58 protein-coding genes, 3 tRNA genes and 3 pseudogenes (1 of these 64 running past the window's edge) are annotated in these 54,012 nt (G+C 72.1%); 34 read left to right on the top strand and 30 right to left on the bottom strand.

Features of this window, described 5'->3' with window-relative positions; genetic code table 11:
* Positions 1-1,085, top strand: partial view of a serine hydrolase domain-containing protein gene (locus ACIBJE_RS10210; RefSeq protein ID WP_396745907.1) — the 3' portion only. 28 nt of this gene lie to the left of the window's left edge; 1,085 of the gene's 1,113 nt are visible here — the last part of the coding sequence; its start codon lies beyond the left edge, outside the window; its stop codon occupies positions 1,083-1,085.
* A 109-nt stretch (positions 1,086-1,194) separates the two neighbouring features.
* Here ACIBJE_RS10210 and ACIBJE_RS10205 read toward each other — a convergent pair whose 3' ends face one another.
* Positions 1,195-2,115, bottom strand: coding sequence for a phytoene/squalene synthase family protein (locus ACIBJE_RS10205; RefSeq protein ID WP_396745905.1), 921 nt, complete (start codon positions 2,113-2,115; stop codon positions 1,195-1,197).
* Positions 2,116-2,179: 64 nt separating this feature from the next.
* On the opposite strand from ACIBJE_RS10205, the gene ACIBJE_RS10200 reads away from it, so the two are divergent.
* The 11 genes from ACIBJE_RS10200 to ACIBJE_RS10150 all read left to right on the top strand — a co-directional run bounded on the left by ACIBJE_RS10200 (position 2,180) and on the right by ACIBJE_RS10150 (position 9,602).
* Positions 2,180-3,334, top strand: a complete 1,155-nt coding sequence (locus tag ACIBJE_RS10200; RefSeq protein ID WP_396745902.1) for a polyprenyl synthetase family protein — start codon at positions 2,180-2,182, stop codon at positions 3,332-3,334.
* Between the two features lie 33 nt (positions 3,335-3,367).
* Positions 3,368-4,852, top strand: coding sequence for a phytoene desaturase family protein (gene crtI / locus ACIBJE_RS10195; RefSeq protein WP_396745899.1), 1,485 nt, complete (start codon positions 3,368-3,370; stop codon positions 4,850-4,852).
* On the top strand, positions 4,849-5,460 hold the full coding sequence (gene idi / locus ACIBJE_RS10190; RefSeq protein ID WP_396745896.1) for an isopentenyl-diphosphate Delta-isomerase: 612 nt from the start codon (positions 4,849-4,851) through the stop codon (positions 5,458-5,460). The genes crtI and idi overlap by 4 nt, the downstream gene beginning before the upstream one ends.
* Positions 5,450-6,391, top strand: coding sequence for a MerR family transcriptional regulator (locus tag ACIBJE_RS10185; protein WP_396745893.1), 942 nt, complete (start codon positions 5,450-5,452; stop codon positions 6,389-6,391). Before idi ends, ACIBJE_RS10185 begins: the two co-directional genes overlap by 11 nt.
* A 78-nt stretch (positions 6,392-6,469) precedes the next feature.
* The gene (locus ACIBJE_RS10180) at positions 6,470-7,285 is read left to right on the top strand and encodes a polysaccharide deacetylase family protein (RefSeq protein ID WP_396745890.1); all 816 of its coding nucleotides are present in this window, start codon (positions 6,470-6,472) and stop codon (positions 7,283-7,285) included.
* 153 nt (positions 7,286-7,438) lie between these two features.
* Positions 7,439-7,511: transfer RNA gene (locus ACIBJE_RS10175), tRNA-Glu, on the top strand.
* Between the two features lie 32 nt (positions 7,512-7,543).
* A tRNA-Asp gene (locus ACIBJE_RS10170) sits at positions 7,544-7,620 on the top strand.
* 62 nt (positions 7,621-7,682) lie between these two features.
* Positions 7,683-7,756: transfer RNA gene (locus ACIBJE_RS10165), tRNA-Phe, on the top strand.
* 236 nt (positions 7,757-7,992) lie between these two features.
* Entirely contained in the window at positions 7,993-8,226 is a 234-nt protein-coding gene (locus ACIBJE_RS10160) for a hypothetical protein (protein WP_396745887.1), read from the top strand.
* 320 nt (positions 8,227-8,546) lie between these two features.
* The gene (locus ACIBJE_RS10155; protein WP_396745884.1) at positions 8,547-9,125 is read left to right on the top strand and encodes a DUF4303 domain-containing protein; all 579 of its coding nucleotides are present in this window, start codon (positions 8,547-8,549) and stop codon (positions 9,123-9,125) included.
* 141 nt (positions 9,126-9,266) lie between these two features.
* On the top strand, positions 9,267-9,602 hold the full coding sequence (locus ACIBJE_RS10150) for a YnfA family protein (RefSeq protein WP_396745881.1): 336 nt from the start codon (positions 9,267-9,269) through the stop codon (positions 9,600-9,602).
* Positions 9,603-9,694: 92 nt separating this feature from the next.
* On the opposite strand, the gene ACIBJE_RS10145 is transcribed toward ACIBJE_RS10150, so the two are convergent.
* Positions 9,695-10,153, bottom strand: coding sequence for an ArsI/CadI family heavy metal resistance metalloenzyme (locus ACIBJE_RS10145; protein ID WP_396745879.1), 459 nt, complete (start codon positions 10,151-10,153; stop codon positions 9,695-9,697).
* A gap of 175 nt (positions 10,154-10,328) precedes the next feature.
* On the opposite strand from ACIBJE_RS10145, the gene ACIBJE_RS10140 reads away from it, so the two are divergent.
* Together ACIBJE_RS10140 and ACIBJE_RS10135 are read left to right on the top strand one after the other, a co-directional pair.
* Positions 10,329-10,700: an ArsR/SmtB family transcription factor gene (locus tag ACIBJE_RS10140; protein WP_396745876.1), complete on the top strand. Its 372-nt coding sequence runs from the start codon at positions 10,329-10,331 to the stop codon at positions 10,698-10,700.
* A gap of 41 nt (positions 10,701-10,741) precedes the next feature.
* Positions 10,742-11,215, top strand: a complete 474-nt coding sequence (locus ACIBJE_RS10135; protein ID WP_396746669.1) for a GNAT family N-acetyltransferase — start codon at positions 10,742-10,744, stop codon at positions 11,213-11,215.
* Here the strand turns inward: ACIBJE_RS10135 and ACIBJE_RS10130 are convergent.
* Together ACIBJE_RS10130 and ACIBJE_RS10125 are read right to left on the bottom strand one after the other, a co-directional pair.
* Positions 11,208-11,783 (bottom strand): TetR/AcrR family transcriptional regulator, encoded by a 576-nt coding sequence (locus tag ACIBJE_RS10130; RefSeq protein WP_396746666.1) that lies wholly within the window; start codon positions 11,781-11,783, stop codon positions 11,208-11,210. The genes ACIBJE_RS10135 and ACIBJE_RS10130 overlap by 8 nt on opposite strands.
* Positions 11,780-12,130 carry a DMT family transporter gene (locus tag ACIBJE_RS10125; RefSeq protein WP_396745873.1) on the bottom strand — a complete coding sequence of 117 codons (351 nt, stop codon included), beginning with the start codon at positions 12,128-12,130 and terminating at the stop codon, positions 11,780-11,782. The genes ACIBJE_RS10130 and ACIBJE_RS10125 overlap by 4 nt, the downstream gene beginning before the upstream one ends.
* 275 nt (positions 12,131-12,405) lie before the next feature.
* Between ACIBJE_RS10125 and ACIBJE_RS10120 the strand changes: the two genes are divergently transcribed.
* Complete coding sequence (locus tag ACIBJE_RS10120; protein WP_396745870.1) at positions 12,406-12,924, top strand: SRPBCC family protein; 519 nt, start codon at positions 12,406-12,408, stop codon at positions 12,922-12,924.
* Between the two features lie 13 nt (positions 12,925-12,937).
* Here the strand turns inward: ACIBJE_RS10120 and ACIBJE_RS10115 are convergent, their stop codons facing one another.
* Positions 12,938-13,648: a DUF2786 domain-containing protein gene (locus tag ACIBJE_RS10115; RefSeq protein ID WP_396745867.1), complete on the bottom strand. Its 711-nt coding sequence runs from the start codon at positions 13,646-13,648 to the stop codon at positions 12,938-12,940.
* Positions 13,649-13,884: 236 nt separating this feature from the next.
* On the opposite strand from ACIBJE_RS10115, the gene ACIBJE_RS10110 reads away from it, so the two are divergent.
* A complete protein-coding gene (locus ACIBJE_RS10110; protein WP_396745864.1) occupies positions 13,885-14,316 on the top strand; it encodes a hypothetical protein in 432 nt (143 codons plus the stop codon).
* On the opposite strand, the gene ACIBJE_RS10105 is transcribed toward ACIBJE_RS10110, so the two are convergent.
* Entirely contained in the window at positions 14,310-14,714 is a 405-nt protein-coding gene (locus ACIBJE_RS10105) for a hypothetical protein (protein ID WP_396745860.1), read from the bottom strand. The genes ACIBJE_RS10110 and ACIBJE_RS10105 overlap by 7 nt on opposite strands.
* A 171-nt stretch (positions 14,715-14,885) precedes the next feature.
* On the opposite strand from ACIBJE_RS10105, the gene ACIBJE_RS10100 reads away from it, so the two are divergent.
* Complete coding sequence (locus ACIBJE_RS10100; RefSeq protein WP_396745857.1) at positions 14,886-16,223, top strand: ABC transporter substrate-binding protein; 1,338 nt, start codon at positions 14,886-14,888, stop codon at positions 16,221-16,223.
* A 34-nt stretch (positions 16,224-16,257) separates the two neighbouring features.
* Here ACIBJE_RS10100 and ACIBJE_RS10095 read toward each other — a convergent pair whose 3' ends face one another.
* Both ACIBJE_RS10095 and ACIBJE_RS10090 read right to left on the bottom strand, forming a co-directional pair.
* On the bottom strand, positions 16,258-16,998 hold the full coding sequence (locus tag ACIBJE_RS10095; protein ID WP_396745854.1) for an enoyl-CoA hydratase/isomerase family protein: 741 nt from the start codon (positions 16,996-16,998) through the stop codon (positions 16,258-16,260).
* On the bottom strand, positions 16,995-17,858 hold the full coding sequence (locus ACIBJE_RS10090) for a 3-hydroxyacyl-CoA dehydrogenase family protein (protein ID WP_396745851.1): 864 nt from the start codon (positions 17,856-17,858) through the stop codon (positions 16,995-16,997). The genes ACIBJE_RS10095 and ACIBJE_RS10090 overlap by 4 nt, the downstream gene beginning before the upstream one ends.
* A 91-nt stretch (positions 17,859-17,949) precedes the next feature.
* On the opposite strand from ACIBJE_RS10090, the gene ACIBJE_RS10085 reads away from it, so the two are divergent.
* Positions 17,950-18,231 carry a hypothetical protein gene (locus tag ACIBJE_RS10085; protein ID WP_396745848.1) on the top strand — a complete coding sequence of 94 codons (282 nt, stop codon included), beginning with the start codon at positions 17,950-17,952 and terminating at the stop codon, positions 18,229-18,231.
* 60 nt (positions 18,232-18,291) lie between these two features.
* On the opposite strand, the gene ACIBJE_RS10080 is transcribed toward ACIBJE_RS10085, so the two are convergent.
* A complete protein-coding gene (locus tag ACIBJE_RS10080; protein ID WP_396745846.1) occupies positions 18,292-19,071 on the bottom strand; it encodes a class I SAM-dependent methyltransferase in 780 nt (259 codons plus the stop codon).
* Between the two features lie 54 nt (positions 19,072-19,125).
* Between ACIBJE_RS10080 and ACIBJE_RS10075 the strand changes: the two genes are divergently transcribed.
* Positions 19,126-19,503 carry a PPOX class F420-dependent oxidoreductase gene (locus ACIBJE_RS10075; protein ID WP_396745844.1) on the top strand — a complete coding sequence of 126 codons (378 nt, stop codon included), beginning with the start codon at positions 19,126-19,128 and terminating at the stop codon, positions 19,501-19,503.
* 100 nt (positions 19,504-19,603) lie between these two features.
* Here the strand turns inward: ACIBJE_RS10075 and ACIBJE_RS10070 are convergent, their stop codons facing one another.
* On the bottom strand, positions 19,604-19,813 hold the full coding sequence (locus ACIBJE_RS10070; RefSeq protein WP_007073996.1) for a BldC family transcriptional regulator: 210 nt from the start codon (positions 19,811-19,813) through the stop codon (positions 19,604-19,606).
* Positions 19,814-20,064: 251 nt separating this feature from the next.
* Positions 20,065-20,904, bottom strand: a complete 840-nt coding sequence (locus ACIBJE_RS10065) for a hypothetical protein (protein ID WP_396745842.1) — start codon at positions 20,902-20,904, stop codon at positions 20,065-20,067.
* Positions 20,905-21,078: 174 nt separating this feature from the next.
* Here ACIBJE_RS10065 and ACIBJE_RS10060 point away from each other — a divergent pair, with 174 nt between their 5' ends.
* Positions 21,079-22,161: a Glu/Leu/Phe/Val dehydrogenase gene (locus ACIBJE_RS10060; RefSeq protein ID WP_396745839.1), complete on the top strand. Its 1,083-nt coding sequence runs from the start codon at positions 21,079-21,081 to the stop codon at positions 22,159-22,161.
* Positions 22,162-22,499: 338 nt separating this feature from the next.
* Complete coding sequence (locus tag ACIBJE_RS10055) at positions 22,500-22,715, top strand: DUF3073 domain-containing protein (protein ID WP_088981219.1); 216 nt, start codon at positions 22,500-22,502, stop codon at positions 22,713-22,715.
* Positions 22,716-22,859: 144 nt separating this feature from the next.
* On the opposite strand, the gene amcA is transcribed toward ACIBJE_RS10055, so the two are convergent.
* From amcA to ACIBJE_RS10030, 5 genes are all read right to left on the bottom strand, one after another.
* A complete protein-coding gene (gene amcA / locus ACIBJE_RS10050; RefSeq protein WP_396745836.1) occupies positions 22,860-23,096 on the bottom strand; it encodes a multiple cyclophane-containing RiPP AmcA in 237 nt (78 codons plus the stop codon).
* Positions 23,065-24,168 carry a cyclophane-forming radical SAM peptide maturase AmcB gene (amcB, locus tag ACIBJE_RS10045; protein WP_396746663.1) on the bottom strand — a complete coding sequence of 368 codons (1,104 nt, stop codon included), beginning with the start codon at positions 24,166-24,168 and terminating at the stop codon, positions 23,065-23,067. The genes amcA and amcB overlap by 32 nt, the downstream gene beginning before the upstream one ends.
* A 133-nt stretch (positions 24,169-24,301) precedes the next feature.
* Positions 24,302-25,459: a phosphoribosylformylglycinamidine cyclo-ligase gene (gene purM, locus ACIBJE_RS10040; RefSeq protein WP_396745833.1), complete on the bottom strand. Its 1,158-nt coding sequence runs from the start codon at positions 25,457-25,459 to the stop codon at positions 24,302-24,304.
* 93 nt (positions 25,460-25,552) lie between these two features.
* Positions 25,553-27,118 carry an amidophosphoribosyltransferase gene (gene purF / locus ACIBJE_RS10035; RefSeq protein ID WP_396745830.1) on the bottom strand — a complete coding sequence of 522 codons (1,566 nt, stop codon included), beginning with the start codon at positions 27,116-27,118 and terminating at the stop codon, positions 25,553-25,555.
* A gap of 153 nt (positions 27,119-27,271) precedes the next feature.
* Positions 27,272-27,589, bottom strand: a complete 318-nt coding sequence (locus ACIBJE_RS10030; protein ID WP_396746660.1) for a sterol carrier family protein — start codon at positions 27,587-27,589, stop codon at positions 27,272-27,274.
* Positions 27,590-27,737: 148 nt separating this feature from the next.
* Between ACIBJE_RS10030 and ACIBJE_RS10025 the strand changes: the two are divergent.
* Positions 27,738-29,740: pseudogene (locus ACIBJE_RS10025) on the top strand (carboxypeptidase-like regulatory domain-containing protein).
* A 119-nt stretch (positions 29,741-29,859) separates the two neighbouring features.
* On the opposite strand, the gene ACIBJE_RS10020 reads toward ACIBJE_RS10025, so the two are convergent.
* From ACIBJE_RS10020 to purS, 4 genes are all read right to left on the bottom strand, one after another.
* Positions 29,860-30,615 carry a 2-phosphosulfolactate phosphatase gene (locus tag ACIBJE_RS10020; RefSeq protein ID WP_396745827.1) on the bottom strand — a complete coding sequence of 252 codons (756 nt, stop codon included), beginning with the start codon at positions 30,613-30,615 and terminating at the stop codon, positions 29,860-29,862.
* A gap of 4 nt (positions 30,616-30,619) precedes the next feature.
* The gene (gene purL / locus ACIBJE_RS10015; RefSeq protein WP_396745824.1) at positions 30,620-33,448 is read right to left on the bottom strand and encodes a phosphoribosylformylglycinamidine synthase subunit PurL; all 2,829 of its coding nucleotides are present in this window, start codon (positions 33,446-33,448) and stop codon (positions 30,620-30,622) included.
* Positions 33,449-33,521: 73 nt separating this feature from the next.
* The gene (gene purQ / locus ACIBJE_RS10010) at positions 33,522-34,205 is read right to left on the bottom strand and encodes a phosphoribosylformylglycinamidine synthase subunit PurQ (protein ID WP_396745821.1); all 684 of its coding nucleotides are present in this window, start codon (positions 34,203-34,205) and stop codon (positions 33,522-33,524) included.
* Positions 34,202-34,465: a phosphoribosylformylglycinamidine synthase subunit PurS gene (purS, locus tag ACIBJE_RS10005; protein ID WP_396745818.1), complete on the bottom strand. Its 264-nt coding sequence runs from the start codon at positions 34,463-34,465 to the stop codon at positions 34,202-34,204. The genes purQ and purS overlap by 4 nt, the downstream gene beginning before the upstream one ends.
* 374 nt (positions 34,466-34,839) lie before the next feature.
* Here purS and ACIBJE_RS10000 point away from each other — a divergent pair, with 374 nt between their 5' ends.
* Positions 34,840-35,526 carry a S1 family peptidase gene (locus tag ACIBJE_RS10000; protein ID WP_396745815.1) on the top strand — a complete coding sequence of 229 codons (687 nt, stop codon included), beginning with the start codon at positions 34,840-34,842 and terminating at the stop codon, positions 35,524-35,526.
* An 81-nt stretch (positions 35,527-35,607) separates the two neighbouring features.
* Positions 35,608-36,163, top strand: a pseudogene (locus tag ACIBJE_RS09995) (YbjQ family protein).
* 101 nt (positions 36,164-36,264) lie between these two features.
* Here the strand turns inward: ACIBJE_RS09995 and purB are convergent.
* Positions 36,265-37,689: an adenylosuccinate lyase gene (gene purB / locus ACIBJE_RS09990; protein WP_396745812.1), complete on the bottom strand. Its 1,425-nt coding sequence runs from the start codon at positions 37,687-37,689 to the stop codon at positions 36,265-36,267.
* Between the two features lie 494 nt (positions 37,690-38,183).
* Here purB and ACIBJE_RS09985 point away from each other — a divergent pair, with 494 nt between their 5' ends.
* Genes ACIBJE_RS09985 through ACIBJE_RS09975 form a run of 3 tightly spaced genes read left to right on the top strand, consistent with a single transcriptional unit; the run spans position 38,184 to position 40,354 of the window.
* Entirely contained in the window at positions 38,184-38,648 is a 465-nt protein-coding gene (locus ACIBJE_RS09985; protein ID WP_396745809.1) for a helix-turn-helix domain-containing protein, read from the top strand.
* Complete coding sequence (locus ACIBJE_RS09980; protein ID WP_396745806.1) at positions 38,645-39,163, top strand: ImmA/IrrE family metallo-endopeptidase; 519 nt, start codon at positions 38,645-38,647, stop codon at positions 39,161-39,163. The genes ACIBJE_RS09985 and ACIBJE_RS09980 overlap by 4 nt, the downstream gene beginning before the upstream one ends.
* A gap of 3 nt (positions 39,164-39,166) precedes the next feature.
* Positions 39,167-40,354, top strand: coding sequence for an MAB_1171c family putative transporter (locus ACIBJE_RS09975; RefSeq protein WP_396745803.1), 1,188 nt, complete (start codon positions 39,167-39,169; stop codon positions 40,352-40,354).
* Between the two features lie 59 nt (positions 40,355-40,413).
* Here ACIBJE_RS09975 and ACIBJE_RS09970 read toward each other — a convergent pair whose 3' ends face one another.
* On the bottom strand, positions 40,414-40,890 hold the full coding sequence (locus ACIBJE_RS09970) for a GNAT family N-acetyltransferase (RefSeq protein WP_396745800.1): 477 nt from the start codon (positions 40,888-40,890) through the stop codon (positions 40,414-40,416).
* Positions 40,891-41,231: 341 nt separating this feature from the next.
* On the opposite strand from ACIBJE_RS09970, the gene ACIBJE_RS09965 reads away from it, so the two are divergent.
* Positions 41,232-42,101 (top strand): GyrI-like domain-containing protein, encoded by an 870-nt coding sequence (locus ACIBJE_RS09965; RefSeq protein WP_396745797.1) that lies wholly within the window; start codon positions 41,232-41,234, stop codon positions 42,099-42,101.
* On the opposite strand, the gene ACIBJE_RS09960 is transcribed toward ACIBJE_RS09965, so the two are convergent.
* The 6 genes from ACIBJE_RS09960 to ACIBJE_RS09935 form a co-directional block, all read right to left on the bottom strand.
* A complete protein-coding gene (locus ACIBJE_RS09960) occupies positions 42,055-42,399 on the bottom strand; it encodes a UTRA domain-containing protein (RefSeq protein ID WP_396746657.1) in 345 nt (114 codons plus the stop codon). The genes ACIBJE_RS09965 and ACIBJE_RS09960 overlap by 47 nt on opposite strands.
* A gap of 236 nt (positions 42,400-42,635) precedes the next feature.
* Positions 42,636-43,913, bottom strand: coding sequence for a hypothetical protein (locus ACIBJE_RS09955; protein ID WP_396745794.1), 1,278 nt, complete (start codon positions 43,911-43,913; stop codon positions 42,636-42,638).
* Entirely contained in the window at positions 43,910-44,428 is a 519-nt protein-coding gene (locus ACIBJE_RS09950; RefSeq protein WP_396745791.1) for a SigE family RNA polymerase sigma factor, read from the bottom strand. Before ACIBJE_RS09950 ends, ACIBJE_RS09955 begins: the two co-directional genes overlap by 4 nt.
* 129 nt (positions 44,429-44,557) lie before the next feature.
* Positions 44,558-44,809, bottom strand: coding sequence for a hypothetical protein (locus ACIBJE_RS09945; protein WP_396745788.1), 252 nt, complete (start codon positions 44,807-44,809; stop codon positions 44,558-44,560).
* Between the two features lie 34 nt (positions 44,810-44,843).
* Complete coding sequence (locus tag ACIBJE_RS09940) at positions 44,844-45,698, bottom strand: TNT domain-containing protein (RefSeq protein WP_396745784.1); 855 nt, start codon at positions 45,696-45,698, stop codon at positions 44,844-44,846.
* Positions 45,699-45,898: 200 nt separating this feature from the next.
* The gene (locus ACIBJE_RS09935) at positions 45,899-47,191 is read right to left on the bottom strand and encodes an acetyl-CoA C-acetyltransferase (RefSeq protein ID WP_396745783.1); all 1,293 of its coding nucleotides are present in this window, start codon (positions 47,189-47,191) and stop codon (positions 45,899-45,901) included.
* A 55-nt stretch (positions 47,192-47,246) separates the two neighbouring features.
* Here ACIBJE_RS09935 and ACIBJE_RS09930 point away from each other — a divergent pair, with 55 nt between their 5' ends.
* Complete coding sequence (locus ACIBJE_RS09930) at positions 47,247-48,626, top strand: 3-oxoacyl-ACP reductase (RefSeq protein WP_396745780.1); 1,380 nt, start codon at positions 47,247-47,249, stop codon at positions 48,624-48,626.
* Positions 48,626-49,477 (top strand): MaoC/PaaZ C-terminal domain-containing protein, encoded by an 852-nt coding sequence (locus ACIBJE_RS09925; RefSeq protein ID WP_396746654.1) that lies wholly within the window; start codon positions 48,626-48,628, stop codon positions 49,475-49,477. Before ACIBJE_RS09930 ends, ACIBJE_RS09925 begins: the two co-directional genes overlap by 1 nt.
* A 49-nt stretch (positions 49,478-49,526) precedes the next feature.
* Here the strand turns inward: ACIBJE_RS09925 and ACIBJE_RS09920 are convergent, their stop codons facing one another.
* Together ACIBJE_RS09920 and ACIBJE_RS09915 are read right to left on the bottom strand one after the other, a co-directional pair.
* Positions 49,527-49,913, bottom strand: a complete 387-nt coding sequence (locus ACIBJE_RS09920) for a hypothetical protein (RefSeq protein WP_396745778.1) — start codon at positions 49,911-49,913, stop codon at positions 49,527-49,529.
* On the bottom strand, positions 49,910-50,503 hold the full coding sequence (locus tag ACIBJE_RS09915) for an ImmA/IrrE family metallo-endopeptidase (protein ID WP_396745775.1): 594 nt from the start codon (positions 50,501-50,503) through the stop codon (positions 49,910-49,912). The genes ACIBJE_RS09920 and ACIBJE_RS09915 overlap by 4 nt, the downstream gene beginning before the upstream one ends.
* Before the next feature lie 238 nt (positions 50,504-50,741).
* On the opposite strand from ACIBJE_RS09915, the gene ACIBJE_RS09910 reads away from it, so the two are divergent.
* The 4 genes and pseudogenes from ACIBJE_RS09910 to ACIBJE_RS09895 form a co-directional block, all read left to right on the top strand.
* Complete coding sequence (locus ACIBJE_RS09910) at positions 50,742-51,494, top strand: NUDIX domain-containing protein (RefSeq protein ID WP_396745772.1); 753 nt, start codon at positions 50,742-50,744, stop codon at positions 51,492-51,494.
* Positions 51,491-52,474 carry a serine/threonine protein kinase gene (locus tag ACIBJE_RS09905; RefSeq protein ID WP_396745769.1) on the top strand — a complete coding sequence of 328 codons (984 nt, stop codon included), beginning with the start codon at positions 51,491-51,493 and terminating at the stop codon, positions 52,472-52,474. Before ACIBJE_RS09910 ends, ACIBJE_RS09905 begins: the two co-directional genes overlap by 4 nt.
* Before the next feature lie 10 nt (positions 52,475-52,484).
* Positions 52,485-53,492, top strand: a complete 1,008-nt coding sequence (locus tag ACIBJE_RS09900) for a hypothetical protein (RefSeq protein ID WP_396745766.1) — start codon at positions 52,485-52,487, stop codon at positions 53,490-53,492.
* A pseudogene (locus tag ACIBJE_RS09895) lies at positions 53,489-53,921 on the top strand (adenylosuccinate synthetase); the annotation flags it as partial. The gene ACIBJE_RS09900 and the pseudogene ACIBJE_RS09895, both read left to right, overlap by 4 nt.
* Positions 53,922-54,012 lie beyond the last annotated feature (91 nt).

Below are 54,012 nucleotides of genomic sequence, written 5' to 3'. Positions count from 1 at the left end.
ACTGCTTCCACGACCTGTTCGACTCGGGCCGGGAGACCGGCGCGGCACTGGCCGTCCGGTACGACGGCCAACCGGTGGTCGACCTGGCCGGTGGCTCGACCCGACCGGCCGGAGCCGGCAGCACGCCGCCCGCCGACGAGTTACTTCGGGCCGGCGGAGGCAGGTGGCGGCCGGACACCCTGGTCAACGTGTACTCCGTCGGCAAGCCGGTGGCCGCCCTCTGCCTGTTGCTGCTGGTCGACCGGGGTCGACTCGACCTGGACGATCCGGTCGCCCGGCACTGGCCGGGGTTCCGCACCCCGGCCACCGTCCGGCAGGTGCTCGCCCACACCGCCGGGCTGCCGGTCTTCCCGGTGCCCCGGCCGGCCGCCGCGCTGGGGGACTGGGCACTGCTCACCGGCGACCTCGCCGCCGCCGAGCCGGAGTGGGAGCCGGGCACCGTCGCGGGCGAGCACGCGCTGACGTACGGGCACCTCGTCGGCGAACTGGTCCGCCGGGTGGACGGCCGGCCGGTCGGCCGGTTCCTCGCCGAGGAGATCGCCGGGCCGTGGCGGCTGGACCTCGCCTTCGGGCTGGAGCCCGCCGACCAGCGACGCTGCGCCGACCTGTCGTACGGGACCCCGGACTGGCCGGTGACCACCCTGGGCGCATCCGGATCGCTGCGGGAACGGGCGCTCGCCAACCCCGCCGGTTGCCTCGACCTGGCGGTGCTGAACAGCCCGCTCTGGCGTGGCGCGGAGATCCCGGCGGTGAACCTGCACGCCACCGCGACCGGGCTGGCCCGGCTCTACGACGGGCTGCTGGCCGGCGGCACGCTCGACGGGGTACGCCTGTTCACCGCCGACCTGGTGACCGAGGCGACCCGGGTGCAGTACGACGGCCCGGACCTGCTGCTGGGGAGCCGCACCCGGTGGACGCTCGGCATGCAGTACGAGGAGGACGGAAGCTGGGGCATGGGCGGGATCGGCGGCAGTTGCGCCTGGGCCGACCCGGCCCGGGGCTACGCGCTGGCGTACACCACCTCGCGGCTGGCCGGGTTCGACCGGGTCGAGGCGCTCGTCGACGCCCTGCACTCCTGCCTCTGACGCACCACCTCCCGCTCGGCCGGAGTGGTTGCACGCTCGGCTCGGCTGGAGTGGTTGCAGGGGACCCCTGCTCATCAGAAAGCGGTAACAAGGGTCCCCTGCAACCACCTCAGCCCGCCGGCACGGTCCGGGGGCCGGGGACGGTGACCGGGGTACCGGCCGGGGTGAGCAGCGACCGCGTCGCCACCGCCAGCCGCTGCCGACGCGGTACGAGCGCCCGTCGGGTGAACACGTCGTAGTCCTGGCCGGCCACCTCGTCGAGGATCCCGCCGTAGAGGGCGTACGCGGTCCGCATGCACGCCTGCGAGCCGGGGTCGAGCAGGACGATCCCGGGTGCGGCGGCCTCGTAGTGGGCCTGGGCGCGGCTGACCTCGTACTCGACGAGGTCCCGGATCTTCGGTGTGCCCCGGCCCCGGGCCCGCGCCGCGAGCAGGTCCTCCCGGGTGACGTCGAACTTGGCGAGGTCCTCGTCGGGCAGGTAGGTGCGGCCCCGGTCGAGGTCCTCGGCGACGTCCCGGATGAAGTTGGTGAGCTGGAAGGCGAGGCCGAGTTGGCGGGCCGGTTCCCGGGCGGCGGACGGTTCGGTGCTGCCGAGGATCGGCAGCATCATCGTGCCGATGACGGCGGCCGAACCCTCCATGTAGCCGATCAGGTCGTCGTAGGTGCGGTACGAGGTGACCGTCAGGTCCATCGCCATGCTGCGCAGGAACGACGCGAAGTCGGCCCGGTCCAGGTCGAAGACGGCGATGGTGTGCAGGACGGCCGGCAGCAGCGGGTCGTCCACCGGGTCGCCGTGCAGGCCGGCGAGGAACCGTGCGGACCACTCGTCGAGCCGCGCGGCGCGTTCGGCCGGGGGCAGCGCCTCGGTGCGGTCGACGATCTCGTCGGCGTGCCGGGTGAAACCGTACAAAGCGTGCACATGGCGCCGTTTCCAAGCGGGGAGCAGGCGGGTGGCGAGATAGTAGGTGCGACCGTGGCGCCTGTGCAGCTCACGGCACCGGTCGTAGGCAGCGGTGAGATCCGTGTCCACCGGCCCTCCTCGAAATCGACGCACCAATCGACGCAACTCGTAACCCTAGGGTACGCTCGCCCACATGGCCAACGACGCAGTTGCCGGCAACTCGGCCCGCGCGACGACGATCCGGCCGGCGGAAGGCGACGATCCGGTCACCGCAGTGCTCGCCGCCTGCACGACGGACCTGGTCAGGGCCGTGGAGGAGACCCTCTCCGCCTTCCTGGCCGTCGAGATCGACGCACTTGCCCAAATCGACGCGGCGATGGGCGACTTCGCCACGACCGCCCGTGACCACGTGCTGGCCGGCGGCAAGCGGATCCGCCCGACGTTCGCCTACTGGGGCTGGCGCGGCGTGGCCGGCCCGGAGGCCGCCCTGCCGCCCGTGCTTCCCGCGCTCTCCGCGTTGGAACTGCTGCACACGTTCGCCCTGGTCCACGACGACGTGATGGACGCGTCGGCCACCCGCCGGGGCCTGCCGACCGCGCACCGCGCGCTGGCCGCCCGACACCGGGCGGCCGGGTACCGGGGCGACCCCGACCGGTTCGGCGAGGCGGTGGCCGTCCTGATCGGCGACCTCTGCCTGGTCTGGGCGGACCGCCTGCTCTCGCGCACCACGCTCCCGGCGGCCCGGCTGCTGGAGACCCGGCGCTGCTACGACCAGATGCGGGTGGAGACGGTCGCCGGGCAGTATCTCGACGTGCTCGGCGAGAACGACCCCGCGAACTGGTCGCTGGACCGCGCGCTGCGCGTCGCCCGCTACAAGACCGCCAGCTACACCGTGGCGCGCCCGCTGCTGTACGGGGCCGCCCTCGGCGGCCTCGGTGTGGACGCGCCGCTGGTCGCGGCGTACACCCGGTACGGGCTGGCGGTCGGCGAGGCGTTCCAGCTCCGCGACGACCTGCTCGGCGTCTACGGCGACCCCGACCTCACCGGCAAGCCGACCGGCGACGACCTGCGCAGCGGCAAGCCGACGGTGCTGCTCATGCTCGCCCGGCAGCTCGCCGACCCGGCGCAGCGCGCCCGGCTCGACCGGGTCGGCACCGACCTCGACGAGGACGACGTCGCCGAGTTGGCCGGGGTGGTCGCGGCGACCGGCGCGGTCGGACGGGTGGAACAGATGATCTCCGAGCGGGTGGCCGAGGCGCTGGCCGCGCTCGACGTCGCCGACCTCGACGGGACGGCGCGGTCCGCGCTCAGCGGACTCGCTGGCGCCAGCACCCGACGGTGGTCATGATGAGCAGTCTTTTTCCCGAGGGAGGGGGTCCGCGTGCGGACCGTTGACGGACGTACCGACCGGGTCGTGGTGGTCGGCGCGGGGCTGGGCGGGCTGGCCTGCGCGTTGCACCTGGCCGGCAGCGGCCGGCAGGTGACCGTGCTCGAACGCGAGCCGGTGCCCGGCGGCCGGGCCGGCCGGCTCAGCCTGGACGGGTACGAGTTCGACACCGGCCCGACCGTGCTCACCATGCCCGACCTGATCGCCGAGGCACTCGGCGCGGTCGGCGAGGACCTGACCGACTGGATGGAGCTGACTCCGCTCGACCCGGCGTACCGGGCGTACTATCCGGACGGCTCGACCCTCGACGTGATCACCGACACCACGCGGATGGCGGCCGAGATCTCGAAGGTCTGCGGCCCCCGGGAGGCCGACGGGTATCTCCGCTTCGTCGACTACGCCCGTGAGCTGTGGCGGCTGGAACGAGCCGACTTCATCGAGCGCAATCTCGACGCACCGACCGACCTGCTCACCGGCAACCTACTGAAACTGCTGGTCGGCGGGGCGTTCCGTCGTCTCCAGACCAAGATCAACCAATTTTTCCGGGACCCCCGTACCCAGCGGGTCTTCTCCTTCCAGGCGATGTACGCCGGCCTCGCCCCGCACGACGCGCTCGCCATCTACGCGGTCATCGCGTACCTCGACTCGGTGGCCGGGGTGTACTTCCCGCGTGGCGGCATCCACGCGGTCTCCCGGGGCCTGGCCGGAGCGGCCGAGAAACACGGCGTCCAGATCCGGTACGGCACCACGGTCGAGCGGGTGGAGACCGCCGGGGGCCGGGCCACCGGGGTGCTCACCACCGGCGGCGAACGGATCCCGGCTGACGTGGTGGTGCTCAACCCGGACCTCCCGGTGGCGTACCGCGACCTGCTCCCCGCAGCCCGGCAGCGCCGGTTGACCTACTCGCCGTCCTGCGTGGTGCTGCACGTCGGCTCGACGCAGGGGTATTCGAAGATCGCCCACCACAACATCCACTTCGGCCGGTCCTGGAAGGGCACGTTCGACGAGGTGATCCGGCGCGGCGAGCTGATGACCGACCCGTCCCTGCTGGTCACCAACCCGAGCCGCACCGACCCCTCGGTCGCCCCCGCCGGCCGGCACACCTACTACGTGCTCGCCCCAGTGCCGAACCTCGACCGGGCGCCCTTCGACTGGCGGGGCGGCCTCTCCCGTCGCTACGCCGACAAGCTGGTGGCGACCCTGGAGGAGCGGGGCTACGTCGGCTTCGCCGACGGCGTCGAGGTGTGCGACGTCGTCACCCCCGCCGAGTGGGCCGCGCAGGGCATGGCCGCCGGCACCCCGTTCGCCGCCGCGCACAGCCTCTTCCAGACCGGCCCGTTCCGCCCGTCGAACCTGCACCGCACGCTGCCCAACGTGGTTTTTGTAGGATCAGGCACCCAGCCGGGCGTCGGAGTGCCGATGGTGCTGATCTCCGGCAAGCTCGCCGCCAGGCGCATCACCGAAAGGTCCCTCCCGTGACCTCCCGTGAGGCCCACCTGGTCGAACTGGTCCACGACGACGGCACCACCGCCGGCCGGGCCACGGTGGCCGAGGCGCACGAGCCGCCGGGTCGGCTGCACCGGGCCTTCTCGGTGCTGCTGGTCGACCCGTCCGGCCGGGTGCTGCTGCAACGGCGGGCCGCCGCCAAGACCCGCTTCCCGCTGCGCTGGGCGAACTCCTGCTGCGGTCACCCCGCGCCGGGCGAGTCACTGACCGACGCCGCCAACAAGCGGCTGAGCGAGGAACTCGGCACCGGCCCGGTCGAGCTGACCGAGGTCGGCGTGTACGTCTACTACGCCGAGGACCCGGCCACCGGTCGGGTCGAGTTCGAGTACGACCACGTGCTGCGCGCCGAGGTGCCGGCCGACCTCGTGCTCCGACCGGACACCAGCGAGGTCGCCGAGCTGCGCTGGGTTGACCCGCTCGACCTGGAGCCGGAACTCGACGCCGACCCCCGTGCGTACGCGCCGTGGCTCGGCGGGGTGGTGCACCGGCTGCTACGCCCGGTCGGGGTCGGGCCCGACGGGGCCGGGCCTCCGGCCGGTTCCCCGGTGGACGACGCGTCGGAGCGGTCGGGTGGCCGATGAGGCGCTGAGCGCGGGAGCCGTGGCGCGGCGACTGGGGGTCGCGGTGACCACGCTGCGGACCTGGCACCAGCGCTACGGACTCGGCCCCAGTGAGCATGTCCCCGGTCACCACCGCCGCTACACCCCGGCCGACCTGGCCCGGCTGGAGATCATGCGCCGGCTCACCGCCGAGGGGGTCACCCCGGCCGAGGCCGCCCGCTGGGCCCGGCAGTCCCCGGTCGACACGCCACGACCCGCGCGCCGGAACGGTGCCACGGCGCGCGACGGCGGCGGGGCGACCATCCCGGTCGGTCGGGCCGGTCCGGCCGCCCGTGGGCTGGCCCGCGCCGCAATGCGGCTGGACTCGGTGACCGTCAGCCGGACGATCGACAAGTCGATCGCCGCCCAGGGTGTCGTCGCCACCTGGAACGGGCTGCTGCGCCCGGTGCTCGCCGGCATCGGCGAGCGGCACGCCGCGACCGCCGCCCTGGTCGAGGTCGAGCACCTCTTCTCCCGCTGCGTCATGGAGGCGTTGGCGGTGGCTGCCCGGGCCAACCGGAGGGCCGGCGACCCTCCCCGCGTCCTGCTCTCCTGCACCGACGACGAACAGCACACCCTGCCTCTGGAGGCGCTGGCCGCCGCGCTCGCCGAGGCCGGCGTCGGTTGCCGCATGCTCGGCGCGCGGGTGCCGGTGGCGGCGCTGGTGGCCACGGTCACCCGGACCGCCCCGGTCGCCGTGGTGCTCTGGTCGCATGTCCGCGCGACCGCCGACCCGGCCCAGCTCGCCGCAGTGCTCGCGGTCCCCCGCCGGCCCCTGCTGGTGCTCGCCGCCGGTCCTGGCTGGTGGGACGACACCCTCCCGGCCGGGGTGGTCCGGCCGGTGTCGCTGGCCGAGGCGCTCTCGCTGGCCCTCGCGGTAGGGGACTCGTCGGACCGGTCACCGCCCGACTGACCGGGGGTGTCACCGTCACCGGACGGGGCGTACCGTCGGGGCGCCCGTGACCCCGACCCCTCTCGGGAGCGACGAACGATGACGCCTCGCGTCCTGGCTACGGCCGGTGCCGCCCTGCTGCTGCTTCTCTCCGGTTGCGGCGAGGGGACAGCGGTCCGCTCCGTCGGTCCGACCGCCCCGGTCTTCTCCCGTCCCGCCGAGGCGACGCCGACCGCCGGGCCAACACTGTCCCCGGCGCCGTCCGGCGCGCCGAGCCCCTCGCCGTCCGTCTCCAAGGCCGGCCCGAAGCCGACCCGTACGGCGCTGCCGCCGGGGCTGCGCCGGACCACCGGCACCCGGGGGGTGGCGCTCACCTTCGACGACGGTCCGGACCCGGCGTGGACGCCGAAGGTGCTGGAAGAGTTGCGCCGGCACCGGGTCACCGCCACCTTCTGCGTGGTCGGTACCCGGGTCCGCAAGCATCCCGGCCTGGTGGCCCGGATCGTGCGCGAGGGCCACCAGCTCTGCAACCACAGTTGGCGGCACGACGTGGACCTGGGCGACCGGCCCCGGGCCGACATCCACGCCGACCTGGACCGCACCACCCGGGCGATCCGGGCGGCGGTGCCCGGCGCGAAGGTCCCCTTCTACCGGCAGCCGGGCGGCCGGTGGACCCCCGAGGTGGTGGCGGTGGCCCGGGAACTCGACATGGTCCCGCTGCACTGGAACGTCGACCCGAGGGACTGGGCGAAACCACCGGCCGCGACGATCGTGGCGCGGGTGCGGGACGGGCTCCGTCCCGGCTCGGTGGTGCTGCTGCACGACGGGGGCGGGAATCGGGCCGCCACGGTGGCCGCCTGCGCCGGGGTGATCGCCGAGAGCAAACGACGCTACGGCGTCACCAAGCTGCCCTGAACCCCGTTGACCTGCGGTTTTGGGCGGAACTCCGGTCAGGCGGATACCGATTTTGTTGCCCGGCGGCTCATCACGTATGCTTTGCAGGCCTCCGGCGGGGCCGGATGGGAGCAAGTCCGCTAGAAGTTGCGAGTGTGCAATGATGGCGGGGCCGCCCTCATCGTCTAGCGGCCCAGGACGCCGCCCTTTCAAGGCGGTAGCACGGGTTCGAATCCCGTTGGGGGCACGATCCGGCCCAGCCGGAGGCAGTACGAGCTAGGTCCTGTGGAGCAGTTGGAGTGCTCGCCGCCCTGTCAAGGCGGAGGTCGCGGGTTCAAGTCCCGTCAGGACCGCCAACGCTGACGCCGCGTCTCACCGCGCGGCGTTCTGCGTCCGGGGGGTAAACTCACCCGGGTACGGCCAGGTAGCTCAGTTGGTACGAGCGTCCGACTGAAAATCGGAAGGTCGGCGGTTCGACCCCGCCCCTGGCCACATAGCCTTTCGCCGGGCTACAGAGATCCCCACCAGCGGAAACGTCGGTGGGGATCTTCTTGTATGCCCTCCTGGCGCATCGATCGGCGCTGCCCCTTCTTGACCGTCGTTGACCCCTGATCGCCGCCTTTGTTTGCACGTTCGCTGCACGCGCCCCCGCTCCTGCCGCCATCCCGTACGCCGCTGCCGGCGTCGGGGACTCGGCCTCCTTGTCGATCAAACTTAGACTTGCAGGCATGAAGCGCAGGCTTCTTCGGATGACGCAGCTCGTGGGGTTCCTGCTCTGGCTTGCGTCGGGTGTCGGGTTGTTGCTGGGCTGGCCCGATACGGCCACGTCGCCCCTCCTTCTCGCCGGGCTGCTGGTGTTTCATTGCCCGACTGCCATTGCCGATCGGCGGCGGGAAAGGGAGTCCAAGCCGCCGAAGTCTGCGGAAGAGGTTCTGAGGTGGTACCCGAAGTGGTGGGCCTGACCACTCCTGGCCGCTGGGATCATCTACCTGGCTGCGGCTGCCGGTGGCTACATCACACTGCGGGTGCTCCCGGCGGTTCTGCTCGGGCTGGTGGTGTTGGTCCTCATGGCTCCCCTATTGGCCATGGACGTTGCCTTCAAGAGGCGACCGAAACCCGAGGAGCCCTCTCCCCTCCATGGCTGCGGCTCGCCGGTACCTCGACCTGCTGTGCCTGCCGGTGCCGGGTCAGCGCTCGCTGTGCGACGCCTGACCTGTAAAGATGTGTTCCTCGTTGGAAGGATGTCTGCCCAGGACGAGGATGAGCCCGGGGAGGAAGCGTAGTGCCCGCTATCGACATGCCTGCACTGCGCGAGCGGATCGTCGCGAACATCTGCGCGACAATCGGCCCGATGCTGGAGCGACGCGCATCGGAGGAACTGTACGCGGTGGCGCTCACCACGGACAGCGACGTCGTCACGGTGAGCCTGATGGCGCACACCGAAGAAGCCCTCAAGGTGCTTGTCGAGGCCGACGACGAGTACGCCGACGGCTACCGCTGGTGGCCCGACGAGTGGGTTGTTACGAATGACGGCGGGACGCCCGAGCATGGTGTCGAGTCGATGGTCCAGATCAGCCGGGACATGTTCGACACCCACCTCGCTCTCGGCGGCGATGACGGGGCTCACGGCGAATGGTGTGTCCGGGCCCGCGCGACGCTCGAAGACGCCCTGGGCGACCACCGGGTCCGGACGAGCATCGCCAATGTCAATTCCTCGTGGCACCCCGTTCTGTTCGTCACGGACACGGATGGCAACGCACACCTCACGGTACGCAGCATCGACCTTCTCAACGACGGCCACCCGAACCCCGACCTCGTGGCTTCCGCCCGCGACTTCTTCGACGAGACGAACGGCGGCTGACGGCAACGGATGACGACCGTCGACAGGTGGCGGCGCGGGGCGAGGCATCGAACGATGCCGACCGACAACGGCGCCAGCGCCGCCCGGCGGTGAACCGAGTGGCCAGCACGAGCGCGAGATGGTTTCGCTAGGGTCCGACGCATGACAGTTGCTCGGTCCATCCTGTTGTTCCTGCTCGCCGCTCTCGCCGAGATCGGCGGCGCCTGGCTGGTGTGGCAGGGGTGGCGGGAGAACCGAGGGCTGCTGTGGATCGCGGCGGGAGTCATCGCACTCGGGTTCTACGGCTTCGTCGCCACCTTCCAGCCCGACCCGAACTTCGGCCGCATCCTGGCCGCCTACGGCGGCATCTTCGTGGCCGGTTCCCTCGCCTGGGGCATGGTCGTCGACAAGTTCCGCCCCGACCGCTACGACCTGATCGGCGCGGCCATCTGCCTCGTCGGGGTCGCGGTCATCATGTACGCCCCGCGCAGCAGCTGACCACGCCGCCCAGCCACGTCACGAACAGGTAGGGGAACGCTCCCGGGTGCGCGCCCTCTCGGGATCGAAGGCGGGCGCGCACGTGACCACGGTCAGCAGCAGTTCGCCGCGGCACCGCTGGTGGCGGGCTCCGGCCCGGCGGACGGGGTGCAGCAGGCGCCGGGGATGGTCTTCTCCGGTTGGGGCGAGTCGGCCTTGACGGTGTAGACCTCCCAGGGCTCGTTGCCGGGCCCGCGCACCCAGACCTTGTCCTGGAGGGCGTAGCAGCACTCGGTGCTGTTCTCCTCCAGGGTGACGAGGCCGGCGTCGGTGAGGCGCCGGGTGGCGGCGTCGACCTCGTCGGTGCTGAACACCTCGACGCCCAGGTGGTCCATGACGGTCGGCTGGCCGGGTTCGCCTTCGAGCAGGACGAGCTTCAGTGGCGGGTTCTCGATGGCGAAGTTGGCGTAGCCGGGGCGGCGCTTGGCCGGTTCGGTGTCGAACAGCCTGGTGTAGAAGGCGATGGAGCCTTCGAGGTCGGACACGCGCAGGGCGAGCTGGACGCGGGACATTGTTCTCCTCCTGGTCGGTCGGCGGACGCGCCCCGGGGTCAGCGCGGGTGCGCGTCGGGCATCGCAACGGCGGCACGACGCGCGGAGCAGCCGTCAGCCGCCACACCGCTACCTAGATGCTTTTCGAAGCAGGCCCACTGTTGCACCCTGTTTCGAGATCTGTCAACCTAGGCGCATGTCGAAACAAGCGCTGCCGGTGGTGGATCCGCAAGCGGAGGCGTGCTGCTCGCCGATCGCCACCCGCCCGTTGGACGCCGACGAGGCGGAGGCCGTCGCGCCGATGTTCAAGGCCCTGGGCGACCCGGTCCGGTTGCGGCTGATGTCGATGATCGCCTCGGCGCCCGAGGTCTGCGTCTGCGACCTGACCCCCGCATTCGAGCTGTCCGGGCCGACCATCTCCCACCACCTGAGGGTGCTGCGGGAAGCTGGCCTGGTCGACGCCGAACGACGCGGCACCTGGGTCTGGTACCGGGTGAGGCCGGCGGCGTTCCGCCAACTCGGCGTGCTGCTGCACATCCCCGCCAGGTCCGACGAGACCGTCGCGTGAACTGCTCTCCCCCCACCGCCGAGGGCATCACCGTCACGGCGATGGGCGACCAGCACGGTCGGGCGGTCCTGGACATCTACCGCCTCGGCATCGCCACCGGAAACGCGACCTTCGAGACCGAGCCACCCACCTGGGAGAGCTTCACCGCCACCCGGATGCCGGGTCACCGGTGGGTCGCCGTCGACCGGGCCGGCGGGGTCCTGGGCTGGACCGCCTGCTCGGCGGTGTCCGACCGGTGCGTCTACGCCGGCGTGGTGGAGCACTCCGTCTACGTCCACCCCGACGCCCGTGGGCGGGGAGTCGGGCGCGCTCTGCTCCAGGCCCTGATCACCTCGACCGAGCGGGCCGGGATCTGGACCATCCAGTCCGGCGTGTTCCCGGAGAACACCGCCAGCCTCGCCATGCACGCCTCCTGCGGCTTCCGTACCGTCGGCACCCGCCAGCGCATCGGCCGCCACCACGGCGTCTGGCGTGACGTCACCCTCATCGAGCGCCGCAGTCCCGCCGTCACCTGACGGTGCCGGCCGAGACCAGCGCGGCGATCGCCGACTCGACGGCCATCGGGTCGACCGGCTCGCCGGTGGCGAGGCTCTGCACCGCGACGCCGTCGACGAAGGCGGCGACGGCCCCGGCGGCCCGGTCGCCGACCATCGGGGTGAGGAGCCGGCGGACCTGGTCCCGCCAGGAGCGGGCGAGGGGTCGCAGCTCCGGGCTCCGGGCGGCGGCGAGGTACAGCTCGAACTCGGTGAGCGCCCGGCCCGGGTCGGCGAGGTGGCCGCAGAGCAGGCGGGTGAGTCGGGCCGCCAGGTCGGTGCCGTCGCCCAGGTGGTCGGCCCAGCGGCACAGCTCGGCGTCGAGTTCCGCACCGGCCCGGGCCAGCCCGGCGGCGACCAGGTCGGCCAGGGTGGGGAAGTAGTAGGTGGTCGCGCCGAGGGGCACCCCGGCACGGGCGGCGACCGCCCGGTGGGTGGTGCGGCCGATCCCGACCTCCGCGATCACCTCGACGACCGCGGCGGTCAGCGCGCGGCGGCGGCCCTCCGGGTCCCGGGAACGGGCGGTCCGGCGGGGCTGGCCGGCGCTCAGTGCGCGCCGCCGAGGTTGAGGATGACCACACCGGCGACGACCAGACCCACGCCGAGGACCTTGACCAGGCTGAGCGGCTCACCGAGGAAGGCCGCGCCGATGGCGACGATCGCGGCGGTGCCGAGACCGGACCACATCGCGTAGGCGACGCCGACCGGGATGGTCTTCACCGCCTGGGCGAGGAGCAGGAACGCCGTGACGTAGGCCGTGACCAGCCCGAGGGTGGGCCACAGCCGGGTGAAGCCGTGCGTCGCCTTCAGCAGGCTCGTGCCGATCACCTCGGCCGAGATCGCGCCCAGGAGGAAGAGGTATGCCACCGGTGCCCCCTTACTGGTACTGACGTACATGTACAAACGTACTAGAAGGATGGCCCCCTGGCGACGAGCCGGCGCACGACCTTCGGACCCGGGAGACACCCATGGCGTTCCCGTCCCATCAGACGGGCGGTGGTCCCCCCGGACGGTGGTTTACGCACTTGTGATCGACGGTGGTGATCGCCTTCGGGACAGCGTGACGCGACGATTCTTAATGCTTTTTATCCGGATTTCGCAAGGTCGCTGCGCGCTGTCCCGCAGGCGAAGGTCGCTGCATGTCGCGGCGCCAGCCGGTAGGGTCCGGGCCTATGGGGCAGGAGATCGCTGAGCCGGACGCCGTCCATCAGGACGTCGACCGTTTCTCCCTTCGCAGCACTCTTCTCGTCCCCGCCTCCGCCGAGGAGGCGTTCGCGGCATTCGCGAACCTGACCAACTGGTGGGTCCCCGAGTTCACCTGGTCCGGCCCGGACTTCCTCGCCGAACTGGGATTCGAGCCCCGCCCCGGCGGCATGCTCTACGAGATCGGTCCGCACGGTTTCCGCTCGGACTGGGGGCGGGTCCTCACTTGGGAGCCACCGCACCGGCTGGTCTTCGTCTGGCAGATCGGTCCGGACCGCGTCCCGGTGCCCGACCCGTCCCGGGCCAGCGAGGTCGAGGTGCTCTTCGGGGCCGACGGGTCGGGACGAACCCGGGTCACCGTCGAGCACCGGAAGTTCGATCGGCACGGTGCCGCCGCGGAGGGCTACCGGCAGGCGATGACCGAAGGGTGGCAGGACATGCTCACCCGCTACCTCCACTCCGTCCGCCGCCGCCCGCACCAGGCCTGACCGACCGATCGGGTCAGCGGTCCCCGAGAGCGTGGCGGGGCGGCCCGCCGACCGTCCGTCCGCCCAGGTCGGCCCGGCGACCGGCGTCCGCCCCGACGGAGTAGCCGGTGCCGGCCAGGCGGCGGGGGGCGGCGGTACGCAGCCGGGGGTACACCTCGTCGAGCCGCCGTCGCACCCGGTCCGACCGGTCGACGAGCACCAGGGCCACCGAGGGGCCGTCCGCCTCCGCGACCTGCACCGCCGTCGCCTCGGCCGTCCGCAGCCGTTCCCCGACTACCTGCGCGAACCCGGCCAGCCAGGAACGACGGAAGGCGGCCGGGTGCGCGCCGGGCGGCACCACCGTGCCGGCCAGGCCGTGCGCGGCCTGCACCAGCAGGGAGGTGAAGAGCAGGTCGACCCGCTCCAGGTCGCTGGCGAACCCGAACAGGTGCATGGTGAACCCGCTGCCCTCGCGCCGCCGTACGCAGCGACAGCGCAGCGGGTCGGCCACCGCCGCGAGCAGACCGGCCTTGTCCCGGGCGTACGGGGCGACGACGTCCACCACCCGGTCGCCCACCGGGTCGGTGGCCGGGTCCCGGGCGGCGAGCAGCGCCCGGTCGACCCCGTAGCGGGCGATCAGCTCGGTCGCCTTGGCGGTCAGGGCGGCCGACTCGGCGGCGGTGCAGGCCGGGTCCTCCGCCTTGGCGAGCAGCTTGCGCACCTTGCTGAGCATGGCGTCGGACATGCCACCACAGCTACCACACCGCCCGGCGGCCGTCCCGGCCGCACACGACGGGGCCCCGGACCGGGCCGCTCACCCGACGACGGGGACAGTGGACCGGTTCGTCACCGGACGGCGGGGGCAGTGGGCCGGGCCCCCGCGTGGCCAGCGGGGACAGCGGACCAGGGCATTGATCAGTAGCATCGTCACGGTCCGCGAAGGATCGACCGCCAGCGGTCAGTCCACGGTTGGAGAAGCCCATGACACCCCCGGTCGCTCCCCTGTTGGCCACCGCGACGACAGTCGCGCTGCTGGCCGTCGCCGTCCCCGCCCAGGCCGTCGCCACCGGCCCGCACGATGCCTCCGCCACCAACTTCGGCAGCCAGGCGACCTGCTACGGCACCACGAGTCGGTCCTACTTCCAGACCGGCGGCTGGGGCGGGCAGGCCGGTCCGTACCGGACCAGCAGCCGGTGCGTCGACATCAACGTCCGTAACGCCAGCGCCTTCAGCACCCAGGCCTGCGTGATCTTCATCGACCAGACCAGCAACTGCAACTACTGGACGTACCTACCGGCCAACTCGAACTGGACGACGATCGCCACCAACGTCCGGGACGGGGTCAACTTCCGGGTCCGCTTCTCGAACAACTACTACCAGTACGAGCCGCTGGTGGCCTACCACGCCTACTGACCGGCAGGCGGGCGCTTCGGGCCGTAGAGGGTGGCCACCGCCGACCCGGCGAGGGTGAGCAGGCAGTCCGGGAGCAGCCCGTCGGCGATCGCGGCCCCGAAGAGCGCCTCGCCGGTCTCCGGGTCGCGGTTGGCGTACGCACTGAGAAAACGGGCCACCCAGCGGGTGTCGTAGTTGGCCTGGTCGATGCCGGGAAAGTCGAGGGCGGCCATACCGGCGGGCACATCGTCTCCGACCATCGTGGCGGCGAGACACCAGGCCACCCCGTACGCCCCGGCCACGCCGGACCGGTCGACCACGGCGTCGAAGGTTCCCACCACGGCGTCGCCGTCTCCGGCGAGAGCGGAGTGCAGGACGGCGGCCGCGTCGTCATGCGTCTGTTGGGACAAGTCGGTCACGCGGCGAACAGTACGGGACTGCGTCAAGTGATCACCACTCAGCGCCTACCGGATGACGACGTTGCGTAGTCACACCCGTCCACCTGTACATCGATCCGGCCTCACGGTCCCGCGGATCGGGAACGCACGCTAATGTGCGCAGCGAACCTTCGCCTGAGGGGAACGACGATCATGCGCGTATCACGCGGCTCGCGAGTCGCCATGCTGGCGGCCGGCGTGGCGCTCCTGCTCACCACCGGCGCGTGCGGGACGGAGCAGCCCGAGGCCGAGAACGAGAGCCAGCAGGTACGGCTCTACGGCAACGACGGCAACATGCTCAACACGTTCCCCCGGGAGCTGAAGGATCGTGCCCACCTCGTCGACGGGATGAAGGGCACCACCCCGATGACCCCGCTGCCCGAGGACTTCAAGACGCGGCTCCGCGCGGTCGACCCGGATCTGCGGGACTACCTCTACGCCGCCGAGGCGTACGACGCGGTGATGATCAGCGCGCTCGCCACCCAGCTCGCCGGCACCACCGACCCGGCCGCCATCGCCAAGCAGATCGTCGGCGTGACGAACGAGGGACAGCGCTGCGAGGACGCGGCCGGCTGCCTGAAGCTCGCCCGCGCCGGGCAGGACATCGAGTACCGCGGTGTGTCGCTGACCCGGGCCGGGTTCACCGAGGCCGGCGAGCCGGCCACCGCCAGCTACGCCACCCTGCATTTCGACGACCAGAAGCTCAACGACGCCAAGACCGAGTTCGTCGGCGCCGGTGACGACTCCCAGGCGAGCACCAAGGCCCCGCCGAAGGGACGCAAGCCGCGCGGCGACAGCGGCGCACCGCTGACCCTGGGTGGCCTGCTGCCGCGTACCGGGGCACTCTCGCTGGCCTACCCGCCGCAGGCCGCCGCGGCCGCCCTGGCGGTACGGGAGATCAACGCCGCCGGTGGCGTGCTCGACGAGCCGGTGGTCTGGATCGACGGCGACGACGGCACCAACCCTGCCGTCGCCAAGGCCACCCTGGCCTCCCACGTCGAGAAGAACGTGCAGGTCATCATCGGCGCAGGCGCCTCCGGTGTCTCCAAGGCGGTGCTGCCGGACGTGGTCGCCGCCGGGCTGGTGATGTTCTCTCCGGCGAACACCGACGCCAGCCTGACCACGATCGAGGACAAGGGCCTCTACTTCCGGACCGCCCCGCCGGACAGCCTCCAGGGCCGGGCGCTCGCCGACGTGATCCTGCGGGACGGACCGCGCAAGGTCGCCCTGGTCGCCCGGAAGGACTCCTACGGTGAGGGCCTCCAAGGCTACGTCCGCACCGAGCTGGAGCGGGCCGGTCTCGGCGGCGACAAGGTCAAGCTGCTCACCTACGAGCCCCCGGCGGACGCCGACGCCCCGCCGGTCGACTTCAGCGCGGGGGCCCGGGAGATCAAGGAGTTCGGCGCCGACGCCGTACTCCTCATCGGCTACGCCGAGTCGGCAGCGGTGATCCTCGCCCTCGACGAGGCGGGCGTCCAGATCCAGCAGTGACGGTGGGGGCGGACGTCCGCCCCCACCCCCATGACTACTGCGGTCGCCGCCGTTCCAGGAAGTCGGTCATCCGCCGGTACTTCTCGTCGTCCTCGAAGAGCACCGCCTGACTGACCAGGTCCAGGTGCGGGTGGGCCGCAGCCGGCGCGTCGACCGCCAACTTGGTCAGTCGCAGCGCCAGCGCCGAGCCCTTCGCCATCTCGTCGAGCAGCTCATGCGCGGCGGCCAGCAGCCCGTCCGGCTCCGGCACGACCCGGTTGACCAGCCCGATCCGCAGCGCCTCCTCGGCGTCCACCCGCCGACCGGTGAACAGCAGCTCCTTGGCGCGCGCCTCGCCGACCAGCGCCGGCAACCGGTGCGTCGCGCCCGCGCCGGCCAGGATCCCCAACCGCACCTCCGGCTGGCCGAACACCGCCCGCCCCGTACACACCCGCAGGTCACAGGCGTACGCCAACTCCGCGCCGCCGCCGAGCGCCGGCCCGTCCACGGCTGCCACGGTCGGCATCGGCAGGGCCCGGATCCGGGCGAAGGCCGCCGAGTTGATCGCGGCGAGCGCGTCCAGCCGTCCCCGCTCGCGGAGCTGGCCGATGTCCGCGCCGCCGGCGAAGATACCGTCGGTGCCGCCGGTGAGCAGCAGCAACCGGGGCCGGGCCTCCAGTTCGGCGCAGACCTCGTGCAGCTGGCCGATCAGGTCCGCGTCGATGGCGTTGCGCTTCTCCGGCCGGTCCAGCGTCACCACCAGCCGGTCCGGCCGCTCCTCGATCCGCAGGCTCATGACAGTGCCCGCTTCCCGTCCTGCCAGCGGTAGAAGCCCTGGCCGGACTTCTTGCCGAGCCGCCCCTGGGCGACCATCTCCACCAGCAGCGGTGGCGGCGCGAAGCGGTCGCCGTACGCGGCCTGGAGGGTGCGGGCGATGTCCAGGCGCACGTCGAGCCCGACGATGTCGGTCAGCTCCAGCGGCCCCACCGGGTGCCGGTAGCCGAGCACCATCGCCTTGTCGATGTCGGCGGGGCTGGCCACGCCGTCGGCGACCATCCGGATCGCCTCCAGCCCGGTGGCCACCCCGAGCCGGGAGGTGGCGAAGCCGGGCATGTCGCGTACCACGACGGGATCCTTGCCGAGCCGGCGGGCGAGCGCGACGGCCGCGTCGGTGGTCTCCGCCGAGGTGGCCGGGCCGACCACGACCTCCAGCAGCGCCATCGCCCAGACCGGGTTGAAGAAGTGCAACCCCACGAAGCGCTCCGGCTGCGCCAGGCCGGCGGCCAGCTCGCCGATGGAGATGCTGGAGGTGTTGCTGCCCAGCAGCGTCGGCTCCAGTGCTGCCGCCTCGGCGAGCACCGCCCGCTTCAGCTCCAGCCGCTCCGGTACGGCCTCCACGAGCACCTCGGGCCCGGCGGCCACCTCGGCGAGCGAGGTGCGCACCACCAGCCGTTCCCGGTTCGCCGCCGCCTCGTCCGCACCAAGTTTTCCGCGCTGGACCGCCCGCTCCCAGAGCGACGCCAGCCGCGCCGGGGCGTCGGCGGCCCGCCCCGGATCCACCTCCACCAGCTCGACGGCGTGCCCCGCCCCGGCCGCCACGTACGCGATGCCGAGCCCCATCGTGCCGGCTCCGACGACGACGAAACGATCGTTCATGTGGCGACCCTATGCAGTTGCGATCCGTACGGCATGCGTGGGGGCGGAGAAAATCGGGTACTGCCGCCGGCAACCAAGGGAAGGACGATCGATGAACGAGGCGACCGGACAACCGTCGGAGACCGTCGAGACCCGGGGTGACCAGCGGGTGGAACTGCTCCGCGCGGACACCAACAACGACGGCCACACCGACGTCTGGGTGGTCGACACCGACGGCGACGGCAGGGCCGACCTGTTCCAGTTCGACACCGACCACGACGGCAAGGTCGACATCACCATGGTCGACATCGACGAGGACGGCACCCCGGACGAGGTCGTCGACGGCGACGGCGGCCTGCCGCCCCGCCAGCTCCCCCCGACCGTCCAGGTCTGACATACATGCAGGGGTCCCCTGTTACTGCTTTTCGAGTAACAGGGGACCCCTGCTACCACCTCAGCCGGTGAGCTGGAGGAAAGCCAGGTAGTACGGGGCGTCGCGGTCGTCGACCTCGACCAGTCGCCAGGGCGTGCCGTCGACCAGGGCGGCCAGTTCCTCGACGGAGCAGACCAGGTAGTCGAACCAGTCGGTGCCGAGTTCCCGGTACCGCAGCCGCAGCCGCAACTGGCCGCCGAGCCGCCCCTGCCGCCGGTTCCGCTCGTGGTAGCCGGTGTGCACCGGATCCCGGGTGCCGTACGGGTCGGTGCCCTGCGCGATCACCTGGGCCCCCGGGCGGGCCATCGCCGCCAGCGCGGCCAGGAAGGCCCGGCCCCGTTCCACCCCCTCCAGCAGTCCGACGTTGTTGCCGAGCAGGAGGAACGTGTCGTACCGCCGCCCGTCGGCGACGTGCGCGTCCACCGTGCCGTGCACCAGGTCCCGGACGCCGCGTCGGCGGCACACCGCCAGTGCCCCGGCCGAGGTGTCCAGGCCGGTGACCGGGGTCCCCTGCTCCTGAAGGAGCAGCGCGATCCGGCCCGCGCCGATGCCGACGTCCAGCGTGGCGCCCCGGACCCGGGCCACCGCCCGGCGGTCGTACGGCTGCCAGTCCTGCGGGCCGGCGAAGTAGTGCGCGGACGGCGCGCCGTTGATCAGCCCGTCGTCCCGCTCGATGATCTCGATGACCGGGCGCGGCAGCCGTCCACCGGCCAACGGCCGGGTCCCGGTCCCCGTCTGCACCGCGTACGCGTCCGTGATCATCGCGCCGAAGACGTCACCGAGTCGTGGTCCGCCACTCATAGGCTGCACGCTATCCGCCGTACCGGCCGGGCCGGTCGGCCGTATCGTGGCGGCGTGACTGATCTCGACGACCTGGCTGCGGAGAAGTACGTCCTGCTCACCACGTTCCGGCGGGACGGTCGTGCGGTGCCCACCCCGGTCTGGGCGGTGCGCGACGGGGACGCCCTGGCACTCTGGACGGTCGCCGACTCCGGCAAGGTCAAACGGATCCGGCGGGACCCGACGGTGACCGTGGCGCCCTGCGACGTCCGGGGGCGTCCACACGGACCGGCGATCAAGGGCCATGCGACGCTCTGCGCCCCGACCGAGACCCGGCGGATCCGGAGCCTACTCAAGCAGAAGTACCGGCTGATGGGTCGGCTGACCCTGCTCGGCAGCCGGCTGCGCCGGGGCGAGCAGGGCACGGTGGGCGTACGGGTGACCCTGGGCTGAGCACGGGACGAGCGGCCGGCGCGAACGGGTGCGGACATGATCAGGGGCGGCGGACCCTCGTCCGCCGCCCCTGATCCGGAATGTCTCTGTGCCGCTCGGGTCAGTCCCCCTGGCGTTGCTGGGGAATCTGCCCCTGGAGCAGGGCGCGTACCTCTGACTCGCGGTAACGACGGTGCCCGCCCAAGGTGCGGATCGCACTGAGCTTGCCCGCCTTCGCCCACCGGGTCACGGTTTTCGGGTCGACACGGAACATCGACGCCACCTCGGCCGGTGTGAGCAGCGGCTCTGGTTCGTGCGTTCGCGATGCCATCGGTCACTCCTCCACATGAATAGACACCGGCCGGGGTCCCGCCGGCCGACGCGTCTCCCATGGTCCGGCTAGTCCCCGATGTCCGACATGGGCCGAACGGCCGAAGGTCCCTAGACGGACGGATGAACCATGCCCGATTTATACGACTTTTATGCCCCAGAAACTACCTTATTCGGACTCATGATCACGGTTCGTGATGCGCCAATTACGAAGTCACCTCTCGTCGATGGCATCCGTTGGGTGCTTTTGGGCTAGTTGCACCTTTCCAGGAGCTGCACCGCCCGCCACCGGGCGACCAGCTTGTCGTACGCCGCCGAAGCCTCCTCGGCCTCGCCCCGGGCCAGCCCGGCGAGCCCCGTCGCGACCAGGGCCGGCGAGTCGTCCGCCCGGAGCGTCTCCTCCGGAAGCAGGTCCACCAGACCCCCGTAGTCCAGTTCCACCACCGACCGGGGGTGGAACTCCTCCAACCAGCGGGCGGCTTCCTCGACGGCCTGGGTGATCGGGACCTCCCCCACCGACTTACGGAGCACCGACAGGGCCCGGGAGGACCGTCGGCGGGCCTTGGAGATCTCCGTCCGGTAGCGCAGCACCCGACGCCCCGGCTCGGCGTCCAGCTCCCGCTCCTCGGGATCGACGAGAACGAACCAGCGCAGCGGGACGCCCCAGGTGGAGATCTGCTCGTGCAGCCGGGGCACCCCGTGCTCCAGCACCCGGGCGCCGCTGCGCCAGTCCTCCACCACGGCCTTTGCCTGACCGGCCAGCACCGGCGGGACGAACGCGTCGGCGAGCACCGCCGGCACGCCCTCACGCGCGCTCAGCGCCGCCTCGGCCACCCGGACCCGCAGGTTCCACGGGCAGACCAGCATCGCCTCGCCGGTCTCCAGCACGTACGCCTCGTCCGGCAGGTCGGGCAGGCGGGTCCAGCCCGCGCCGAGCGCCTCGATCACGGCCGTCCGCTGCCGGACCGGTCCCTCCTGCGGGGCCACCGCCCGGCCCTCCTGCACGTACCGGCGCCAATACGCCTGGCGGTCCCGGTCGAAGGCGGTCAGCGGCTCGTACACACGCAGATATGAAGCGAAGAGCGACGGCACGGCGCGATCCTCCCACGAAAGCCCGGTCGGACCGCGCTGACGTCCCTGATCGCGACGACTGCGGGAGGCGCTACGGAGACGATCGAGTACTAGGCTCGGCAGCGCCGGCACCATCCCGCCGGGCACCGCCAGGTTCATGTCCCACAAGGACACACACCGAGACCAGGAGCAGTCATGGGCGTATTCGCGAGCAGCGACGACCCGGGGTCGTCCGGACACGAACAGGTCGTCTTCTGCCAGGACAAGCAGACCGGACTCAAGGCGATCATCGCGATCCACTCCACCGCGCTGGGCCCCGCACTCGGCGGAACCCGCTTCTACCCGTACGCCAGTGAGGCCGAGGCCCTCGCCGACGTGCTCGACCTGTCGCGTGGCATGGCCTACAAGAACGCCCTGGCCGGGCTCGACCTCGGCGGCGGCAAGGCGGTCATCTGGGGCGACCCGGACAAGCTCAAGAGCGAGGCGCTGCTGCGGGCCTACGGCCGCTTCGTGGAGTCGCTGCACGGCCGCTACTACACCGCCTGTGACGTGGGCACCTACGTCGCGGACATGGACGTGATCGCCCGGGAGACCCGCTTCGTCACCGGTCGCAGCGTGGAGCACGGCGGGGCGGGCGACTCGTCCGTCCTCACCGCCTGGGGCGTCTTCCAGGGCATGCGGGCCGCCGCCGAGCACGTCTGGGGCACCCCGACGCTCGCCGGGCGCACCGTCGGTGTGGCCGGGCTGGGCAAGGTCGGCCGGCACCTCACCGGGCACCTGATCGACGACGGCGCGCGGGTGGTCGCCACCGACGTCAGCCCCCGGGCGTGCGAGTGGGCCCGGCAGACCTACCCGCAGGTCGAGCTGGTCTCGGACGCCACCGCGCTGATCACGGCCGACATCGACGTGTACGCCCCGTGCGCCCTTGGCGGCGCCCTCAACGACGACACGGTGCCGGCGCTGCGCGCAAAGGTCGTCGCCGGGGCGGCCAACAACCAGCTCGCCCACCCGGGCGTCGAGAAGCTCCTCGCCGAGCGGGGCATCCTCTACGCCCCGGACTACGTGGTGAACGCCGGCGGCGTGATCCAGGTCGCCGACGAGATCGACGGCTTCAACTTCGAGCGGGCCAAGCTGCGGGCCACCCGGATCTACGACACCACCCGGGAGATCCTCAAACTCGCCGACGCCGACGGGGTCCCGCCGGCCGAGGCCGCCGACCGACTCGCCGAGCGCCGGATGGCGGACGTCGGCCGGCTCCGGACCATCCTGCTGCGCTGACCCGGCCGGGTTCCCGGGGCGGGCGGTAAGACCCGGTCCGCCCTCGGGAGCCCTTTTGTGCACGTATACACGCTCACGCTGCGTTTCTACCATCCGTCGGCCCCGGAATCCGAGCCGGCCGCGAACCACGTCGACGAGCGTCACGCCCACGTCCGAGGGCACTCCTTACCGGGTACACTTCGTAACGGCTGGTTGACTGCGACGCGCAGGGCCGGTCGACGGTAACCCGAGGTGCCGAACGTGGGCATACCCATGTACCGTAAGAGCCACGAGAGATGCCTGACGTCATCGGGGCCCGCCTTCGGGCTGCCCCGAATTCTGTGCGAGGGGGTCGAGCCATGGGGCGCGGCCGTGCTAAGGCCAAGCAGACAAAGGTGGCCCGGGAGTTGAAGTACCACTCCCCGAACACCGACCTCGCCGCCTTGCAGCGAGAACTCGGCGGCAGCCGTAAGTCGGACCACGACTTCGACGACGACTACAAAGAGTACGTCGACGACGATGACGAGGACCATCCGGACGACGACTCGGATCCCTGGGTCCGTCCTGCCCGCTGACCTACGGTCACATCTGAGCACGCGGTAAGGCCCGCGTGCTCACGCATGTGCCCAACGAGGTCCGGCGTACCAACTGGTGATCGAGTCCCTGCCGTGCCCGCTGTCCGGCGTGCCCGGCAGGTCCTCGATCTACCTTCCGTACCCTCACCTGGGCCGGTTGTTCCAGTTGTAGAACGTCGGGATGTTCTCGAAGTGGTTCCACGCGCAGACCGCGCTGGCTCCGTCGCCACCGGGGACCTCCGCCCGGAGCCGACGCGCTGCCTCGGCCTCGTGGAGCAGTGCGGTAAGGCCCGCCTCGGCTTCGCGTACCCGCTCCGCGACGAGGTCGCTCGGCTGTCCTCCGACCGGCTCAGGCGGCCGGTGACTGGTGACCTCGGGCATGTTCCAACACTCCCTCCAGTAGGCGGATCTTGCTGTTGCGGCAGTGCTCGGTCTCCGTACCGTCGAAGCGCCCCTGCTCGAAGTAGCGGTTGGCGGCGTGACCGCCGCCGCAGAAGCCGAAGTACGGGCACGAGGCGCGACACGCCTCGACACCGCTCAGGAACTCACCTACCCAGGACGTCCGCTCCGCGCCGGACAGGATCTCGGCCAACGGGGTGTCCAGCACGTTCCCGCTGCTGAAGTCCCCGTAGCGGGGGTCGGAGAAGCCGGCCAGCTCCGGGGAGAGCAACGTCACCGACCCGTCGTGCCCGACCGTGGGGATCGGATCCAGCCGCCGGGGCAGCACGTCGTCGGCCGTGCCGTCCAGGATCGCCGAGGCGTACCGCAGGGACCACTCCACCTCGCGGAGGTGGATCCGGGGATCGCGCCGCCAGGCGGCGACCAGTTCGGCCCAGAAGGCGGTCACCGTGGCGGCGTCGTGCGCGTTGCCCCGGAGGTTCACCCCCTCGGTCTCCTCGATGTTCACCCCGAGCACGTCGCATCCCAGGTCGAGGAAATAGTCGTACAGCTCGGTGGCGAGCCCGGGCTCCGGACGGCTGACCACCGCGAGCGCGGAGAAGGGCAACCCGTGCCGGCGCAGCGTGGTCACCCCGCGCACGATCCGGTCGTACGCCGGCCGACCGCCCCGGGTGACCCGTTCGGCGTTGCGCTCCCGCCCGCCGTCCACGCTGACGCTGACCCGCACCCGGTGCTCGGCGAAGAACGCGCACCAGTCGTCGTCGATCAACGTGGCGTTTGTCTGGACGTGATGCTCGACCTGCGGGCCGAAGGGCGCGATCAGCGCGGCGAGGTGTTCCCGGCCGGCCGCGAGAGGCTCCCCGCCGTGCCACACCACCGAGAACCGCCCCCGTTCGGCCCAGGGGTCGACCGCCGCCGCCACCGCCTCGGCGACCGCGATCGGCATCCGCCGGTCCACCGCCCGCAGCGGGAGGTAACAGTATCGGCAGTCCAGGTTGCAGAGCGTGGTGGGCTGCATGACGACGTACGTCGGGACGGCGGCGACACCGCGCATCCCGCTGAACGTCCGCTGCCGGGCAGGCATCGCCCTCCTTCGCCGTTCCCCTGAGGAACCTTCAGGCTAGGCGGCGATGGCTGTCCGGGTGAACCCCTCATCGGGTGTACGACTGATCATCACGTGGTGACCGTCACCCCCGGGTGTGCTGGCCCACCATCCGCACGTTGCCGGTGCCCTCGATGACCTCGCCGGCCTGCCAGGCGTCGACCCCCCGGCCGGCCAGGGTGGCCAGTGCCCGGTCGGCGTCCTCGGCGGAGACGATGGCGAACATGCCGACGCCCATGTTGAACGTGGCCTCCATCTCCGGGTCCTCGATCCGACCCTTGGCCTGGATCAGGTCGAAGATCGGCTGCGGCTTCCAGGTGGCCCGGTCGACCACCGCGTCGACGGTCTCCGGAAGGATCCGCACCAGGTTGCCGGGGATGCCACCGCCGGTGACATGGGCGATGGCCCGCACCTCGGCCTCGGCGATCAGCTTCAGGCAGTCCTGGGCGTAGATCTTGGTGGGGGTGAGCAGCTCCTCGCCGAGGGTGCGCTGCCGGCCGAAGTCCTCGATCACCACGTCGAGCCGCATCCGGCCCGCGCCGAGCAGCACGTGCCGGACCAGGGAGTAGCCGTTGGAGTGCAGGCCGGACGAGCGCATCGCGATCACCACGTCGCCCACCTCGACCCGGTCCGGGCCGAGGATCTCGCTCTCCTCGACCACGCCGACACCGGTGGCGGAGACGTCGTACTCGTCGGGACGGAGCACACCCGGGTGCTCGGCGGTCTCCCCGCCGAGCAGCGCGCAGCCGGCGTACCGGCAGCCGTCGGCGATGCCGGCGCCGATCTCGGCGACCCGGTCCGGCACGACCTCGCCGCAGGCGATGTAGTCGAGCAGGAACAGCGGCTCCGCCCCGCACGCCACCAGGTCGTCGACGACCATCGCGACCAGGTCGATGCCGATGGTGTCGTGGATGTCGAGCTGCTGGGCGATGACCAGCTTGGTGCCCACCCCGTCGGTCGACGAGGCGAGGATCGGGTTCGTGTACTTCTTCGTGTCCAGCCGGAACAGGCCGGCGAAGCCGCCCAGGTCGCCCAGCACCTCGGGCCGCCGGGTCTGCCGCACCTTGGACTTGAGCAGCTCCACCGCGCGGTCGCCCGCCTCGATCGAGACCCCCGCGTCCGCGTACGACGTCGGCCGCTTGCGGGCCGTACGACCCGTCCCGGCCGTCCAGGGCTGGCGCTCGCCACCGGTGCCGGACGGGCTGCTGCTTGCTGCGCCGTTGCGCTCGGACACGTGCGTCACGGTTCTCCCCTTTGTGGTCCTCGCGGTGCCGACACCGCGGCGGGTCCCGTCGACCCGTCGATCACTGCCGCCGGCGACCCGCGCCGGGTGGTGCTATGGGCGGTGTACGGTCGCGCCGCCCGGAGTGGCGGCGAGTGGTGGAGTGACGCCGTGCTCCGCACCCCGGGGCGCGGGACCGGCGGTCTCCGGCGCGGTGCCGGTGACCCGGCGGCCCACACCCTCGAGCACGTGCTTGCCGATCAGGTTGCCGGCCGGCAGTTCGATCGGGTATTCCCCGTCGAAGCACGCCCGGCAGAGTCGGGTCTTCGGCTGCTCGGTCGCGGCGATCAGTCCGGGCAGCGAGACGTATCCCAGGGTGTCGGCACCGATCGAACGGCGGATGCCCTCGTTGTCCAGCCCGTTGGCCAGCAGTTCGGCCCGGGTGGCGAAGTCGATGCCGTAGAAGCAGGGCCAGCTCACCGGCGGCGAGGAGATCCGGACGTGCACCTCCAGGGCACCCGCCTCGCGCAGCATCCGCACGATGGCCCGCTGGGTGTTGCCCCGCACGATCGAGTCGTCCACCACGACGATCCGCTTGCCGCGCACGTTCTCCCGCAGCGGGTTCAGCTTGAGTCGGATGCCGAGCTGGCGCAGGGTCTGCGAGGGCTGGATGAAGGTCCGCCCGACGTAGGGGTTCTTCATCAGCCCCGCGCCGTACGTGATGCCGGACTCCTCGGCGTACCCGATCGCGGCCGGGGTGCCGGACTCCGGCACCGGGATGACCAGGTCCGCCTCGACCGGGTGCTCCTTGGCCAGCTGCCGGCCGATCTGCACCCGGGTGGCGTGCACGTTGCGCCCGGCGAGGGTGGCGTCCGGGCGGGCGATGTAGACGTACTCGAAGAGGCAGCCCTTGGGCTCGGGAGCGGCGAACCGGGTGGAACGGAGCCCCTCGGCGTCGATCGCGATCAGCTCACCCGGCTCGACCTCGCGCACCACGCTCGCGCCGACGATGTCCAGGGCGGCGGTCTCGCTGGCGACCACCCAGCCCCGCTCCAACCGGCCGAGCACCAGGGGGCGGACGCCGTGCGGGTCCCGGGCGGCGTAGAGGGTGGTCTCGTCCATGAAGACGAAGCTGAACGCCCCGCGCAGCTTGGGCAGCACCTTCAACGCCGCCGCCTCGACGGACAGGTCGGGGTAGCTGGCCAGCAGCATCGTCACCAGAGAGGTGTCGTTGGTCGAGCCGTCCGACCCGAGCCCCTGCTCGGCGACCTCGCGCTGGAGGTCGGCGGTGTTCACCAGGTTGCCGTTGTGAGCCAGGGCGACCGTCGTGCCGGCGCTGGTGGAGCGGATCGTCGGCTGGGCGTTCTCCCAGGTGGAACCGCCGGTGGTCGAGTAGCGGGTGTGCCCGATCGCCAGGTGGCCGCGCAGGCTCGCCAGGGTCGGCTCGTCGAAGACCTGGGCCACCAGCCCGAGGTCCTTGTAGACCACGACGCTGGACCCGTCGCTCACCGCGATGCCGGCCGCCTCCTGGCCACGGTGCTGCAACGCGTACAACCCGAAGTAGGTGAGATTGGCGACCTCTTCCTCCGGCGCCCAGACCCCGAAGACGCCACAGGCGTCCTGGGGGCCGGGCCGCTGGGGGTCCAGGTCGTGGCTCAGCCGGCCGTCGCCTCGGGGCACCTGCCGCTCCCTCGTTGCTGTTCTGTCTGCTGGGGTGGTGTCGTGCACGCGGATCCGCGCGGGTCTGCCGGGACGTCGACTCACAGTGTACGCGAGCCCATAGTGATACCGACAGTCACGAACCCGCTCCTTTCGGTCATCGACGGATGGTGATCATCCCAGCTCCAGCGGGAGATGGGCGGAGAGATCCGCCCGGACTCCGCTCACCCGAACGCGACCCTCCGTGATCGCCACGGCCCACTCCAGCCGCCCCGAGGCGAGCTCCAGCCACACCGTCGGCGACATCTCCACCACGTTGGGTGGCGTACCGCGGGTGTGTCGCGGACCGGGAATGCACTGGACCGCGCCGTATGGTGGAACCCGCACCTCCACCGATCGGCCGGGGGCGCCCTCCGCGAGGACGGCCAGCAACGTCCGGACCGCCTCCCGGAGGACCGGCCGTTCGGGCGTACGCCCCTCGTCGAGCGCCATGAGTGCCGCCGTGACCGCGGCGGACTTTATGTGCGGAGAGGACACGACGGGACGATACGACCCGCCAGTAGGGTTACGGACGTTGGCCCTGGGTCGCGCTCGTCCGACCCGACAAGGCATAGTTGCCGACGGCGTTATTCAAACCGTGATGATCCCCGGGGCCCGGCCCCCACCGGGCCGGGGAAGTCAGACCGGAAGGCGGTGGACGTGTCAACACACCGACGAGCCTGGAAACAACGGGCCGGTGTGGTCGTAGCGCTGGTTACCGGCGCCGTGCTCGCCATCCCCGCCACACCCGCCCTGGCCGCCCCGGACGTCAACAACGTGTCGGCATCGCCGAGTTCGGTCGAGGCGGGCAAGACCACCAAGGTCAGGTTCTCGCTCGACTTCGGCGACGAACCTGTCCCGGCGAACATCCAGGTCTCCTCGAACAACGGGAAGTTGACCTGTGTCGACGGCTGTTCCTTCAGCCGGATCACCGACGGCGGCCGGCAGGAGGCCACGTTCCGGCTGGCCGACGACGCGAGCAACGGCACCGCCGTCATCACCGTCCGGGCGACCGATGCCGTCGGGCAGGGCGAGAGCAAGGAGGCCAGCACCAGCGTCACGCTGGTCGGTCGGGCCGCGCCCACCACGCCGGCGCAGGCGCAGACCGTGCGGCGGGTCTCCGGCAGGGTGACCAACGCCACCAACGGCGATCCGGTGCCCAACGCCACCGTGCTGCTGATGGACTCCCAGCGCCACCAGTACTCGACGACCACCGACGAGGACGGCGACTGGCGGTTCGACGGCTCCACCCAGAACCCGATCACCCCTGGGCCGATCGAACTCGGCGCGAGTTTCAACGACGTCCGCAAGACCATGTCGATCCGGGCCAGCGCCGGGCAGAGCGTGACCGGGCAGCGGATCTCGCTCGCCCTGCCGGTCGAGGCGACCGCCACCCCCACGCCCGGCACCACGGAGGACCCGGTACCGACCGAGGACCCCACCGAGGAGACCACCGAGGAGCCCGGCGCCACCCCCGGAGCCGCGACCAACGCCTCCGAGGAGGACTCCGGCGGATTCGGCTCCTGGCTGCTGATCATCCTCGGCGGCCTCTTCGTGGCCATCGGCGTCGGCACGATCGTGCTGCTCTGGATGAGGCGCCGGGAGAGCCCCGACGGCGAGGACCCCGAAGAGGACGCCGCCGGCGCGGCGGCGGGGGCGACCCCGGCCGCGCGTGGGGCGTACCGCGGCGGCGCGGACGACGCGACCCGCGTGGTGAACCGGGTCGGCCCCGACGCGACCATGGTCGGCGGCACCTCCCTCGCGGACGCGCCGACGATGATGCACAACCGGCCGCTCGTCGACGACGTTCCGCCGGACCCGTACGGCGCGCCGCCGCCCCAGCCGGGACAGGGCTACGGCTCGGCCGGCCAGGGCGGCTGGGCCGGGGGCGGCTACGGCGACTCGGCCTCACCCCAGGCCGGCGGCTACGGCACGGGCGGCTACGGCGGCAACGCGCCCTCCTCCGGCAGCCCCTACGGGAACGCCCCCTCGTCGGGGAGCCCGTACGGCACCGCGCCCGCCTCGGGTGGCGGCTACGGCACTGCCCCCTCCTCCGGCAGCCCGTACGGCACCGCGCCGTCCTCCGGCGGCGGCTACGGCGGCCAGCAGGACTACGGCAACCCGGGTGGCGGCTACACCCCGCCGGGCCAGGGCAGCGGATACGGCGACCAGTACAACGAGCCGACCGGCCGCTACTCCGAGGGCACCCAGGCTTACACCCCGCCTGCCGACCCGTACCCCACCTCGACCTACCAGCCCCCGGACGGGGGCTACGGCCAGGAGCCGGGCACGGGCTACGGCCGAGGTCAGGAGCAGGGCGGCGGCTACGGCGGCTACGGCCAGCAGGGCGGCGGATACGGGCAGGACGCCGCTCCCCAGGGTGGCTACGGCCAGGACCCGCAGCAGGGCGGCTACGGCTACGGCTCCGGTCGTGGCGGCTACGACCAGCAGGGCGGGTACGCCGGCCAGCAGGGTGGTTACGGCCAGGATCCGCAGCAGGGCGGCTACGGCGAGTACGACCAGCACCAGGGTGGCCGGGGCCGGGACGGCCAGCCTCCGCAGCAGGACCGGGGCAACCGCCGCCTGGACTGGCTGGACGACTGACCCCCCGGGGGCTCGTTCCCCGTTCGCGTGACTGACGTCGGCGGCGATGTGGATCTCTCACATCGCCGCCGAATCATGATCAGCCGTGCTCGGGACGGATGGTGAACGGTCGACGCGGCTCAGGTGGCGGAGAACACGCCATGTCGCAGCACCGGCACCACCGGGGAGACCCCGACCTCCACCGCGATGTCGACGTCACCGGCGAAGCCCTGCTCGACGAGTTCCCGCGCGGAGACGCAGCCCCGCACGGCGGCCGGCACGTCGGGAGTGCTCGCCAACGCGGCGAGCGCCATCGCCGCCTCCACCGAGAGCCCGCCCGGGACCCCGGAGAGCGCGTCGAGGACACACGCCGCGCCGAGCTGGTCCTCCACCGAGGGGCGCAGTGAGCCGTCCGGCCAGCGCTCGCCCGAGGCGACCACCCCGATCGGCGCGTCGACGTCGCCGTACCCCCGCTCGCGCAGCCAGCGCCCGACGGCGTCGGCGTTGCGCAGGCAGGCCGCCACCACCGGCAGGCCGGTCGCGCTGGCCGCCGCACAGATCGCCGAGCCGTTCGGCGACGGCAGCACCAGGTCGGGTACGACCGGCGCGGCCCGCAGCGCCGCCGGCGAGAGCGACCACGGGTGGTCCCGGGTCACCTGCCGCCGACCGACCGCTGCCACCGCACCCACCCGAAGGGCGTAGTCGGCGGCCTGCTCGCCCCAGGGGAACGGGTGGACCCGTACCCCACGGGCGACCGCGACCTCCACCGAGGTGGTGAAGGAGAGCACGTCCACCACCACCAGGACGGCGCAGACCCGGCCGAGTTCCGCCGCACCGGCGAGCCCCCAGTCGAACCGGGCGCCCGTGCCGGGTTGGGTGTGGACCGGCGCGGACACCGCCTCAGCGCCGGTCGGTGGCGGTGTTCTCCCCGGCTCCGTCGGCGTCGGCCGCAGAAGTGCCGTCGGCCTCGACCGCCGACGCGGCCGGGGCCTCGCCCGCAGCGGCGCTGTCGGCCGTCGGCGTGTCCTGGGCGTCGGCCGTCGGCGTGCCGGCGTCGGCCGTGACCGGCTGGTCGGCGGTCACCACCGGGTCGGTGTCGACCGGGTCGGCTCCGGTCGCGGCGCGCTCCGTGGCCGGCGTGGTCCCACCGGCCGACGCGGCCTCGACGGCCGTCGCGGAACCGGCGACCGCCTCCGGGCCGGACGTGTCAGTCGTACGGGAGCTGGGGGAGTCGCCCCCGACGGGTGTCACCCCGGCCACCGGCACCGCCTCGACGGCCCCGGCCACCCCGGTCGCCGGGGCGGGCACGTCGACCACGTCGGCACCGCCGAAGAGCCGAGGCAGGGTCGTGGTGTACGCGTCCCGCAGCTCGTCCAGGCTGATCTGGAACTGCCCGCGCACCTCCAGCACGCCGCCGGTCGGGTCGGTGACGCCGATCGCCTCCACCGGCACCCCACGCTCGGCGCAGAGGGCGGTGAACGCCTTCTCGTGGCCGCGCGGCACCGAGACCAGGACCCGCGTGGCGGACTCGCTGAAGAGGTAGACGAACGGCAGCGAGCCGGTGGCGAACCGGTCCGGCAGGGCGATCCGCGCGCCGACGCCCCGCCGCAGGCAGGACTCGACCAGGCTCTGCGCGAGGCCGCCGTCGGAGAGGTCGTGGGCCGAGCTGAGGTGCCCGACCCGGGCGGCCTCGGCCAGCAGGTCGCCCAGCAACTGCTCGCGGGCCAGGTCGACCCGGGGCGGCACGCCACCGAGGTGACCGTGGGTCACCCAGGCCCACTCCGAGCCGGACAGCTCGTTGCGGGTCTCGCCGAGCAGGAAGATCAGGTCGTGCTCGGCCGCCGGCCGGGACGCGAAGCCCATCGGCACCCGCGTGGAGACGTCGTCCAGGACGCCGAGCACACCGACCACCGGGGTCGGGTGGATGGCCGCCGCCCCGGTCTGGTTGTAGAAGCTGACGTTGCCGCCGGTGACCGGGATGCCCAGTTCCTGGCAGCCGTCCGCGAGGCCGCGCACCGCCTCGGCGAACTGCCACATCACGCCCGGGTCCTCGGGCGATCCGAAGTTCAGGCAGTTGGTCACCGCGATCGGCTTGGCACCGGTCACCGCCACGTTCCGGTACGCCTCGGCGAGCGCCAGCCGGGTGCCGTGGTACGGGTCGAGGCGGGCGTACCGGCCGTTGCCGTCCACCGAGAGGGCGACGCCCAGCCCGGTGCGCTCGTCGATCCGGATCACGCCGGAGTCCTCCGGCTGGGCGAGCACGGTGTTGCCCAGCACGTACCGGTCGTACTGCTCGGTGACCCAGGTGCGGTCGCAGAGGTTCGGCGACGCGATCATGCGGAGCAGGGTCTCCCGCAGCGCGTCCGGCGTGGCCGGCCGGGGCAGCGTCTCGGCCCGGTCGGCCTGGAGCAGGATCAGGTCGGCCGGCTCCCGCATCGGACGGGCGTAGACCGGTCCGTCGTCGACCAGCGAGCCGGGCGGGACGTCCACCACGAGCTGGTCGCGCCAGGTGACGTACAACCGGCCGGGCTGCCCGTCCGGCGACGGCGCGGTGACCTCGCCGATGGCGGTGGCGAGCACGCCCCACTTGTCGGCGACCTTGAGCACCGCCTCCAGCTTCTCCGGCTCGACCACCAGCAGCATCCGCTCCTGGGACTCGCTGGCGAGGATCTCGTGCGGCTCCATGGAGGGTTCGCGCAGCGGCACCCGCTCCAGCCAGACCCGCATGCCGGTGCCGGCCGCCGCGGCGGTCTCGGTCAGCGCACAGGTGAGCCCGGCGCCGCCCAGGTCCTGGATGCCGACGACCAGTTCGGCGTCGTACAGCTCCAGGCACGCCTCGATGAGCAGCTTCTCGATGAACGGGTCACCGACCTGCACCGACGGGCGGCGCTTCTCGCTGCCCTCGTCGAAGGTGGCGCTGGCCAGCACCGACACGCCGCCGATGCCGTCCCGGCCGGTCTTGGCGCCCATCAGCACCACGACGTTGCCGGGGCCGGCGGCCTCCTTCTTCTGGAGCCGGTCGACCGGCAGCACGCCGAGGCAGAGCGCGTTGACCAGGGGGTTGCCCTGGTAGCAGGGGTCGAAGACCACCTCGCCGCCGATGTTGGGCAGGCCGAGGCAGTTGCCGTAGCCGCCGACGCCGGCCACCACGCCGGGCAGCACCCGGGCGGTGTCGGGGTGGTCGGCCGCGCCGAAGCGCAGCGGGTCCATCACCGCGACCGGGCGGGCGCCCATGGCGAGGATGTCCCGGACGATGCCGCCGACGCCGGTCGCCGCGCCCTGGTACGGCTCGACGAAGCTCGGGTGGTTGTGCGACTCGACCTTGAAGGTCACCGCCAGCCGGTCGGAGACCTGGACCACGCCCGCGTTCTCGCCGATGCCGGCGAGCAGCCGGTCGCTCGGCGGGGCCTTCTCACCGAACTGGCGCAGGTGCACCTTGCTCGACTTGTAGGAGCAGTGCTCGCTCCACATGATCGAGTACATCGCCAGCTCGGACTGGGTGGGACGCCGGTCGAGAATCTGCCGGATCCGGTCGTACTCGTCGTCCCGGAGCCCCAGTTCCGCGTAGGGCTGCAACTCGCCCGGGGTGTCCGTGGCCCGGGGCACGGTGTCGGTACGGCCGAACGGGCCGGCGGGAGTGGCGGGGCTGGCCGGGGCGTCGGCCACCGGACGCGGCTCGGCCGGGGCGCCTGTGGTGGGGTGCGCCGCCGGGTCCGGGTGGGTGGTCATGACCTCTCCTCGTTGCGCTCGTGGCCACCGCGTCGGGGGTGGCTGAGCCGACCGATGATCCGGTGGGGCTGGCTCACGCCGGCGCTCCCACCAGGTGCTTGAGGACCGAGGTGAAGAAGCCGAGGCCGTCCAGGGACGGGCCGGTGAGCGCCTCCACCGCGTGCTCCGGGTGCGGCATGATGCCGACCACGTTGCCGGCGGAGTTGGTGATCGCGGCGATGTCCCGCTGCGACCCGTTCGGGTTGCCGCCGAGGTAGCGGGCGACAACCCGGCCCTCGCCCTCGAGCCGGTCCAGGGTCGCGGTGTCGGCGACGTAACAGCCCTCGCCGTTCTTGACCGGGATGAGGATCTCCTGGCCGGCCTGGTACGTGTTCGTCCAGGCGGTGCCGGTCGCCTCGATGCGCAGGACCTGGTCCCGGTTACGGAAGTGCAGGTGCTGGTTGCGGGTGAGCGCGCCCGGGAGCAGGTGCGCCTCGCAGAGGATCTGGAAGCCGTTGCAGATGCCGAGCACGGGCAGCCCGCCCCGGGCGGCGTCGACGATCGTCTCCATCACCGGGGCGAACCGGGCGATCGCCCCGCAGCGCAGGTAGTCGCCGTAGGAGAAGCCACCGGGCAGCACCACGGCGTCGACGCCGTGCAGGTCGGCGTCACCGTGCCAGAGCCGGACCGGCTCACCCCCGGCGATCCGGACGGCGCGGGCGGCGTCCCCGTCGTCGAGCGAACCGGGGAAGGTCACCACGCCGATTCGGGCGGTCACGGCCGCGCTTCCACAGCGTCGTCGGCCTCGACGAGGCGGACGGTGAAGTCCTCGATGACCGGATTGGCGAGCAGCTTGTCGGCGATCTCCCGAGCCCGGTCCAGGTCCGGTTCACCGGTGAACTCGATCTCGATACGCCGACCGATCCGGACGGAGGCGACGTCACTGACGCCGAGCCGCGGCAGCGCGTTTGCGACGGCCTGGCCCTGCGGATCGAGAATCTCGGGCTTGAGCATGACGTCGACGACGACGCGAGGCACTGGGCACTCCTGACTGTGTACGCAGTTGGGTGCCGACCCACAACGGGCGAGCGCAGCCAGCCTACCTGGCAGATAGCGGTCCGGACGCACCGGCCGGCGACAGCCCGCGCAGTGATCCACATTACCGAGCGCAACGGGCGGGGGCCAGCACCGGGCGGGTCGCGCCGGCCGTGTCGCGCGGGCCCTCCGGAGGACACTCGGGCTACCTGATATGTAGCGATCAGTATCGATAGGACTCTTGTCGGTGAGCCCGCCGAACCCCTACTGTACGTCGACAGATATCGATGGCAAGCCGGCCGTCCGGCGGTCCACCGGCCCCGTCGACGGCTCTCCCGACCCGGTTCCCGGTAAACCCCGTGAAGGAGTCCCCCGCCATGCGAATCCGCTCCCTCGTCGCTGCGATCAGCGCCGCCTTCGTCGGCATGATCGGCCTCAGCTCGCCCGCCACGGCCGCCGAGCCCGCCCCGGTCACCCCGTACATCATCGGAGGCGGCTACGTCTCCTCCGCGCCGTGGGCCGCCGCGGTGTTCAGCAACGGCTCGTTCACCTGCTCCGGCAGCGTGATCTCCTCCGAGTGGGTGCTGACCGCCCGGCACTGCGTCGGCGGCACGATGTCGGTCCGGATCGGCAGCGTCTACTACGCCTCCGGCGGCACCACCCGCACCATCAGCGCCACCTACAGCCGCTACGACCTCGCGCTGATGCGCCTGTCGAGCCCGGTGAGCACCTCGTACGTCTCGCTGGCCAGCAGCAACCCGCCGAACGGCTCGACCAACACCATCTACGGCTGGGGCATGACCTGCTACAGCGGCTGCTCCGCCTCCAGCCAGCTCAAGACCGCCAGCGTGCAGGTGACCGGTCTCACCACCGACGCGTACGGCGGCCAGGCGATCCGGAGCAGCCGGATCAACGGCAACGCGTGGCGGGGCGACTCGGGCGGTCCGCAGTTCTACAACGGCCTGCAGGTCGGCGTCGCCTCCACCGCCGACGGCCGCACCATCCAGAACTACGGCAGCGTCGCGTACAACCGGGCCTGGATCACCTCGGTCTCCGGCGTCTGACCCGCCCCGGGTGAGCGGGAAGCGACCCCGCTGACCGCCTTTGCGACCCGACGTGCCGACTCGGCGCGGACGGCCCGGCTCGTGCCGGCCGTCCGCGCCGCGTCGTTTCGCAGCATCCGGCGAGGTGAACACGGCTCGCGAACCGCCCGCCGGGGCGGATGCCAACATCGATGACGTGCTGGTCGTGACGACGGATACGCTGCCCGGCTACGAGATCCGCCAAGTCCTCGGCGAAGTGGTGTCATCGATGGCCAGGACGCGGAACCCCTACCGCGAGGGTGTGAAGAACCTGCGCGGCGGCGCGTACGACCCGATGGCGCCGGACAACCTGACCCGCTGGCGTACGGACTCGGTGACCCGGCTCGGCGAGGAGGCCCGCCGCCTCGGCGCGAACGCCGTACTGGGGATGCGGTTCGACAGCCGGGACTGCGGCGAGATGTGGATGGAGGTGTGCGCCTACGGGACGGCGGTGGTCGTCGTACCCCGGGCGCCCGAGACCATGCCCCCGGACCAGCCGGTCGTCGCGGCGGACACCGCCCACCAGGCGGGCATCGCCGAGGCACCCGGCGGGGTGGCCGAACCGCCCAGCGCCCCGAACCTCTCCTCCGCCGCCGAAACCCCCACCCCACGCTCCTGACCCACCGCCGCAGGACGCGGTTGATCAAGAAGTTCGCGTCGGCCGAGGGCTCGGATCCTGACGCGAACTTCTTGATCAACGCGGGAGAGCGCCGGAGATGGTCAGAGGATGGGGGGTGGGGAGTAGGCGGCGGCCCCGGGGTGCTGGGTGACGATCTTCGCGATCCGGGCGGTGACCGAGGCGACCTGGGCGGCGGCGGCACCGACGAAGGCGGCGCGGTCGGCGACCAGGGCGTCGATCTCGGCCCGGGTGAGGCCGAGGCGGGAGTCGGCGGCCAGCCGGTCGAACAGGTCGTTGCCGGCGACGCCCCGCTCCCGCATGGCCAACGCCACCGCGACCGCGTGCTCCTTGATCGCCTCGTGCGCCACCTCGCGGCCCACGCCCCGGCGCACCGCCGCCACCAGGATCTTCGTGGTCGCCAGGAACGGCAGGAAGCGCTCCAGCTCCCGCTCGACCACCGCCGGGTACGCCCCGAACTCGTCGAGCACGGTGAGGAAGGTCTGGAACAGCCCGTCGGCGGCGAAGAAGGCGTCCGGCAGGGCCACCCGGCGCACCACCGAGCAGGAGACGTCCCCCTCGTTCCACTGGTCGCCGGCCAGTTCGCCGACCATCGACAGGTAACCCCGGATGATCACCGCGAAACCGTTGACCCGTTCGCTGGACCGGGTGTTCATCTTGTGCGGCATCGCGCTGGAGCCGACCTGGCCCGGCTTGAAGCCCTCGGTGACCAGCTCCTGGCCGACCATCAGCCGGATCGTGGTGGCCAGCGAGGAGGGGGCGGCGGCCACCTGGGAGAGCGCGGCGAGCACCGCGACGTCGATCGAGCGCGGATAGACCTGCCCGACGCTGTCCAGCACCCGGCTGAAGCCGAGGTGCTCGGCCACCCGCCGCTCCAACTCGGCGACCTTCTCCGCGTCGCCGTCGAAGAGGTCGAGCTGGTCGGCGGCGGTGCCGACCGGGCCCTTGATGCCCCGCAGCGGGTACCAGTCGATCAGGTCCGCCAGCCGCTCGTACGCGATGATCAGCTCCTCGGCGGCCGACGCGAAGCGCTTGCCCAGCGTGGTGGCCTGCGCGGCGACGTTGTGCGACCGCCCGGTCATCACCAGCCCGGAGTGCTCGTGGGCGAGCCAGGCCAGCCGGGCCAGCGCGGCCACCACCCGGTCCCGGACCAGCTCCAGCGAGCGACGCACCTGGAGCTGCTCGACGTTCTCGGTGAGATCCCGCGAGGTCATCCCCTTGTGCACGTGCTCGTGGCCGGCGAGCGCGTTGAACTCCTCGATCCGGGCCTTCACGTCGTGCCGGGTGACCCGTTCCCGGGCCGCGATCGAGGCCAGGTCGACGTCGGGCAGCACCCGCTCGTACGCCTCGACGACCCCGTCCGGCACCGTGACGCCGAGGTCGCGCTGTGCCCGGAGCACGGCGAGCCAGAGCTGCCGTTCCAGGCGCACCTTCTCCTCCGGGGACCAGAGGGCGGCCAGCTCGGGTGAGGCGTAACGGTTGGCGAGCACGTTCGGGATCGTCGTCACCCGGTCATTCTCCGGTACGCGCACCGCGCCGCCCCACCCAGGTCAGAGCCCTCGTGGCGACGCTCGCGCGGATCGGCGCACCCGGTGGCGGCCGAGTCGGCCGCGTCGGCGGAGTCCCGGGCGGCCGGGTCGGCGGAGCCCGGTGCGCCTGGGTCCGTCGGACCCCGTCCGGCCGCACCCCGGACGGGATCGGAACGCGCCCGGTCGGCCGGAGCCAACGACGGTCGCGGATCTCCCGCCACCCGTTGCACCGACCGGGGCGCGTCGCTAAGGTGCGTGGCAGAGGCCGGCATCTCCCCCCGTGGATGCCGGCCTCTGCATTACCGGATCGACGCTTGTCCCCCCGGACGCGATACCGGAATGAGATGGCGACCAGGTCCCGCCCACGCGCCAACATCGATGAGCCTACGATGGATGCGCTGAGGACGTCAACTGACGTTAATGGCATATGAACATCAATTAATCTCAGCTTCCCCGATGGCGGAGGTGACGCCGTGAGCAGCACAGCCGAGGGTGGCACGTCGTTCGCGGACCGGCTCAACCTGCTCTTCGACACGGTCCGGCCGGCCGGTCGGGAGGCCCCGCACAGCAACAAGGACGTGGCGGGCGCAATTAGGGCGACCGGAGGGTCCATCTCCGACGTATATATCTGGCAATTACGCACAGGCCGCCGGACGAACCCCACCAAAGAGCACATAGAAGCGCTGGCGCAGTTCTTCGGGGTGAGCCCGGCGTACTTCTTCGACGACGAGCAGGCCCGGCACACGATCGCCGACCTCCGCACGCTTGACGCGCTGCGCAAACTCCAGGTGCAGCACGTGTCCCTGCGTACGGTGCTCCAGCACAAGGGGCTCTCCCCGGCCAGCCAACAGGTCATCCAGCAGATGGTGGACCGCTGTCTGGAACTGGAGGGGCTGGCCGGGCGGGAGACCGGGCCGACGGAGGACGGACGATCATGACCGGGTGGCGTGCCAAACGACGGTTGACGCGCCTCACCAGCGGTATCCGGATCCCGGCCACGGCGGACAGCGCCGCGCTCTGCGGCGCCGTGGCCGAACGCCTCGACCGGCCCATCCAGCTCCTCGCCCTGCCCCTGCCCACCGACGCGCCGTGCGGCATCGTGATCTCCACGCCGCAGAGTCACTACGTGGCGTACGACAACCAGACCAGTCCACTGCATCAGCGGCACATCGTCGCCCACGAGCTGGGCCACCTGCTCGCCGGGCACGCCGCCCGACCGGTCGACGCCGTCGACCTGACCCGCCTGCTCATGCCGACCCTCGACCCCGACATGGTCACCTCGGTGCTCGGCCGGGTGCCCGGCTACGACGAACGAGCCGAGTGGGAGGCCGAGGTCATCGCCGGCCTGCTCCGCAAGCACGCCGCCCGCCGGAAGGCCCCGCCCAGCGTCGACGCCGACCCGTCGACCGCGGCCGTCGTCGACCGGATCCGGCAGTCCCTCGGCGGTCCGTGAGGCGTGCACGACCTCCTCTACCCGGGGTTGGCCGTCCTGGCCTGGACGGCGGCCGGCGTACGGCTGGCCACCACCCTGCGCGACGCCACCGGCAACCCGGCCCGGGCTGCGGTGACCAGCACGTTCGCCCTGTTGGCGCTGACCTTCACCGTCTCCACGCCGGCCGTCTGGGCGTTCGCCGACCGGGCCATCGGCGTCGACAACATCGCCGCGCTCATCGCCCACCTCTGCGTGGTCGGCTTCTCCACCAGCATCCAGGTGCTGCTGCTCTGGTGGACCAACCCGCCCGAGCGGGCCGGCCGACACAGCCGCTACCGGCTGGTCGCCCTGGGCGTGGTCGTCCTGGTCCTCGGGGTGCTCTTCTTCGGCGTCGGCCCGACCGACACGCACAGCACCGACTTCGTGGCCACCTACGCCCACCGGCCACAACTCGCCGCCTACCTGCTGATGTATCTCGCCGCCTTCTCGGCGGGGCTGATCGACATCATCCGCATCTGCTGGCCGTACGCCCGGCTGGTCGGCCCCGGCTGGCTGCGCCGGGGGTTGCGCACCACGGCGGTCGGTGCCGCCGTCGGGCTGGTGTACACCCTGGCCCGCGTCCGCGACGTGATCGCCGCCATCTGCTGGGACGACCTGCCCCGGATGGAGTGGCTGGTCCCGATCACCGCCAGCACCGGGGCGCTGCTGGTCATCGGCGGGCTCACCATGCCCGCCTGGGGTCCCCGGCTCGCCGCCGTGCCCGGCACCGCGCACCGGATCCGGCTGCTCCGACAGTTGCGCCCACTCTGGGTCGCCCTCTGCGCCGCCGTACCGGCCGTGCGCCTCGCCCACGACCGACGCTGGTGGCGACCGGCCGACCGGCTGCACCGCCGGGTCATCGAGATCTACGACGCGCGGCTGGTGCTGCGGCCGTACCTCAGCGAAGCCGTCGGGGACCGGGCCCGCCGCCACGCGGAGGCCGGCGGCCTCGGCGGCGACGACCTGGCCGCCGTGGTGGAGGCCGCGAAGCTGCGGGCCGCGCTGGCCGCGATGCGCGCCGACGTCCGCCCACGCCGCCCGGAGCTGCCCGACCCGCCCGATCCGGCCCTCGACGAGGTACGCGAGGTCGAGCAGCTGGCCCGAGTCGCCCGCGCGTTCGCCACCTCCCCCCTGGTCGGTGCCGCCGTCCGGGAAACCGCCGACGACGCCTGATCACCGCGGCGAACGGCGGCAGAAGGCAGCCGGAGGGATCGAGTGGTGGCCGGCTGTGATCAGGCTGAGGGATGGTGGCAGAGCCAGATGTACGCCTCCGGCTGGTCCCGGTTCCACTCGTCGGCCTGCTCCTGCGGCACCGCGCGGAACCCGGCGGCGGTGTAACAGCGCAGTGCGGGGGTGTTGGCGGGGTTCACCCGCAGGCACACCGCCGGCTTCCGGCGCAGCGCCTCCCCGGTCAGCAGGGCAACGAACCGACGCCCCATGCCGCGACCCCGGTGTCCCGGCGCGACGATCAGGCGGGCCAGCTCCACCTCGGCCTCGTCCTCGTCCACCCACATCTCGCCGAACCCGACCAGCTCACCGGCCTCCACCAGCCCGTACGCCTCGGTGTCCGGCTGCGCCACCCAGCCGGCGACCGTCTCCGGGGTGACCTCGTCCCGGGAACACCACCACCGGGTCTCCTCGACCGACGCGGCCCACCCGGCCACCGTCCCGGCGTACGCTCCGTCGAACCGCACCAGCTCCAGCTCCATGCGCCGCCCCTTCCCTCACAATCGATGGCGTCGCCGGCGGCGGTGAATCGCGCGGAAGTCGTCCTGCCGGGGACCTCCGCCGGCCGCCCCTGCCCGTAGATGCCAGGCCCGCACCGCCGGATGGGACACCCCGTATCGCGTCCGGTCACCGCCGGGTGAGCGTGCGCCAGCGTAACGACGGCGGACCTTGATGAGGACCGAATTGCCGACGTCACGACACCGGTCGGGCGTGCGTCAGGCGCGACCAGCCCGAGCGGTGAGCGGATGATCGGATCGGACCGCAGCGGTCGGGCGCGGACCAGGCGCCGAAGCCCAGAGTTGATGCCGGAAGGGAGGTCCTCTTGATCTCGGCACTCAACCGGCTGGTCGACCACGTGGAGAAGCACCTCACCGAGGAGCTCGACCTCGACGGGTTGGCCAGGAAGCTCGGCACGACCGAGTACCACCTACGCCGGATGTTCTCCTCGCTGGCCGGCATGCCGGTCTCGGAGTACGTGCGCCGGCGCCGCATGACGGCCGCTGCGGCTGACGTCGTCAGCGGCGACGACGACCTACTGTCCATCGCGGTACGGCACGGGTACGGCTCGACCGAGGCGTTCGGGCGAGCGTTCCGGGCGGTGCACGGTGCCGGCCTCAGCGAGGTACGCCGTGACGGAGGCCCCCTACGCACACAACCACAGCTCAGGTTCCGCCTGACCGTCGAAGGGAGCACTCCCATGGACACCCGCATCGTCGACCGCCCCGCGTTCCGGCTCGTCGGACACTCGGCCCGGGTCCCGTTGATCTACGAGGGCGTCAACCCGCACATCCACCGGCATGTCACCTCGTTCCCGCCGGAGGAGCACCTGCGGTTGAAGGCGATGAGCAACACCGAGCCGGCCGGGATCCTCGCGGTCAGCGACGACCTCGACGCCGACTCCGCCGAAGGCACCGAGTTGACCTACCTGCACGGGGTCGCGATCACCGGCGACACCCCGCCACCCGACGGGCTGGACGCCATCGAGGTCCCGGCCGGTACGTGGGCGGTCTTCCGCAGCTCGGGGCCGTACCCGAGCACGCTCCAGCAGACCTGGGCCGCGACCGCCACCGAGTGGTTCCCCTCGAACCGGTGGCGGTTGCGGCCGGGTCCGTCGATCGTCGCGGTCCTCGAACGCGCCGAGGACTTCAGCACCGCGACCTGTGAACTGTGGCTGCCCGTAGAGCCGACGTGACCAGCTCCACAAACACCTGACCCGCACCGGACCCCGACATCCGGCCCGGCCGCCTATCGGTCCTACACCCGAGGCGGCCGGGCCGACCCGAGTCCGTCAATTCGACCGGTCGGTCGTCGAGCAGCATCAGCCGACGGCGCACCACGACCATGGCACCTGGCTCGACGCCAAGAGCAGTGGCGACTTCGGCCGGAGCCACCACCTCCGCGGCCCCCAGCAGCTGCTGGCTCCCGACACCGCCGCCAGCCGCAGCCTCGGCCTTCCAGGCTTCAGCCGCACCAGTCGTGACATAGGGCATGGAGACGCTCAGCCAACCCTGGTTAGCCATGGTCAACCTCCAAGTCACGTGGGTTCGCCTGGACAGCGTAGGCAGGCCAGGGACGCTCGCCTCGTACATGTTGGACGCCCTCGCGGAACGTCCCGACCTCTCCCCGGCGGAGCTTCGGGGCCGCTTCCTGGGCTGGCTTCCCCGCCGTCGCTGACCACCAGTGGCGGCCGGTCTCCGACGAGACCGACCGCCACCAGGGTTCGCCGCTAGTCGGCCGTGAAGGCGAGGTTCGGGGAGAGCGCGATGGCCAGTTGCTGCTTCTCGGTCAGTGCGAAGGCCGGTCCGATGCCGCCGCTGGTCTGGTTCACCTCGAGCCGGGAGCCGTCCTCGCGAAGCACGACGATCGTCCGCTTGCCGGCGCGGGTGCTGTCCTTCTCGGTGATGTCGGTGGTGATCCGGTACCGCTCGCCCTTCGGCCCCTCACCGTGGCGGCAGCTGACGGCCTTGGACGGCTTGCCGCAGGTGAGCCCGCCACCCGGTCCGATGCGTCGGATGTTCACCGAGAAGAGCGCCGGGCGGGCCGACCCCTTGGTGATCTTGGCTCCCCCTGAGTAGCTGTCGATGGTGTTCTCGCCCCTGGATTCCGACCACACCTTCTCCAGCTCGACCGAGTGGCCTCCCGTGATGCCGGGCACCTGGGCACGCAACGCGGCGAGGACGGCCTTGTCGAGCCGTTCCTTCTGGGCGGGGTCCTCCGGAGCGCTCGGCCAGATCGCCGGGCCCGATGGCGCCTCCCTGCCGGGAGGCAGGGGACCGAGTTCCACGGCCGGATCGGACGCGACGGCGGTCATCTGCTCGACCGTCAGCGGAGGCGGCCCCTGGGACAGGGTGTTTCTCAGGTGCAGGATGACCGCGGTGCCGTTCGGCCGTAACACGGTGACCATGCGGGTCTGCCAGTAGTCGCGCTCGGGTGCGCCGGTGGCATGGGGAACTTCCGCGATCCGGACCTGTCGGCCGTTCGACCCGGTGCTCTCCCGACACTCTTCGGCAGCGACCTGCTCCCTGGTGCAGGGCGACTGCTCGAACTGGTGCCGGGCGTTCCGCGTCACCTGTACTGCCAGGGTGCCCTGGGCAGCTCCGACGGCGATGTTGCCCTGGACGGAGAAGCCTTCGACGGTGTCGCGGGAGCTCTGGTTCGTCGTCCATTCGGGCCGGTCGTGGGGGGTGGTGGAATCCGGCCAGGTGATCCAGGGGGCGACGCGTCTCAGGGACGCGACGACGACGGCGTCGACGCGCTGCCAGTCCGCCTCGGTGCCGGCCATGGTGACTCCGGGGTCGACGCCCGGTGGGACGGCCGAGGTGTGCGGGCCCCACAGCAGGTTGGCGGTGAGGGTCACCGCCAGGACGGCAGCCGCGCCGGCTCCGCCACCTCCCCAGAGCCGTAGCTTCCTGGCCCGTCGTTGCCGGCTGATGATGTGGTCGACGTCGATTGTCGAGACCGGCGAGTGTCCGATCGCCTCGTCGAGTGCCTGTCGGTAGCTCATGCCCACTCCTCCCTGGGACGTCCGGCCGGGTTGGCGGCGAGGGCGCGCAGCGCGTCGAGGCCGCGCGCGGCCTGACTCTTGACCGTGCCGGGGCTGATGCCGAGGATCCCGGCGGTCTCCTCCACCGACAGGTCGCAGTAGAAGCGCAGGACGACCACCGCCCGACGCCGGACCGGCAGTTGTCCGAGCAGGTCGAGCAGCATCTCCCGGTCGGCGAGGGCGGGCTCGGCCTGGTACAGGTCCACCTTTTCGGGGAGTTCGTCGACGCTGCGTTCGCGTCGCCACGGCCGGCGTCGCTCGTCCAGCCAGGCGTTGGTCAGCATGCCGCGCACGTACGCGTCGAGGTTCTCCACCGTGCGGACCCGCCGCCAGTGCCGGTAGAGCTTGCCGAAGGTGATGGAGACCAGGTCGTCGGCGGTGTGCCAGTCGCGGCAGAGCAGGTACGCCGTCCGGCGCAGCGAATCCAGCCGGGCGACCACGAACTGCCGGTACTCCTCCTCGTCCGCGCATCTCACCGCACGGAACCCGCGTTTACCGTCATGCCCAGGAAACGGAGGGTGTCGCCCCGGAGGTTGCCTCGACCGTGGTGGCGAACGGCCTCGGGAAGGGCCGTTCGCCACTACGATCCGGAGGGCGGTCAGGTCTCACGGGGGAGCGGGGCGGCCGGTCAGGGCCTGGTGGAGGGCCCGGCAGGCGGCGTCCTCGGTGTCGTGGGTCTCCCGGACGTCGTGGACGCCGCGCTCGTAGAGGCCGATCTCCCACCGGCCGTCGGGGGCCCGGCGCAGGAACCAGAAGTCCGGCGGGAGCGGCACGTGTTCGTGGACGTCCTCCAGCTCGAAGGCCTCCGGGGAGAGCCCGGTGTGCAGCAGGACGTTACGCAACTCGTGCCGGTCCACCCGCCGTCTCCTGTCCTCCTCGATCCACCACCGCTCAGCAGACGGTGACACCGGCCGTGGTGCCGCACTGCCCCTGTGGCGTGGCGGTGAGATCCTCCTCCACCAGGTACCCGTTCTCGATCAACCAGGTGATGCTGAGCTTCGCGCCGGCCTCGGGCAGGTACTTCTGCTCCAGTTTGAACTGGGTGCCCATTCCGGGCTGGGCGAACCAGGGCGCGGTCGGCCCGGAGTCGACGGTGAACGACTTGAGCACGCAGTAGACGTGGTAGTTGGCCAGCGGCGCGGTTTCCGGGGTGCTCAGGTTGGCCGGCGGCAGCGACCGGGAGCCGAACGGCGTGCCGAGCGGCGAGAGGTAGGCGCCGCCCGGAAAGCCGAACCGGTCGAGCCGGTAGCCGGGAAGCAGGGTCTGCGCCGCCTTGACCGGGCTGCCCTCCGACCCGACGACGAACCCGCCGGCCGGCGGGTAGACGTACGACTTCTGCGCCGCGTTCGTGTACTGGTCGAGGAACTCCTGCTCGGTGAGCCCACCGAAACGCTTGTACCCGCCGAGCAGCGGCCCGACCGGGTCGGAGGTCAGCGCCTGGGACGGGCCGAGGAGCTGGTTGTCGTCGTACGCGGTGGTCGGCGGCGCGTTCGGGGGCGTACCCGGTCGGCATGGCGAGGCGGACGCCCGACTGTCCTGCTGCTGGCCGCCGGTCTGGCTGCCCGGGGGCGAGGGCGTCGGACTCTGCTCGACGCTGGGCGAAGGCGAAGGCGAAGGCGAAGGCGAGGGCGTGGCGGGCGCGGTGACCGGCTGCCCGATGACCGCGCCCGCCGGTTGGGCGGGCAGCGGAAGCAGGACGAAAGCGACACCGGCCAGTAGCGCCAGAAGTCGACGGTCGATCGCCATGGGAACCTCCTGAAGACGATGGATCAGTGACCTTCATCCTCAAGAAGTTTGTACGTGAATGTGAGCAGCCATACCTTTCATACTCCAAAGGAGGAAAGTGCTCACATCTCCCTTTTGCCTGGATCGCTCCCGTTCCCTGATCTGCCGCTCGACCACCAGCGCACGACTACCACCGACCCGCCGGCGTACGCCAGTGGGGCTCAGCGCTCCAGGATCGCCGTGACGCCCTGGCCGCCGGCCGCGCAGATCGAGATCAACCCCCGGCCGCCGCCCTGCTCGGCGAGCAGTTTCGCCAGCGTGGCGACGATCCGGCCACCGGTCGCGGCGAACGGGTGCCCGGCCGCCAGCGACGATCCGTTGACGTTGAGCCTGTCCCGGTCGATCGGGCCGAGCGGCGTGTCCAGACCGAGCCGTTCCTTGCAGAACTCCGGCGACTCCCAGGCGGCGAGGGTGGCCAGCACCTGCGAGGCGAACGCCTCGTGGATCTCGTAGTAGTCGAAATCCTGCAACGTCAACCCGGCGCGGGCGAGCATCCGGGGCACCGCGTACGCGGGGGCCATCAGCAGCCCCTCGTCGCCGTGCACGAAGTCCACCGCCGCCGTCTCGGACCAGGTGAACCAGGCGAGCACCGGCAGACTCCGCTCCCGCGCCCACTCCTCGCTGGCCAGCAGCACCGTCGACGCGCCGTCGGTCAGTGGGGAGGAGTTCCCGGCGGTCATGGTGGCCAGTCCACCGTCGGCCCCCTTCGTGCCGAACACCGGCTTCAGGCCGCCGAGCCTCTCCAGGGTGGTGTCCGGGCGGAGGTTCTGGTCGCGGGTCAGCCCCAGGTACGGCGTGACCAGGTCGTCGAAGAACCCCCGGTCGTACGCGGCGGCGAGCCGCTGGTGCGAACGGAGCGCCAACTCGTCCTGGGCCTGGCGGTCGACGCTCCAGCGCAGGGCGGTGCGGGCGGCATGCTCGCCCATCGACAGCCCGGTACGTGGCTCCGCGTTGCGCGGGATCTCCGGCTTGAAGGGCTGGTGCGGACGGAGCTTCGCGGCGATCCTCAGCCGCTGGCCGAGGGTGCGGGCAGAGTTGAGTTGGAGCAGGGTGCGGCGCATGTCCTCGTTGACGGCGAGCGGGGCGTCGGAGGTGGTGTCCACGCCGCCGGCCACACCGACGTCGATCTGTCCGAGGGCGATCTTGTTGGCGACCAGGATGGCCGCCTCCAGCCCGGTGCCGCACGCCTGCTGGATGTCGTACGCGGGGGTGTGCGGGTCGAGCTTCGAGCCGAGCACCACCTCGCGGGTCAGGTTGAAGTCCCGGGAGTGCTTGAGCACCGCCCCGGCGACCACCTCGCCGAGCCGCTGCCCGGCCAGGCCGAACCGGGCGACCAGACCGTCGAGCGCCGCGCCGAGCATGTCGGCGTTGGACGCGCTCGCGTACCGCGAGCTGGACCGGGCGAAGGGGATCCGGTTCCCGCCGATCACCGCGACCCGTCGGATGCTCTGCACGATCCCGCCTCCTCGAAACACTTGCCCCAACCCTACTCACCAGTAGGCTACGCCTATGACCGACAGGTACGCGAGCTTCGTCCAATCGGGGGCCGGTCGCGCGCTGGTCAAGCGCCTCGGGCTGCCCGACCCGCCCCGCCTGCGCCGGCACCGCCCCGGTGACCCACTGCTGCCCGGCCCTGCCCTGCTCGGTGCCGCGACCGCGGGTCGACTCGCCGAACCGGTCGGCCGGATCCTCCGCGCCGCCGGGGTCGAGCCGACCACCGACGATCCGGCCGCCGGGGGCGACGTGGCCGCCGCGTCCGCCGACACCCGCTTCGGTGCCCTGGTGTACGACGCCACCGGCATCACCGAATCGACCGGCCTGCGGCAGCTCTACGACTTCTTCCACCCGTACGCCCGGTCGCTGCACGCCAGCGGGCGGGTGGTGGTGCTCGGCACCCCGCCCGACCAGTGCGCCACCCCGCGCGAGGCCACCGCCCAGCGGGCCCTCGAAGGGCTGACCCGCAGCATCGGCAAGGAGTTCGGCCGGGGCGTCACCGCGCAACTGGTGTACGTCACCGTCGACGGGGACGCCGGCACGGAGACCGGCCTGGAGGCGACCCTGCGGTTCCTGCTCTCCGGCCGCTCGGCGTACGTCTCCGGGCAGGTGATCCGGGTCGGCACCGGCCCGGCCACCGCACCGGCCGACTGGGACCGCCCGCTGGACGGGCAGGTCGTCCTGGTCACCGGAGCGGCCCGGGGCATCGGCGCGGCCCTGGCCCGGGTGCTGGCCCGCGACGGCGCACAGGTGGTCGTGCTGGACATCCCCGAGGCCGGGGACGAGCTGGCCGCCGTGGCCAACGAGATCGGCGGCACCGCCGTGCAGCTCGACCTGACCGCGCCGAACGCCGCCACCCGCCTCGCCGACCACCTCGCCGCCCGGCACGGCCGGGTGGACGTGGTGGTGCACAACGCCGGCATCACCCGGGACAAGACCATCGCCCGGATGAACGCCGACCGGTGGGACCAGGTCATCGACGTGAACCTCTCCAGCCAGGAACGCATCAACGACGTGCTGCTGGAGCGGGAACTCATCCCGCGCGGCGGCCGGATCGTCTCGGTCTCGTCGATCGCCGGGATCGCCGGCAACCGGGGCCAGACCAACTACGCCACCAGCAAGGCCGGCGTGATCGGGCTGGTCCACTCGCTGGCCCCGGCGCTGGCCGAGCGGGGGATCAGCGTCAACGCGGTGGCTCCCGGGTTCATCGAGACCCGGTTGACCGCCCGGATCCCGCTGGCGCTGCGGGAGGCGGGCCGCCGGATGAACAGCATGTCCCAGGGCGGCCTGCCGGTGGACGTCGCGGAGACCATCGGCTGGCTGGCCTGGCCCGCCTCCGGTGCGGTCACCGGCAACGTGGTCCGGGTCTGCGGCCAGAGCCTGCTGGGGGCGTGATGGGCAGGCGGGAGATCGAGCTGCCGCGCCTGCCCGCGTCGGGGCCGCTCTACCGGCGGGCGGTGCTCGGCTCGCTGCCCGGGGTGGGCGGCCGGCGCTCCGGTGAGTTGCCGGACGTCGCGCTGAGCGTCCGGGGCGTCACCGTGGACCGGGCGCACCTGGCGGACTACGACCGGGTCTGCGGGTTCCGGCTGACCGATGCGCTGCCCGGGACGTACCCGCACGTCATGGGGTTTCCGCTGGCGTTGCGGCTGATCAGCGCCCCGGGCTTCCCGATCCCGTTGGCCGGCGTGGTGCACGTGGGCAACCGGATCACCGTGCACCGGCCGGTCGACGCGGGCGAGGCCCTGGACTTCACCACGTACGCGGAGAACCTGCGCCCGCACCCGCGCGGCCGGCAGCTCGACGTGGTGCTGGTCGCCGCGGTCGACGGGCAGGAGGTCTGGCGGGGCGTGTCGACGTACCTCGGGCGGGAGCGGTCGGCGACCGGCGGACCGCGGAAGCAGAGCGAGTGGGCACCGGCTCCGACCGGGCCGGCGCTGTGGCGGGTCGGTCCCCGGGTGGGCCGGGACTACGCCCGGGTTTCCGGGGACCACAATCCGATCCACACCTCGCGACTGGGCGCGCGGCTGCTCGGCCAGCCGCGCCCGATCGCGCACGGCATGTGGAGCAAGGCCCGCTGCCTGGCCACGCTGGCGTCCCGCCTGCCGGCGGCGTACACGGTGGAGGTGGCGTTCAAGCTGGCGATCCCGCTGCCCTCGACGGTCGCCTTCAGCCCCCTGCCCGACGGCGGGTTCGCCCTACACGACGCCCGCACCGGCCGTCCCCACTTGGTGGGCCAGCTCACCTGACCGGTCCAGGCCGCTCCCGCATCGGCACGGGTGCAGGCTGGCCACGGGTCTAGAGCAGCCCGTGCCTGCGGGTGTAGGCCGGAAAGTCGGCATCCGTGATGGCCACACCTTTCCGCAGCTCGGCGGCAGCCAGGACGGACGCCTCCCCGAGATTGCGCTTCCCGGCACCGAGCCGGGTGGCCCACAACGTGAAGCACCGCACCTCGTCGAGAGTGTCCAGCTGGGCTCTGCGCAGCCAGCTCACCTCACACGCGGCGGTCAGCTCCGGACGGGTCGCAGCGCCTACCCGTAACTCCTCGATCACCACGTGCGTCGTCCAGCAGTCCGCGTCCATCAGCAGGTCTTGAAGTACGTCCAACCGGTCGGCGAGCGTGAAGTGGTGCAGAACCATCGTGTCGAGCACAAGAACGCGGTTCGCCTGTGCCCACAGGCTCACGGCGCGATCTCCAGGTCGTCCTCCTCCGGTAGATCCGCCTCCGTGATCTGGCCGTGCATGAGTTCGATTGCTCTGACCCGGGTGATCTGGTTCGCCCGCCAGGCATCCATCACTGCCTGCGCGTAAAGGGGTGGAACCCGCACCGACGCGAGATCAGGTTGGGGCACCCACCCCACAGCCTCCATGAACTCGGCGTGAGTGGGGCGGGGGTGACTCCATGCCTTCCGGGTCGCCACATCGATCACCCCGGCCCGCTCCGCCTGCCGCAGTGCCAGCAACCAGGAGGTGCGATACCGGGCGGCGTAACCGATCAGCTGGTTCCGGGTCATCGGACCGGCAGGCCGATTGGCCAGCGCATCAGCGGGCAGCAGCAACTCTGCCGCGAAGGCATCGATTGCCGCCTCCCGATCCGCGCGAGAGGTACTGACGCCCAGGTCACTCGAATACTCGTCGCCGATGATGAGGTGACCCAGCTCGTGCGCGGCAGTGGCTCGCCGGCGACCGGGATCGCCCTTCGTGCTCACGACCGCGACGGCGAACTCCGCGTCGATCAGCGACGCCCCGTCACCGGGCAGGTCGGTGACCAGCACCCACTGACCAGCGCACGTACAGATGTCCATGAGGCTGCCTATCGGCTCGTCGCCGAGGCCGAGTTGCTGCCGCAGCCATCGGGCCGCCTGTAGTGCGATAATCGCACACCTTGCCGTTCCGGTGGGCCAGACCACAGTCGCATTTGCGCAGGACCCCAAACCAGGGCTCGACAGTCACCCGGTCGTGGAGTATGTTCTTCTCAAGTTGAGTTGTTCTCTAACTGAGAGAGACGAGCGCGTGGACGAGCAGGAGTTCCTGGCGGGGTACGACCCCTCCGCGTATCCGACGGTCGCGGTCACCGTGGACGTGGTCGCCCTGACCATCCGCGAGGGAGCGCTGCACCTGCTGCTGGTCCGGCGCGGTCAACCGCCGTACGCAGGGCACTGGGCGCTGCCCGGCGGGTTCGTCCAACCCGACGAGGACCTCGCCACCGGGGCGCGCCGGGAGCTGGCCGAGGAGACCGGCCTGGGCGACGAACAGATGCGCCGCGTCCATCTCGAACAACTCGGCAGCTACGGCGATCCGGACCGCGATCCCCGGATGCGGATCGTCTCCATCGCCCACCTGGCCTTCGCCCCCGACCTGCCCGACCCGGTCGCCGCCAGCGACGCCGCCGAGGCGGCCTGGCTGCCGGTGGACGCGCTCGGCAACCGGCAACTCGCCTTCGACCACGCCCGGATCGTCGACGAGGGGCTGGAGCGGGCCCGCGCCAAGCTGGAGTACACCCCGCTGGCCACCCGCTTCCTCGACGCCGAGTTCACCATCAGCGAGCTGCGCGGCGTCTACGAGACGGTCTGGGGCCACCCGCTGCACGCCGGCAACTTCCACCGCAAGGTGCTCTCCGTACCGGGCTTCGTGGAGAGCACCGGCGCGACCACCGAGCGCGGCGGGGCCCGTGGCGGCCCGCGAGCGAAGCTCTACCGGGCCGGTGACGCCCGGCTGCTCCACCCGGCGCTGCTGCGCCCCGCCCGGGAGGAGGAGATCCGGTGAGGACGGAGGAGGCGATCCGCCTGGTCGCGGCGGCGCGCACCGACGACGACCTGTTCGGCACCGACGCGCCGGCCCACCGGTACCGCGAACTGGTCGCGGCCCTGCATCCCGACCGGCTCGGTCGGGCCGACGACCGGATGCGCGCCGCCGCCACCGACGCGTTCGTCGAGGTCACCACCCGCTGGCGGGCGACGACCCACGGTTCGGGGATCCTGCTCGGCGACTACCGGCTCGGCCGGCTCGCGTACCCCGGTGACCTGGCCGACCTGTACGACGTCGGGGCGGACCGGCTACTCAAGCTGCCCCGCCAGCCCGGCGACAACGACCTGATGGCCCGCGAGGCACACGCGCTGCGCATCCTTGAGGAGCGGGGCGACCCACGCCACCTGCCGTACGTGCCCCGGCTGGTCGACTCGTTCCGGCACCGGGACGCGGCCACCGGCGCGGAGCGGCGGGTCAACGTGCTGGCCGCCGTACCAGGGTTGCACAGCCTGGACGACGTGCGCCGGGCGTACCCGGACGGGCTGGACGGCCGGGACGCGGCCTGGATGTGGCGGCGGCTGCTGGTCGCCCTCGGCCTGGCCCACCGGGCCGGCGTGGTCCACGGCGCGGTGCTCCCCCGGCACGTGCTGATCGAGCCGGACGCGCACGGCGTGGTGCTGGTCGACTGGTGTTTCGCGGTGGTCGACGGCGGCACCGTCCCGGCGATGGTGCCCGGCCACGAGGACTGGTATCCGGCCGAGGTCACCGCGAAGCGGCCGTGCGGGCCGGGCACCGACCTCGCGATGGCCGCCCGCTGCATGACCTGGCTGATGGGCGACCGCGCCCCGCGCGAACTGCGTGCCTTCGCCGACGGCTGCCGCCTGCCGGCACTGACCGCCCGACCCGACGACGCCTGGCGACTGCTCGGCGAACTCGACGAGGTGCTGGAACGGCTCTACGGGCCGCGCACCTTCCGCCCCTTCACCCTCAATCCCTAGGGAGGCTGCCATGGGCAGTGGAATCTGGTCCACCAACGTGTACGACGCCGCCGACCGTTACCGGAAGGCCACCGGGAAGAGCGCCTTCTCCTACAGCGACAGCGGGGCCCGCACCGTGCACCCCGACCTCGACCCGCGCGGGACGACCCGGGAGAGCCGCGACTCCGACGAGCACCCGCAGTCGACCCCCATCGCGGTGCTCTTCGACGTGACCGGCTCGATGGGGCACGTGCCGCGCACCCTCCAGGCCAAGCTGCCGCAGTTGCTCGGGCTGCTGCTGCGCCAGGGCTACGCCCGTGACCCGCAGGTGATGTTCGGCGCGATCGGCGACGCCACCTGCGACCGGGCGCCGTTGCAGGTCGGGCAGTTCGAGTCGGACAACCGGATGGACGACGACCTCGGCAAGATCGTGCTGGAGGGCGGCGGCGGCGGCCAGATGATGGAGTCGTACGAGCTGGCCATGTACTTCATGGCCCGGCACACGGTCACCGACTCCTGGGAGAAGCGGGGCCGGCGCGGCTACCTCTTCATCATCGGCGACGAGCTGGCCTACGGAAAGGTCAAGCGCCGCGAGGTGTCCAAGGTGGTCGGCGAGGACCTGGGCGAGGACGTGCCGGTGCGCCAGATCGTCGACGAGGTGACCCGACGCTGGGACACCTACTACCTCCTCCCCGCCGGCAGCCACTACTCCGGCAGCCGGAAGGTGCTCGACTTCTGGCGCGACCTGCTCGGGCAGAACGCCATCGAGCTGGACGACCTGGACGCGGTCTGCGAGACCATCGCGCTCACCGTCGGACTCGGCGAGGAGGCCATCGACCTCGACGAGGGCCTGCGCGACCTGGACCGGCACGGGTCGGCGGCCACCGGCACGGTGTCGAAGGCACTGGCCCGGATCGGCGCCGGCCGGCGCACGGTGGTCTCGGCACTGCCCGCCACCTCGGCCCTGCCCGCGCCGCGTGGCGGCTCGACCCTGCCGGCCCCGCGCGGCGGCTCGACCGGAGGAGTCACCCGGCTGTGAACCACGTGATGGTGGTCGACCTCGGCTACGGCGACGCCGGCAAGGGCACCGTCGTGGACTGGCTCTGCGCGACCCGGCCGGTGCACACGGTGGTCCGGTTCAACGGGGGCGCGCAGGCCGCGCACAACGTCGTGCTCGCCGACGGCCGGCAGCACACGTTCGCACAGTTCGGGGCGGGTACGTTCCGCCCCGGCGTGCGGACCCACCTGTCCCGGCACGTGGTGGTGGACCCGTTGGCACTGGCCGCCGAGGCCGACCACCTCACCTCGGTCGGGGTGCCGGACGCCCTCGACCGGCTCACCGTCGACGGCGAGGCGCTGCTCGCCACGCCGTACCACCGGGCCGCCAACCGGGCCCGGGAGCTGGCCCGGGGAGCCGACCGGCACGGCTCCTGCGGGCTGGGGGTGGGGGGGGCCCGCCCGGGCCGGGGGGCCCCCCCCCCCCCCCCCCCCCCCGGGGGCGCCCCCCCCCCCCCCCGGGGGGGGGGGGGCCCCCGCCCCCCCCCCCCCCCGCCCCTCGG

The organism is Micromonospora sp. NPDC050187 (assembly GCF_044459745.1).
Lineage (GTDB): Bacteria > Actinomycetota > Actinomycetes > Mycobacteriales > Micromonosporaceae > Micromonospora.
The sequence above is the reverse complement of the archived record's forward strand: the minus strand, read 5'-3'. Positions and strand labels throughout refer to the sequence as shown.

Coding starts and splice junctions, on each gene's coding strand:
- ACIBJE_RS10200 (WP_396745902.1), top strand. CDS start 2,180: ATGGCCAACGACGCAGTTGCCGGCAACTCGGCCCGCGCGACGACGATC.
- ACIBJE_RS10180 (WP_396745890.1), top strand. CDS start 6,470: ATGACGCCTCGCGTCCTGGCTACGGCCGGTGCCGCCCTGCTGCTGCTT.
- ACIBJE_RS10160 (WP_396745887.1), top strand. CDS start 7,993: ATGAAGCGCAGGCTTCTTCGGATGACGCAGCTCGTGGGGTTCCTGCTC.
- ACIBJE_RS10150 (WP_396745881.1), top strand. CDS start 9,267: ATGACAGTTGCTCGGTCCATCCTGTTGTTCCTGCTCGCCGCTCTCGCC.
- ACIBJE_RS10145 (WP_396745879.1), bottom strand. CDS start 10,153: ATGTCCCGCGTCCAGCTCGCCCTGCGCGTGTCCGACCTCGAAGGCTCC.
- ACIBJE_RS10140 (WP_396745876.1), top strand. CDS start 10,329: ATGTCGAAACAAGCGCTGCCGGTGGTGGATCCGCAAGCGGAGGCGTGC.
- ACIBJE_RS10135 (WP_396746669.1), top strand. CDS start 10,742: ATGGGCGACCAGCACGGTCGGGCGGTCCTGGACATCTACCGCCTCGGC.
- ACIBJE_RS10125 (WP_396745873.1), bottom strand. CDS start 12,130: ATGTACGTCAGTACCAGTAAGGGGGCACCGGTGGCATACCTCTTCCTC.
- ACIBJE_RS10120 (WP_396745870.1), top strand. CDS start 12,406: ATGGGGCAGGAGATCGCTGAGCCGGACGCCGTCCATCAGGACGTCGAC.
- ACIBJE_RS10115 (WP_396745867.1), bottom strand. CDS start 13,648: ATGTCCGACGCCATGCTCAGCAAGGTGCGCAAGCTGCTCGCCAAGGCG.
- ACIBJE_RS10110 (WP_396745864.1), top strand. CDS start 13,885: ATGACACCCCCGGTCGCTCCCCTGTTGGCCACCGCGACGACAGTCGCG.
- ACIBJE_RS10100 (WP_396745857.1), top strand. CDS start 14,886: ATGCGCGTATCACGCGGCTCGCGAGTCGCCATGCTGGCGGCCGGCGTG.
- ACIBJE_RS10095 (WP_396745854.1), bottom strand. CDS start 16,998: ATGAGCCTGCGGATCGAGGAGCGGCCGGACCGGCTGGTGGTGACGCTG.
- ACIBJE_RS10090 (WP_396745851.1), bottom strand. CDS start 17,858: ATGAACGATCGTTTCGTCGTCGTCGGAGCCGGCACGATGGGGCTCGGC.
- ACIBJE_RS10085 (WP_396745848.1), top strand. CDS start 17,950: ATGAACGAGGCGACCGGACAACCGTCGGAGACCGTCGAGACCCGGGGT.
- ACIBJE_RS10080 (WP_396745846.1), bottom strand. CDS start 19,071: ATGAGTGGCGGACCACGACTCGGTGACGTCTTCGGCGCGATGATCACG.
- ACIBJE_RS10070 (WP_007073996.1), bottom strand. CDS start 19,813: ATGGCATCGCGAACGCACGAACCAGAGCCGCTGCTCACACCGGCCGAG.
- ACIBJE_RS10060 (WP_396745839.1), top strand. CDS start 21,079: ATGGGCGTATTCGCGAGCAGCGACGACCCGGGGTCGTCCGGACACGAA.
- ACIBJE_RS10055 (WP_088981219.1), top strand. CDS start 22,500: ATGGGGCGCGGCCGTGCTAAGGCCAAGCAGACAAAGGTGGCCCGGGAG.
- amcA (WP_396745836.1), bottom strand. CDS start 23,096: ATGCCCGAGGTCACCAGTCACCGGCCGCCTGAGCCGGTCGGAGGACAG.
- amcB (WP_396746663.1), bottom strand. CDS start 24,168: ATGCGCGGTGTCGCCGCCGTCCCGACGTACGTCGTCATGCAGCCCACC.
- ACIBJE_RS10030 (WP_396746660.1), bottom strand. CDS start 27,589: ATGGCGCTCGACGAGGGGCGTACGCCCGAACGGCCGGTCCTCCGGGAG.
- purL (WP_396745824.1), bottom strand. CDS start 33,448: ATGACCACCCACCCGGACCCGGCGGCGCACCCCACCACAGGCGCCCCG.
- ACIBJE_RS10000 (WP_396745815.1), top strand. CDS start 34,840: ATGCGAATCCGCTCCCTCGTCGCTGCGATCAGCGCCGCCTTCGTCGGC.
- ACIBJE_RS09980 (WP_396745806.1), top strand. CDS start 38,645: ATGACCGGGTGGCGTGCCAAACGACGGTTGACGCGCCTCACCAGCGGT.
- ACIBJE_RS09970 (WP_396745800.1), bottom strand. CDS start 40,890: ATGGAGCTGGAGCTGGTGCGGTTCGACGGAGCGTACGCCGGGACGGTG.
- ACIBJE_RS09960 (WP_396746657.1), bottom strand. CDS start 42,399: ATGCCCTATGTCACGACTGGTGCGGCTGAAGCCTGGAAGGCCGAGGCT.
- ACIBJE_RS09955 (WP_396745794.1), bottom strand. CDS start 43,913: ATGAGCTACCGACAGGCACTCGACGAGGCGATCGGACACTCGCCGGTC.
- ACIBJE_RS09940 (WP_396745784.1), bottom strand. CDS start 45,698: ATGGCGATCGACCGTCGACTTCTGGCGCTACTGGCCGGTGTCGCTTTC.
- ACIBJE_RS09930 (WP_396745780.1), top strand. CDS start 47,247: ATGACCGACAGGTACGCGAGCTTCGTCCAATCGGGGGCCGGTCGCGCG.
- ACIBJE_RS09925 (WP_396746654.1), top strand. CDS start 48,626: ATGGGCAGGCGGGAGATCGAGCTGCCGCGCCTGCCCGCGTCGGGGCCG.
- ACIBJE_RS09900 (WP_396745766.1), top strand. CDS start 52,485: ATGGGCAGTGGAATCTGGTCCACCAACGTGTACGACGCCGCCGACCGT.